The sequence below is a fragment of the Thalassotalea agariperforans genome, from assembly GCF_053470345.1.
In genome coordinates this window covers 1-57671 of record NZ_JBQMWH010000012.1, presented here as the reverse complement: position 1 = coordinate 57671, position 57671 = coordinate 1, and the positions used below count along the sequence as shown (strand labels likewise).

The 57671-nt window shown below is 38.2% G+C and carries 51 protein-coding genes and 2 pseudogenes (1 of these 53 running past the window's edge); 13 read left to right on the top strand and 40 right to left on the bottom strand.

The features are described 5' to 3' along the window. The 4 genes from ACSLUO_RS14185 to ACSLUO_RS14170 form a co-directional block, all read right to left on the bottom strand. Positions 1–220 carry the 5' portion of a methyl-accepting chemotaxis protein gene (locus ACSLUO_RS14185; RefSeq protein WP_448249413.1) on the bottom strand. It extends 1838 nt beyond the left edge of the window, so 220 of the gene's 2058 nt are visible here — the first part of the coding sequence; the start codon lies at positions 218–220; its stop codon lies off the left edge, out of view. Positions 221–452: 232 nt separating this feature from the next. Next, on the bottom strand, positions 453–1376 hold the full coding sequence (locus ACSLUO_RS14180; protein WP_448249412.1) for an SdiA-regulated/phytase-like domain-containing protein: 924 nt from the start codon (positions 1374–1376) through the stop codon (positions 453–455). A gap of 50 nt (positions 1377–1426) precedes the next feature. Beyond that, complete coding sequence (locus ACSLUO_RS14175) at positions 1427–3733, bottom strand: YHYH protein (protein ID WP_448249411.1); 2307 nt, start codon at positions 3731–3733, stop codon at positions 1427–1429. Between the two features lie 32 nt (positions 3734–3765). Then, complete coding sequence (locus ACSLUO_RS14170) at positions 3766–4038, bottom strand: hypothetical protein (RefSeq protein WP_448249410.1); 273 nt, start codon at positions 4036–4038, stop codon at positions 3766–3768. A gap of 229 nt (positions 4039–4267) precedes the next feature. Between ACSLUO_RS14170 and ACSLUO_RS14165 the strand changes: the two genes are divergently transcribed. The 3 genes from ACSLUO_RS14165 to ACSLUO_RS14155 all read left to right on the top strand — a co-directional run bounded on the left by ACSLUO_RS14165 (position 4268) and on the right by ACSLUO_RS14155 (position 7633). After that, positions 4268–5194: an AEC family transporter gene (locus ACSLUO_RS14165; protein WP_448249408.1), complete on the top strand. Its 927-nt coding sequence runs from the start codon at positions 4268–4270 to the stop codon at positions 5192–5194. A 207-nt stretch (positions 5195–5401) separates the two neighbouring features. Next, on the top strand, positions 5402–6946 hold the full coding sequence (locus ACSLUO_RS14160) for an ATP-binding protein (protein ID WP_448249407.1): 1545 nt from the start codon (positions 5402–5404) through the stop codon (positions 6944–6946). Between the two features lie 18 nt (positions 6947–6964). Further along, entirely contained in the window at positions 6965–7633 is a 669-nt protein-coding gene (locus ACSLUO_RS14155) for a response regulator (RefSeq protein WP_448249406.1), read from the top strand. Positions 7634–7651: 18 nt separating this feature from the next. Here ACSLUO_RS14155 and ACSLUO_RS14150 read toward each other — a convergent pair whose 3' ends face one another. After that, on the bottom strand, positions 7652–8407 hold the full coding sequence (locus ACSLUO_RS14150; RefSeq protein ID WP_448249506.1) for a pseudouridine synthase: 756 nt from the start codon (positions 8405–8407) through the stop codon (positions 7652–7654). A gap of 197 nt (positions 8408–8604) precedes the next feature. Here ACSLUO_RS14150 and ACSLUO_RS14145 point away from each other — a divergent pair, with 197 nt between their 5' ends. Further along, positions 8605–9348, top strand: a complete 744-nt coding sequence (locus ACSLUO_RS14145) for an SIMPL domain-containing protein (protein WP_448249405.1) — start codon at positions 8605–8607, stop codon at positions 9346–9348. Between the two features lie 104 nt (positions 9349–9452). Here the strand turns inward: ACSLUO_RS14145 and ACSLUO_RS14140 are convergent, their stop codons facing one another. Further along, on the bottom strand, positions 9453–9929 hold the full coding sequence (locus ACSLUO_RS14140; protein ID WP_448249404.1) for an acyl-CoA thioesterase: 477 nt from the start codon (positions 9927–9929) through the stop codon (positions 9453–9455). A gap of 9 nt (positions 9930–9938) precedes the next feature. Beyond that, entirely contained in the window at positions 9939–10106 is a 168-nt protein-coding gene (locus ACSLUO_RS14135) for a DUF2986 domain-containing protein (RefSeq protein ID WP_448249402.1), read from the bottom strand. Positions 10107–10269: 163 nt separating this feature from the next. On the opposite strand from ACSLUO_RS14135, the gene ACSLUO_RS14130 reads away from it, so the two are divergent. Beyond that, positions 10270–10428 (top strand): DUF3012 domain-containing protein, encoded by a 159-nt coding sequence (locus tag ACSLUO_RS14130; protein ID WP_448249400.1) that lies wholly within the window; start codon positions 10270–10272, stop codon positions 10426–10428. 120 nt (positions 10429–10548) lie between these two features. On the opposite strand, the gene yihA is transcribed toward ACSLUO_RS14130, so the two are convergent. After that, positions 10549–11187 (bottom strand): ribosome biogenesis GTP-binding protein YihA/YsxC, encoded by a 639-nt coding sequence (gene yihA, locus ACSLUO_RS14125; protein ID WP_448249399.1) that lies wholly within the window; start codon positions 11185–11187, stop codon positions 10549–10551. 234 nt (positions 11188–11421) lie between these two features. On the opposite strand from yihA, the pseudogene ACSLUO_RS14120 reads away from it, so the two are divergent. Both ACSLUO_RS14120 and ACSLUO_RS14115 read left to right on the top strand, forming a co-directional pair. Then, a pseudogene (locus ACSLUO_RS14120) lies at positions 11422–12036 on the top strand (c-type cytochrome); the annotation flags it as partial. Further along, positions 12034–12663: a c-type cytochrome gene (locus ACSLUO_RS14115; protein ID WP_448249505.1), complete on the top strand. Its 630-nt coding sequence runs from the start codon at positions 12034–12036 to the stop codon at positions 12661–12663. The pseudogene ACSLUO_RS14120 and the gene ACSLUO_RS14115, both read left to right, overlap by 3 nt. A gap of 605 nt (positions 12664–13268) precedes the next feature. Here ACSLUO_RS14115 and ACSLUO_RS14110 read toward each other — a convergent pair. The 4 genes from ACSLUO_RS14110 to ACSLUO_RS14095 form a co-directional block, all read right to left on the bottom strand. Further along, entirely contained in the window at positions 13269–17588 is a 4320-nt protein-coding gene (locus ACSLUO_RS14110; protein WP_448249398.1) for a VCBS domain-containing protein, read from the bottom strand. 693 nt (positions 17589–18281) lie between these two features. Next, on the bottom strand, positions 18282–18488 hold the full coding sequence (locus tag ACSLUO_RS14105; RefSeq protein WP_448249397.1) for an AbrB/MazE/SpoVT family DNA-binding domain-containing protein: 207 nt from the start codon (positions 18486–18488) through the stop codon (positions 18282–18284). Between the two features lie 200 nt (positions 18489–18688). Next, positions 18689–19018, bottom strand: coding sequence for a hypothetical protein (locus ACSLUO_RS14100; protein WP_448249396.1), 330 nt, complete (start codon positions 19016–19018; stop codon positions 18689–18691). A 104-nt stretch (positions 19019–19122) separates the two neighbouring features. Further along, positions 19123–19470, bottom strand: coding sequence for an EF-hand domain-containing protein (locus tag ACSLUO_RS14095; protein WP_448249395.1), 348 nt, complete (start codon positions 19468–19470; stop codon positions 19123–19125). A gap of 360 nt (positions 19471–19830) precedes the next feature. Between ACSLUO_RS14095 and ACSLUO_RS14090 the strand changes: the two genes are divergently transcribed. Genes ACSLUO_RS14090 through ACSLUO_RS14080 form a run of 3 tightly spaced genes read left to right on the top strand, consistent with a single transcriptional unit; the run spans position 19831 to position 23251 of the window. Then, positions 19831–21294, top strand: coding sequence for a HAMP domain-containing sensor histidine kinase (locus ACSLUO_RS14090; protein ID WP_448249394.1), 1464 nt, complete (start codon positions 19831–19833; stop codon positions 21292–21294). Next, complete coding sequence (locus ACSLUO_RS14085; RefSeq protein WP_448249393.1) at positions 21291–21881, top strand: hypothetical protein; 591 nt, start codon at positions 21291–21293, stop codon at positions 21879–21881. The genes ACSLUO_RS14090 and ACSLUO_RS14085 overlap by 4 nt, the downstream gene beginning before the upstream one ends. A gap of 5 nt (positions 21882–21886) precedes the next feature. Then, positions 21887–23251 (top strand): sigma 54-interacting transcriptional regulator, encoded by a 1365-nt coding sequence (locus ACSLUO_RS14080; protein WP_448249392.1) that lies wholly within the window; start codon positions 21887–21889, stop codon positions 23249–23251. A 37-nt stretch (positions 23252–23288) separates the two neighbouring features. On the opposite strand, the gene ACSLUO_RS14075 is transcribed toward ACSLUO_RS14080, so the two are convergent. The 6 genes from ACSLUO_RS14075 to ACSLUO_RS14050 form a co-directional block, all read right to left on the bottom strand. Continuing rightward, a complete protein-coding gene (locus ACSLUO_RS14075; RefSeq protein ID WP_448249391.1) occupies positions 23289–23846 on the bottom strand; it encodes a YbhB/YbcL family Raf kinase inhibitor-like protein in 558 nt (185 codons plus the stop codon). Positions 23847–23929: 83 nt separating this feature from the next. Further along, a complete protein-coding gene (locus tag ACSLUO_RS14070) occupies positions 23930–24742 on the bottom strand; it encodes a helix-turn-helix domain-containing protein (protein ID WP_448249390.1) in 813 nt (270 codons plus the stop codon). A 38-nt stretch (positions 24743–24780) separates the two neighbouring features. Further along, positions 24781–26049, bottom strand: a complete 1269-nt coding sequence (locus ACSLUO_RS14065) for an ATP-binding protein (protein ID WP_448249389.1) — start codon at positions 26047–26049, stop codon at positions 24781–24783. Continuing rightward, the gene (locus ACSLUO_RS14060; protein ID WP_448249388.1) at positions 26049–26744 is read right to left on the bottom strand and encodes a response regulator; all 696 of its coding nucleotides are present in this window, start codon (positions 26742–26744) and stop codon (positions 26049–26051) included. The genes ACSLUO_RS14065 and ACSLUO_RS14060 overlap by 1 nt, the downstream gene beginning before the upstream one ends. Beyond that, positions 26744–27190, bottom strand: coding sequence for a DUF3019 domain-containing protein (locus tag ACSLUO_RS14055; protein WP_448249387.1), 447 nt, complete (start codon positions 27188–27190; stop codon positions 26744–26746). Before ACSLUO_RS14055 ends, ACSLUO_RS14060 begins: the two co-directional genes overlap by 1 nt. Beyond that, positions 27180–28064, bottom strand: coding sequence for a MipA/OmpV family protein (locus ACSLUO_RS14050; protein ID WP_448249386.1), 885 nt, complete (start codon positions 28062–28064; stop codon positions 27180–27182). Before ACSLUO_RS14050 ends, ACSLUO_RS14055 begins: the two co-directional genes overlap by 11 nt. A 193-nt stretch (positions 28065–28257) precedes the next feature. Between ACSLUO_RS14050 and ACSLUO_RS14045 the strand changes: the two genes are divergently transcribed. Continuing rightward, entirely contained in the window at positions 28258–29067 is an 810-nt protein-coding gene (locus ACSLUO_RS14045) for a DUF6174 domain-containing protein (RefSeq protein WP_448249385.1), read from the top strand. Positions 29068–29147: 80 nt separating this feature from the next. On the opposite strand, the gene ACSLUO_RS14040 is transcribed toward ACSLUO_RS14045, so the two are convergent. The 10 genes from ACSLUO_RS14040 to ACSLUO_RS13995 all read right to left on the bottom strand — a co-directional run bounded on the left by ACSLUO_RS14040 (position 29148) and on the right by ACSLUO_RS13995 (position 43049). Next, positions 29148–29993 carry a substrate-binding periplasmic protein gene (locus ACSLUO_RS14040; RefSeq protein ID WP_448249384.1) on the bottom strand — a complete coding sequence of 282 codons (846 nt, stop codon included), beginning with the start codon at positions 29991–29993 and terminating at the stop codon, positions 29148–29150. Positions 29994–30103: 110 nt separating this feature from the next. Next, the gene (gene argA / locus ACSLUO_RS14035; protein ID WP_448249383.1) at positions 30104–31414 is read right to left on the bottom strand and encodes an amino-acid N-acetyltransferase; all 1311 of its coding nucleotides are present in this window, start codon (positions 31412–31414) and stop codon (positions 30104–30106) included. Positions 31415–31593: 179 nt separating this feature from the next. Then, the gene (argH, locus tag ACSLUO_RS14030; RefSeq protein WP_448249381.1) at positions 31594–33522 is read right to left on the bottom strand and encodes an argininosuccinate lyase; all 1929 of its coding nucleotides are present in this window, start codon (positions 33520–33522) and stop codon (positions 31594–31596) included. A 2-nt stretch (positions 33523–33524) separates the two neighbouring features. Continuing rightward, positions 33525–34802, bottom strand: coding sequence for an argininosuccinate synthase (locus ACSLUO_RS14025; RefSeq protein WP_448249380.1), 1278 nt, complete (start codon positions 34800–34802; stop codon positions 33525–33527). 203 nt (positions 34803–35005) lie between these two features. Further along, positions 35006–35941 carry an ornithine carbamoyltransferase gene (locus tag ACSLUO_RS14020; RefSeq protein WP_448249379.1) on the bottom strand — a complete coding sequence of 312 codons (936 nt, stop codon included), beginning with the start codon at positions 35939–35941 and terminating at the stop codon, positions 35006–35008. 49 nt (positions 35942–35990) lie between these two features. Next, entirely contained in the window at positions 35991–36761 is a 771-nt protein-coding gene (gene argB / locus ACSLUO_RS14015; RefSeq protein WP_448249378.1) for an acetylglutamate kinase, read from the bottom strand. A 5-nt stretch (positions 36762–36766) separates the two neighbouring features. Then, entirely contained in the window at positions 36767–37819 is a 1053-nt protein-coding gene (gene argC, locus ACSLUO_RS14010; protein WP_448249377.1) for an N-acetyl-gamma-glutamyl-phosphate reductase, read from the bottom strand. 437 nt (positions 37820–38256) lie between these two features. Continuing rightward, the gene (locus tag ACSLUO_RS14005) at positions 38257–39771 is read right to left on the bottom strand and encodes a hypothetical protein (RefSeq protein WP_448249376.1); all 1515 of its coding nucleotides are present in this window, start codon (positions 39769–39771) and stop codon (positions 38257–38259) included. A 224-nt stretch (positions 39772–39995) separates the two neighbouring features. Next, on the bottom strand, positions 39996–41153 hold the full coding sequence (gene metB / locus ACSLUO_RS14000) for a cystathionine gamma-synthase (RefSeq protein ID WP_448249375.1): 1158 nt from the start codon (positions 41151–41153) through the stop codon (positions 39996–39998). Positions 41154–41396: 243 nt separating this feature from the next. Then, positions 41397–43049: a right-handed parallel beta-helix repeat-containing protein gene (locus ACSLUO_RS13995; protein WP_448249374.1), complete on the bottom strand. Its 1653-nt coding sequence runs from the start codon at positions 43047–43049 to the stop codon at positions 41397–41399. A 455-nt stretch (positions 43050–43504) separates the two neighbouring features. On the opposite strand from ACSLUO_RS13995, the gene metJ reads away from it, so the two are divergent. Further along, on the top strand, positions 43505–43834 hold the full coding sequence (gene metJ, locus ACSLUO_RS13990) for a met regulon transcriptional regulator MetJ (protein WP_448249372.1): 330 nt from the start codon (positions 43505–43507) through the stop codon (positions 43832–43834). Between the two features lie 79 nt (positions 43835–43913). Here metJ and ACSLUO_RS13985 read toward each other — a convergent pair whose 3' ends face one another. The 11 genes from ACSLUO_RS13985 to ACSLUO_RS13935 form a co-directional block, all read right to left on the bottom strand. Continuing rightward, on the bottom strand, positions 43914–45212 hold the full coding sequence (locus ACSLUO_RS13985) for an adenylosuccinate synthase (protein ID WP_448249371.1): 1299 nt from the start codon (positions 45210–45212) through the stop codon (positions 43914–43916). A 149-nt stretch (positions 45213–45361) separates the two neighbouring features. Further along, on the bottom strand, positions 45362–45550 hold the full coding sequence (locus tag ACSLUO_RS13980; protein ID WP_448249370.1) for a DUF2065 domain-containing protein: 189 nt from the start codon (positions 45548–45550) through the stop codon (positions 45362–45364). Between the two features lie 134 nt (positions 45551–45684). Next, positions 45685–46569 (bottom strand): protease modulator HflC, encoded by an 885-nt coding sequence (gene hflC / locus ACSLUO_RS13975; protein ID WP_448249368.1) that lies wholly within the window; start codon positions 46567–46569, stop codon positions 45685–45687. A gap of 2 nt (positions 46570–46571) precedes the next feature. After that, a complete protein-coding gene (gene hflK, locus ACSLUO_RS13970) occupies positions 46572–47720 on the bottom strand; it encodes an FtsH protease activity modulator HflK (RefSeq protein ID WP_448249367.1) in 1149 nt (382 codons plus the stop codon). A gap of 84 nt (positions 47721–47804) precedes the next feature. Beyond that, positions 47805–49091 (bottom strand): ribosome rescue GTPase HflX, encoded by a 1287-nt coding sequence (hflX, locus tag ACSLUO_RS13965; protein ID WP_448249366.1) that lies wholly within the window; start codon positions 49089–49091, stop codon positions 47805–47807. Between the two features lie 33 nt (positions 49092–49124). Beyond that, complete coding sequence (gene hfq / locus ACSLUO_RS13960) at positions 49125–49376, bottom strand: RNA chaperone Hfq (protein ID WP_448249364.1); 252 nt, start codon at positions 49374–49376, stop codon at positions 49125–49127. Between the two features lie 79 nt (positions 49377–49455). Further along, the gene (gene miaA, locus ACSLUO_RS13955) at positions 49456–50352 is read right to left on the bottom strand and encodes a tRNA (adenosine(37)-N6)-dimethylallyltransferase MiaA (RefSeq protein ID WP_448249503.1); all 897 of its coding nucleotides are present in this window, start codon (positions 50350–50352) and stop codon (positions 49456–49458) included. A 106-nt stretch (positions 50353–50458) separates the two neighbouring features. Beyond that, complete coding sequence (gene mutL, locus ACSLUO_RS13950; RefSeq protein WP_448249362.1) at positions 50459–52366, bottom strand: DNA mismatch repair endonuclease MutL; 1908 nt, start codon at positions 52364–52366, stop codon at positions 50459–50461. A 3-nt stretch (positions 52367–52369) separates the two neighbouring features. After that, positions 52370–53686, bottom strand: a complete 1317-nt coding sequence (locus ACSLUO_RS13945; protein ID WP_448249360.1) for an N-acetylmuramoyl-L-alanine amidase — start codon at positions 53684–53686, stop codon at positions 52370–52372. A 29-nt stretch (positions 53687–53715) separates the two neighbouring features. Then, on the bottom strand, positions 53716–54198 hold the full coding sequence (tsaE, locus tag ACSLUO_RS13940; protein WP_448249358.1) for a tRNA (adenosine(37)-N6)-threonylcarbamoyltransferase complex ATPase subunit type 1 TsaE: 483 nt from the start codon (positions 54196–54198) through the stop codon (positions 53716–53718). Continuing rightward, entirely contained in the window at positions 54195–55712 is a 1518-nt protein-coding gene (locus ACSLUO_RS13935; RefSeq protein WP_448249356.1) for an NAD(P)H-hydrate dehydratase, read from the bottom strand. The genes tsaE and ACSLUO_RS13935 overlap by 4 nt, the downstream gene beginning before the upstream one ends. 24 nt (positions 55713–55736) lie before the next feature. On the opposite strand from ACSLUO_RS13935, the gene queG reads away from it, so the two are divergent. After that, complete coding sequence (gene queG, locus ACSLUO_RS13930; protein ID WP_448249354.1) at positions 55737–56903, top strand: tRNA epoxyqueuosine(34) reductase QueG; 1167 nt, start codon at positions 55737–55739, stop codon at positions 56901–56903. A 111-nt stretch (positions 56904–57014) separates the two neighbouring features. Here the strand turns inward: queG and ACSLUO_RS13925 are convergent. Continuing rightward, a pseudogene (locus ACSLUO_RS13925) lies at positions 57015–57217 on the bottom strand (hypothetical protein); the annotation flags it as partial. Between the last annotated feature and the right edge of the window lie 454 nt (positions 57218–57671).

Sequence of the window (57671 nt, the reverse complement as noted above, 5' to 3'; positions counted from 1 at the left end):
CTAAATACATTTTAGTGTACTCGCGCTCGACTTGTAACGACGAAATTAACGGCGATATTTTACCTATGTATTGTTGTAAAACTTCAAGTTTTTCAATTTTTTCTAAAGCGTTGCTGGCATTATTATATTTTTCTACTGCCAATATTAATGTCGCGAACAGTGGAATTAACACCAATAAAATAATGCGCGTTTTAATTGTTATATGATTAATAATTTTCACTTAAACTCTTTGTTAACTCATGAAGACTCCATAGTTCAAATCTAATCACACAAGATTATTTTTGGCAAGTAATGTTTGATAATGACTTAACTGAGATTTGATTTGAATTTTTATTATAATTAGGCGAGCCCTGCCCCCTATCAATTATTAAATGGTTGATAAGTGTTATTGTCATGATCACCCCGTTGTTGCAGCTTTATTTGGCATAACCAAATAACTCAGGTCACAGGCTCTAGTCAGCAAGGAGATTAATGTTGCGCACAGGTATTTTTTTTACTTGATCTAATTTAATGCTGTAAGCGTTTCTGCCCATGCCAAAAAATTCTTCATCGGTAAAAATAATGGTGTTGTTGTCAGCAAAGGTTACCGACTCTTTTTGAGTGACAATACCAAGATCAATTTGATAAGCCGCACCAGAGAAAAAGTCATCGGCATGCCAATTTTCAAACAACCATAACCGCTCTGAATCAAGTAGTACTAACTTAGTTCTATCCGGGCTTAATGCTGCTGATGTGATCCAACAAAGTTCTTTGAGTGAGGTACAGGTAGTAAATGAGTCGACATATTCCGCCTGATAATTAGCGGCATGATCTCCAATGCGATAGAGCATGGTTTTACCATTAAAAGGTCTTGAACGATTTTTAGAAAACAAATACAACTTATTATTAAAATAAACAAAGGCTTCTAGGTCATAATGCTGATTATCAGTACTGTTTGAGTCAATTACATCAGGATTAGTAAACTTGATGATTTCTGCGCTGGTTTTATCTGTTTTTATATCGATAGGGTTTTCAATTTTATAAATAGTTAGCCATTTTCGGTCGTTGTCATTATTACCAAAATCACCAATAAAAAAATGCCCAAAGTCGTCTTGGGTCATATCTTCCCAATCAAGGTTTTTGGCATTAGTGATTTCAATTGAACGAGTAACTGCACCACTTTTTGAAATTTGATGAATAAAAGCACCGTTACCCCCATCATTAATGCCCCATAATCGATTTTTTTTGTCGTATTCAATACCAGAAATTTCAGTTAGCTTGGCATCAATAGTGAAGATTTTTTTTTGCTGTAATTTCCATATTTGTGGACCTATCGCACAAGAGATAATCAAAAACAGCAAAAATAATAACGAAAAAAAGACCTTTTTATCTAACATAACCCGCGGCAATAATTCATAAAATTAAAGCCGCGAGTATACCTTAACTATTATTTATTAAAACTACTATCCGGTGTGCCACGGTAACAAGCTAAAACATAAGGATAAGTTTCAGTGACGTAATAACCATAAACACCGTTTACTGTCATTCCATTACATTCGTCTAAGTCACCTACCCCTTCAACATATTCGTAGTCGTCACGATATTCACCATTATAAGTCCCACCCGGATCGGAGGCAGAGGTTGGTCTTGCTCCTGATTTTAATTGATAACTCGATTGTACTTTGCGAATGGTGCCATTATCGTCGATAAATGAACCAAAAATAGGAAAGCCATCCGCCGCAAAACCAATCACCGGAGAAGCAACGGTACCACTATCATCAAATAAAGCTTTTGGCGTACCGTGATAATGATAAGTACCATCCGGTTGGGCATGGGCATTATGGCTATCAACTCTAAAACCATTTTGTAAGTACATAGGATCATAACGCCAAGCTTGGCTGTCATCATTACAACCTACCTTGCCATTACCAATACCGTAACAACCAGCTGCTAATAGGTCGACTTTGACACCATTTAATAAAATGGCGTTATCTACCCGTAAACTTAACGCTGTTGTAGTGCTAGCTTTAGTTGGTGAAACCGTCACTTCAAACTGAACATCTTGTGCGCTCACATCATTAGGAAAAGCATCACCACCATCGTTAAAGTCATGGTTTGGGATCACGTTAGTCGAAAAAACACATTTATCACCAACCACAGTGATAACTAAATCGCCCATAAAAACTTTGCTGTTGTGAACGTCATTAACGGTAGATGTATAGCTTTCAACATAATCGGCACAATTGCCGCTATTGTTACTTAAAATGGCATTGGTAATATCAACTGGTGATTGTGTCGATTGACCGGTAATAGTATTGGCGAAGGCTGATAAAGTATTAACGGTCGATGACAAGGTACTGTCATTGGTTGGTAATAGGTTATCAGCTTCCAAAAAATCACCCGATAGATCATACAACTCTTGGCTACCATCAGAAAACTCAATCAGTTTGTGAGTCGCAGAGCGTACCGCCCAGCCCGTGACATTAATGGATTCAAATTCAGTATAGTTATAACTTGAATGACTACTTTGATCGTCAGACAATAAATCTGCAAAACTGTGGCTGTCATAAATAGCGCTATCATCAATGCCCGCTAATTCCGCTATAGTGGCGTAGATATCAGTAGCCGTAACTAATGCGGTTTCTCGGACATTTTGGCGACTAACTCCTTTACCTGAAACGATTAGCGGTACGGCAACACCACCTTGATATAAGCTGCCTTTAGAGTGGCTGTTGATATAACCATCAATAACCGCTTTAGGTGTACCATTATCACCAAGATAAAGCACAATGGTATTAGCACGGGTAGTATCATCTAATGAATTTAACAGGCGCGCAATTTCATTGTCCATTGCTTCAATCGCCGCTAAATAGTAGTCGCGCTTATTATTAGTAATATCACTGGCAGTACCGGTTAAATCTCGGTCATGTAAACTTTCTGGCGGTAAATGAAATGGCGAATGTGGTGCAGAATAAGCCACCCAAGCAAACCAAGGGTTTTCCTGCTCGGCTAGCCAGTCAATCGCCAGATCGGTAATTTTAGTGGTGTGATAAGTGGTTGTATTTTGTGTTTGACCATTTACCGTTAGCTGCCAATCATAATAATCATCAATATTACTTAAGTTGCCCGCATAATAATCAACTCCAACCGTATTAGGATGGCTAACATCCGGATTACCGCCACCTAAATGCCATTTACCAAAAACGGCCGATTGATAACTGGCTGTCTCAGTATTATTAGCCAAATATTGCTGTAATATTTCATGATCAGCCGATAAAGTTGCTGGCACATAATTAACACCACTGTTAATGCCATATTTACCGGTAATAATAGTACCTCGAGTGGTAGTACAGGCGGGTGTCGCCCAAGCATTATCAAAAACGATACCGGTTTGTGCTAACGAGTTCAGCGTTGGTGTATTGGGTAAATCGTTACTAACACTATATTGTGCTGAAGCATCTAAACCTTGATCGTCTGAAATAATTAATAAAATGTTTGGCTGACTTTCTGGCGTTGGCGTTGGCGTTGGCGTTGGCGTTGGCGTTGGCGTTGGCGTTGGCGTTGGCGTTGGCGTTGGCGTTGGCGTTGGCGTTGGCGTTGGCGTTGGCGTTGGCGTTGGCGTTGGCGTAACAATGGTGCCATCGCCTGCGCCGTTGTCAACACCTGAATTATTGGTCGCACTACTCCCTGAGCCACCGCAAGCGACAATGGTAAGCGACAATAAAACCGTACTACTTAAATATGTTTTTCTCATAAATCACCTAATAAATTCTGTCGATACATGACCTATTTATGACTATGGTCATGTTCATGGTCATGCTGATGTTTTTTTGCTTTAGCTGGTACCGCAATAAGAACCGCTTTCATTAATTTACAGCTCGCCTCAATGGTGTCACCTTTAGGGCTGATAAAAGAAACTAAGTCCCCCTCGGCTTTATTTTCGCAAGCGACAAATGCTTCTTTCGGTGGCTTATGTTGATGTAACTTTTCCGCTAACACGGGTGTCGACATTAGTACGCTAAGTATTAACAGACGATAAACGTTGTTTTTATTCTTCATGATGCAAACTCTCAATACAGTGACAATATACCTCACAGCTTAACAACTAAATGTGCAGGAAATATGCAAACTTTATGGAACTAACCAACGAATAACTTGCCAATATTTAACCAAAACGTATGTTCGCCAGCAACTTTCTAAAAACTAAAAAAACAACGGCACTCGTGACAAGTGACTGAGTTAAGCAGGCACGGTATAATCGCTTTTTGTTGAAAAATTGGTGGTTATCTTGGCGTTATTACAGCATCTTCAATCGGCACTTTATGTTTCGGCTCCTTTATTACTTATTTTATTAGCCGGTGTGTTTTTTAAACGAATAAATATCATCAACGCCCAATTTGTCGAAACTGGCAATAAATTAATTTTTAAAGTATCTCTGCCTTGTTTATTATTTTTAAGTGTCGCTAGCCGCTCCGCTGAACAAGCAATTGATGTTGCGCTGATAAGTTTTGCCGTTATTGCTACCATCGCCAGTGTCGTCTTAGTATGGTGGTTATCACCCTTATTTGTTGAACAATCGAAACGAGGCGTTTTTACCCAGTGTGCCTTTCGCGGCAATATGGGCATCATTGGCTTAGCTTTATGTATTAACGCCTTTGGTGAAAATATTTTAGCGCTTGCGGCAATTTATCTGGCTGCATTAACTATCACTTATAATGTTTTATCGGTTTTATTATTAAGTAAAACACGCCAAGGCATCTTTAAACAATTAGCCAAAAATCCGTTAATTATTGCTATATTACTTGGCTTATTATTTTCAAATTTAGCGATACCATTACCCAAAATTTTTACTATTTCTTTAGGTTATTTAGCACAATTAACGCTACCGTTAGCCTTGGTTTGTATCGGTGCTAGCCTTGAATGGCAAAGTTTAAAAGCAAACCATAAAGAAAGCTTAATAGCGACAGCCTTCAAACTGGTAATTTTACCGATAAGTACTGTTGGTATTGCGATATTATTTGGCTTAAGAGGGGATGCTTTAGGAGTGTTATTTTTAATGATGGCAACACCAACAGCAGCGGCCGCTTATGTAATGAGCAAACAAATGACCAAACACGGCCAATTGGCCGCCGAAATAATCACCTTATCAACCCTACTTTGCCCATTTACGGTGACCTTAGGCTTAATACTTCTCAACAGCTTAGCACTAATTTAATGGTAAAAACCTAGGCTAGCTAAATAATCTAAACTCATGATATTTCATATTATTAGCTAATTTTTTATTCCGAGTCCAAAATATAAATATGCAAATAATATGAAAGCTTAGTTAGCAATAAGACTTTTACTGTAAAAGTAGGTATAAACCAATAATAGCCGTTGTCTTTACAGCCTTGTTTAGCTGAAGCGAGTAACTTATTCGACCATGAAAATATTTACGAAACTATTAATAACCTTAGTTATTATGACGACAATATTATTCGCAAGCCTCTACACGTTATTACGATGGAGCTTTGACGAAGGCATGCTGAATTATATCAACCAGCGGGAAATACGTGGATTAACCTTATTAGCGGATAATTTAATCCAAGTACAACAAGAAATTGGTGATCTTGAACAATTGCAACAAAAACCGTACTGGTGGCATGAAACCTTAAAAGCCTCAATGTTAGGGCAAGCACTTGATAAAGAAGCGATCAACCAAATAAAAAACAACATACAAGGTCGAAAAAAAGCAGCAAAAACGCCCCGCTTTCATCAAGACAGTCCTCCGATAAATAGGCATCGTTTAAGTGAAAATAAAACCAACAACATCCACGAAAGAAAACGTCCACCTAGGGAGCGGCTACCAGAAAAGCACACTTTGGCAACCAGACGACTCGAAAATCCATTATTTGATCCTAAAAGAACACCTTCTTTATTAAATACCAACAAAAAACCGATTATTGGCCGCCATAAAGCGGAGTTTACCTTATTAGCAATTAACGGCCCGCAAGGGGTTATCGGTTATTTAGCCTTACCGCCGGCACAAAGTTTAACCAGTTCTTTTGATTTAGCATTTTCACAAAGCCAGCAAAAAACTTGGTTAATTATTTTATTCGCCGTATTTAGCATTACCTTTTTAGTGAGCGTGTTACTGTCTCGTTATTTAGTAAAAAACATTCAAACATTAGCCAAAGCTACGCATCAATTAAATAATGGCAACTTTAATGTTCAATTATTACCACATGGAAAAGATGAGCTTGCGACCCTTGCTCGAAACTTTAATGACCTTGCACAAACCTTAAGCCAAAACGAAATTTCACGAAAAGCTTGGTTGGCCGATATTTCACATGAACTTAGAACACCTTTAGCCATTGTGAAAGGTGAAATTGAAGCTTTGCAAGATGGTATTAGGCCTGTCACACCTGATAGCCTTCAGTCGCTCGCCGATGAAATTAATCACTTACAAAAATTAATTGCTGATTTAAATCAACTAAGTAATGCTGACATTGGCGCACTAAGTTATCAAAAAGAGCAACATAACATTATTGCATTGCTGCAACTTAACCTACAGCGCCATGAACAAGCCATCGCTGCACAAGGTTTAACATTATCAAGCCAATTTTCGCACGAAAAAATCTTAGTTTGGACTGATAGCACGCGGTTGCATCAACTGTTTGATAACATATTAACCAATAGTCTAAAGTATACTGATAGCCCTGGCACAATCGCGATCGCCGTAACAAAAGAGAAAAAGAATGTGATACTCACTTTTGAAGATTCATCTCCGTGTGTACCGGATGATGCAATGGATAAATTATTTGACCATCTCTTTAGGGTTGAAAGTTCACGTAATCGCCAAACGGGCGGCTCAGGTTTAGGCTTAGCCTTATGTAAAAAAATTGTCACCGCTCATCAAGGGAGTATTTCAACTTATGCTAGCCCTTTGGGTGGTTTAGGGCTCAAAATAATACTTCCTAAAATATAAAACCTAACAAGGAAAGTGATGAAAAAAATATTAGTAGTAGAAGACGAAGTTAAGCTTGCTGAGCTGCTAAAAGATTATTTAGTACAAGCTGATTTTAGCCCTTGGCTGATCCACAATGGTAGTGAAGTTGTTGAGCAAGTTAAACAAAACCTGCCTGATTTAATCTTATTAGATCTGATGTTGCCAGGTAAAGATGGCTTAACTATCTGCAAAGAAATTCGTGCCTTTTCAAATGTTCCTATCATCATCATAACAGCAAAAGTAGAAGAAATTGATCGGCTTTTAGGGCTGGAACTTGGAGCTGACGACTATATTTGCAAACCATTTTCCCCACGCGAGGTCATCGCCCGAATAAAAACCGTTTTACGACGCAGCCAGCCGGAACAATTATTAGCAAGCAAGACCCATTTTTTATTAAATGAAGCCACTTACCAGCTCACTTACAACAATAAAACCGTATCGTTAACCGCCATTGAATTTAATATTCTCAAAGTATTAACCAAAGAGCCGGGCAGAATTTTCTCACGGAGCCAGCTTATTGCTCACATTTATCATGATCACCGCGTAGTCAGTGAACGCACCGTTGATAGCCATATAAAAAAATTACGTAAAAAGTTACATAACGACTTACCTGATACAGAATTGATCCAGTCAGTGTACAGTGTCGGTTATAAGTTTGTTTTATAGTGTTAACTAGTCAGATGATTATAGATGGATTGTTGCAACTTCTTCAGCGGTCAACTCACGATAATCTCCCGCCTTTAAATTATTATCTAATGTCAGTTGACCTATAGCTGAACGATGTAATGCCACCACCGGATTTTGAAAGCGACCAAACATTCGTTTTACCTGATGGTACTTACCTTCCGTTAATATAACCTCGGCTTGATAATCCGAGATTATCGTTAACTTGGCCGGTTTAGTGATTATATCTTCCGTGCTGAAATACATTCCTTCAGCAAAAGCCGCAATATAATCGTCATTCAATTTATTTGCTAAGGTCACTTGATAACGCTTTTCAACCTGATGTTCTGGTAATGAAAGTTTTTTCGACCATCGGCTGTCATTCGTTAACAACATCAAACCCGAAGTATTTAAGTCTAAACGACCAGCATAATGTAACTGGTCACGATCAGAGCGAGTCAGCAAGTCAATAACCGTTGGGTATTCTTCTATTTGGGTGGGATCTTTTTTCCGTAAGCGTTCGTTAACATTCCCTCCTTTGGTCGAACTCACCACACCAACCGGTTTATGTAACATCAAGTACACTGGTTGATTATTTTGTAGGCTTTGCTCATCTAACACAATCTGTGAAAATTTATGTACCACCTGATCAACATTCTGCGCTAACTCACCATCAATTTTAATGCGCTTTTGCGCCACCAATAATTTTACCGCTTTACGATTATAGTCCGTATGTTTACTAATAAACTTGTCTAAACGTTGATGGCTAATGGTCATAAGAAAATATAAATACTCAGTAAAAAAATTGAAGCCGCTATTATCCATGCTTTGCTTAACAATTGAAATTATCATAACCAATGACACCAGCATTTACATTTAATCACACTTTATCAATTAACTTTTTAGTATATTGAGTTAGGCTTAAGTTAAGTAAACGACCTGAGCTCAGGTTAAATATTAGGATGATATCTGTTATGAAAAAATTAACACCTTGGTATGCTTGGTTACTAACACTATTATTTGTTAGCAATATTAGCTTTGCCGATCAGCAACAAATTCCACAAATTCATGTTATCGGTAACGCTACAACTAAAGTCACACCCGACTTAATTAATTGGTCAATTCAAGTGAATAATCAAGGAGTGCAACTTAACGATGTCGCTAAACAGCATCAAAATATTGTCGGCAACGCTCTCAATTTAATCAAACAATTTGCCATTAATGAGCAAAGCTTACAAACCACTAATATGACCTTTGGTGAAAGAACTAAATACCAGCAAAACAATCGTGTTCATGATGGTTATTTTGCTAACACCCAAATTTCATTTAGCCTATTAAATACTGACCAATATCAAAGCCTGTGGATGAAATTATCGGCAATTCCCGAAGTTTCTATTTCATCAGTTACCTATGATTCGTCTAAAAAAGAGCAATTACAAGCTTCAACCCGATTAGCCGCTTTGCAAAACGCCAAACAAAAAGCCAGCGCAATGGCCGCTGAGTTAAACTCAAGCCTTGGTGAACCAATCACTATTGCGGAAATGGGCACGAATAATGGTGCTCACCCACCTATGTTAGCAAGTGCCAAGTTTAGTACTGAAATGGCCGATAATTCATCAAGTTTAGAAACCGGACAATTAACTATTACCATGCAAGTATCGGTTAGTTTTATGTTGCATTCTCAGGTGAATTTCCAACATTCAGCATCAGAAAAATAAACAGGTTAGAAAGGTTGTTAATTAAGGAAGTATTTAGAAAAGAGAAAGAGAGGATACGTAACCTCTCTTTCAATGGACACCATACGTAGCGTTATAAGCTAAGGTTATTCAACAAATATCTGCATTTCTTCGCCGATTTTTTTACGCATATCCATTAATTTTTTAGCGGTATCATGCTGTTTAATGTCTTCTTCTGTTTCTGGTTCCCATTGTGGAATGCTAACAGTTTGGCCATTAGCATCAACCGCTACCATGATGACAATACAATGAGTCGTTTTACGACGATTTAATGACTTAGGATCACAAGCATTTACTTCTAACGCAATATGCATTGATGAGTTGCCGGTATAAATTACCTTAGCAGCTACTTCAACTAGGCTACCTACATGGATAGGTTGAACAAAACGAATACCACCAGCGTACGCTGTTACACAATATTTACCACTCCAACCCGCGGCGCATGCATACGCAGCTAAATCGATCCATTTCATTACAGCGCCGCCGTGTACTTTGCCGCCAAAGTTAACATCTTGTGGCTCAGCCAAAAAACGCAGGGTAATATCTCTTTGTGGTTTACTCATTAAAATTCCTTAATCTGTACTCTCAGGTACGTCGTTAACAATCGCTTGCTCTTGCTCAGCTAACTTTGCGCGTTCAGCTTTTGAAATGTATTTGGGCTTATTACTATTTTGTAATTTAGCGTTGGCTTTTTTTGCCCTACTTTTTAAGATGGAATTAATTTTCTTTTTACGATTCATAGAACAAATAAATTAGGCTAAATAGGCTGTTATTGTAACTTTTATTGTCATAATTATAAACAAAGTTCAACAGGCGCTAAGTAATTTGATAAACTTTTCCTTAAAACATGGTAAAACTATCAATATTCAACACACAAAATGTTATCAACTAAAGGAATAACCCATGACTAAAAAACTGTTAGCTGTAATTTCAGTATTATATTTATCTGCATGTTCGCCAGAAATTGGCAGTAAAGAATGGTGTGAAGCGCTAAAAGAAAAACCGAAAGGCGACTGGACCGCAACTGAAGCGAAAGATTTTACCAAACACTGTATTTTTTAATAAAACAATCGTCGTTTTATTCAAGCAGGTTAAACTTCGTTTATAACATAAAGATAAACAGACCCTAACCTATTATAAATCGACATCATATTCACATGATGTCGATTTATAGTTTCAATATCATTCTTGTGCCTGATAAATCTCTTCAGCATCATCCGTGGCAAACCATTCAGCAATTTTTTGCGTCGCTTGTACTACACCCGTTTTTTTCAGTGATGAAAAAGCTTGTACGGTAATATCACCATTGAGGGTTGCTAATTCTTTTTTCACTTTTAATACTTCGGTGCTAGCTTTGCCTTGAGATAACTTATCTGATTTAGTTAATAACACTAAAGCCGGTAAGTCGCTACCAACCGCCCACTCAATTAAGTCTCTATCTAAGTCTTTTAATGGATGGCGGATATCCATCAAGATAACAATACCTTTTAGACTCTCTCTAATTTCTAAATATTCGCCTAACGCTTTTTGCCATTTTTTCTTCATTTCCATTGGCACTTTGGCAAAACCATAACCCGGTAAATCAATTAAGCGTTTGCCGTCTTCAATTTCAAACACATTCAACAATTGCGTACGACCGGGTGTTTTACTCGTGCGCGCTAAACTTTTTTGATTGGTTAACGTATTTAAAGCACTTGATTTACCTGCATTTGAACGACCAGCAAAGGCTACTTCAATACCTGTATCTTCTGGTAATTTTCTAATATCTGGTGCACTCGTAGTAAAATGAGCTTGGTGTAAATTAATCGATGGAGTAGACAAAAAAGTGATCTCACAAAAAAACGTTGAGGGATTATACCTTTTTTTCGGCAAAACAGGAAAAACTGCTTATTTTTAACAGTTTTTTTTGTGTGGTTATTACAGAATGCATTTATTCGTGTAAAATAACGCTATAGATAATGCTAATTTGACTAAATTTATTATCAACTTGGCATAATTAATAATTACGAGGTTAAGCAACTGCTTAACCTTTTCTTTAATGGCAGAGAGTAATCAATGAAAAAAGTAATCTTTTCTCTAGTGTTAGGTCTAGGTATGCTGAGCAATGCACAGGCAGCCGGCGATGCACAAGCAGGGCAAACAAAAGCAGCTATGTGTGGCGCATGTCACGGCTCAAATGGTATCGGTACAACAGGTATGTACCCTAACTTAGCGGGTCAACACGCCGATTATATTGTTAAACAATTAAAAGCATTTAAAAGTGGTAGTCGCGCTGATGCCATGATGGCCCCAATGGCGGCAGGTTTATCTGAGCAAGATATGGCGGACGTAGCCGCTTACTTTTCTGGTTTAAGCCGTACTGGTGAATCAGCAAGTAGTGACAGTTCAGGTTCAGCACCAACAGCGGCGGCAAGCGCTCCTACTTATCAAGCAGATCCGGCTAAAGGCAAAAGCTTATACGAACATGGTGATGACTCTCGCGGCATTACTGCTTGTGTTGCTTGTCATGGTAAAGAAGGCGCCAGCAATGTTGAAATCAACCCTAATTTAGCCGCTCAGCATCCTGAATATATTGAAAAGCAATTAAAGAACTTCAAAGAACATACGCGTAACAATGCTTCAATGAACCAAGTTGCTGGTAACTTAACTGACAATGACATTGCTGACATTGGTGCTTATTTTAAAGATCCAAAAGCCGTTGCTAATGTAGTTGCTAAAAAACCAGCAGCCGCAAAATCATTCTCAGGTGATATAGCCGCAGGTAAATTAAAAGCTGCTACATGTACCGCTTGTCATGGTGCCGATGGTAATGCCATGGTACCTATGTATCCAAAACTTGCTGGCCAGCATGAAAAATATCTTGTTAAGCAATTAACTGACTTTAAAAAAGCGGTTGATAGCCAAGGTAAAGAAGGTCGTGCGGATCCAGTGATGGGTGGCATGGTAGCAACATTATCAGCTGACGATATTCAAAACTTAGCCGCTTATTTTGCTTCTCAACAAGTTTCTGCTAGCACAGTTAAAGCTAACGACTTAGGTAAAAAGTTATACTTTAGTGGTGACTTAACACGTGGTATTACCGCTTGTGTCGGTTGTCATAGCGCTGATGGTAATGGTATGGGGCAAGCTGGTTTCCCTACGGTTGCCAAGCAAAATGTTGATTACTTAAAAGGTCAATTGACTAAATTCCGTCAGAAAGATCGTAGTAACGATTTAAACGGCATGATGCAAAATATTGCAGGTAAATTATCTGATGATGAAATTCAAGCATTAGCTGAGTTTATGTCTTCATTATAAGTTTCATTTAGACTTATAAATTTATTAAAGCCCTGTTTTCAGGGCTTTTTTGTATCTGAGTAATCAGATCTCATTGCCCCGACCAATTAATAACAATGCCATTAAGTTATTGTCCATTGAGCAATAATCAAAAGACCTATTGCAACCAATAATTCCTGCTAGTTAGAGCGTGTTAATCTTTGCTGTTAGTTTTTTACAAGACAGAACGATTGAGGCGTAGTTATTCTACGTAAATTCTACATAAATATAGCTTTTTTAGTTCCCCCTGAGCTCGAGACTACAACCGGTTTTCTAATCGCTGTTTCCTATTTATTTCGTTAAATTTGATTGTAATACGGCCTAAGAATAAGGAAGGTAGAGCGACGTTTGAGCCACAGCCGAAACTCGCTATCAAGGTTCAAGCTTACTTTGTAATAAGAAAATGCATCAAGATAAAACAACACATAAAAATTTAAAATATTTCATAGCATTAACTATTTTTTATCCCATCTCATCAGGTTAGTTAAGAAAGATATATAAACAAAAATGCCGCTCAATTTACCTGAGCGGCATTTTATTATTGCTATAGTTAAAGCGGAATGATTTAACTATATCGCTACAGCCAATTAATCATCTTCAGCAGCAATTGATTCTGCTTCCGATAATGGATGTGAAACCAAACGAATGTTATCAAAAAATGCTTCGGTACCATCCGCAGGCGCCCCCTGATAACTTAATTCAAATTGATCAACACGAATTTCAGCTCCGGTTGTCGTTTTAAATTGAGCAAATACAGTTAACGATGTATTAGCACCCGTATTAAAGGTTAAGGTATCTTTATAAAAGCTATCATCACCTTTAGTAGCACCACCATTTTTAAGGTCGTTATAGATAGATTCTTTACTGCTTACCCAGCTAGCTGTTGCCGTAATATCGGCATCACTTGAAGCACCAAAAACGATTGACGAAGCGCCATCATCACTTTTATATAAGTTATAAATTGACATGGTGTAATCAGTGTTTGCTTCAACTACTATGGTTTGTGCTATATATGGGTTATGAGGTGTGCCGGTATCAGCACCATCATTCCATTTAAACTTAATCGAACCATCAGCACCACCGGCAGAGTTACTTGACTCTTGCACTTGGCCAATACCCGTACCTTCAACAGAAGTCCAATCATCATCACCATCGTCAAAGTTAGGGTTAATAATTGGCGCTTTATTTGTCACTAAGTCATCAACTGAGGCAGTAATTACCGCACTAGTTCCTGCACCAGAGTTAAAGGTAACAGAACTAAAACCATAGCTATCAGACGTTCTTTCAGCGGCATAAGTTTGACCATCAACGGTAACCGACAACTTAGCAGCTCCTTTCATAAACGCTGATAAAGTATAATTAGTATTAGCAACTACTGTCACGGTTTGTGAAACATCAGCAGTATTACTATCTAGCACTAAGCTGTTACCACGTGAGAAAACATCATCGCCGGTCGTAATTGCCGCACCCGTACCGGTATTATCTGTCCAACCAGTTAGATCACCACTGTCAAAGTCATGATTGGCAATCGTCACCTTTTCAACATAAACCTTACCTGGTGTTGGACGATAGCTTTTAGGACCCACATCAGCCGAGGTTAATGGTGCTAAAGTCGTCGCACTAGCTAAACTTTCATCGGCACCAGATAACGTTGTCGCTGAACGGGTTTGACCATCCATATCAATACTTGGTAAATCAAAGCCTCCAGTATCAACGACAGCAGCGGTTAAAGTTGGGCTGCTATTACTTGGACGATATAAACCATCACTGCCTTTTTCTAACATGGCATCAACAAAAGTGAAACCGGTGTAGCTATCTTCATTATCAGATAATTCTTCACCAAAGACATAGTTCCCATCAAAAACTGAATTTGCTGGCATATCTTCGCCGTTAGTACGAATTACCGGACCAATAGCATCGGCAACTATGTTATTAACAAAGTATACGTTCTCAGGTGCTTCATCTTCGTTACCACCATAAACGTTAATACTGTTAACACTATCAACAATGGTATTGTTTGCTACTAAGACATTTTCAACGTTTTGGTAGCCATTTTCACCATCACCTGAGCCATCACCGGCAGTTAAGACAATACCACCATTCCAGTTTGAACTAAGGAAGCGTGCACCTTCAACATAGTTATTGGTGACAATATGTTCACCATCAACCAAGCGAATACCACCAGAAAACGGATTATCATCACCAAAAATAAAGTTGTTACTAATGGTTGCCGCGTCACCATGACGAGTTACGATCGAACCATTACTGTCACGTATGGTATTGTTGCGAATAATATTATTAGCAGACTTATTAGAAATAATTTCTGCTTCACCTTGAATACGTTCAAAGTAGTTATTTTCAACAATTGAATAAGAAGGGTCTTGGTGGGTTGTACTTAAGCCTAAACGAATACCTTCATATTCATTATCACTGCTACCTGCATATCCTCGACCCCAGGCCGGTGCGCGATCACCAAAGTAGTTATGGTCAATTTGTGCATAATCAGCAGGGTAAGCACCACCAGAAGTCCAACGACCTAGCTTTAACATTACGCCACGCGATTCTTTACCAGAAAACCAGCTGTGATCAATACGGTTATGATGACCATAATAATCAATCCAGTTAGAACTACCAAAATCACCATTATCCATATCAATAATTGATACTTCAGTGATACGACAATAGCTACACTCGGTTTCTTTTTCGAACTTGATGATTGAGCTACCAGATTCACCATCGCGTAAGACAAAACCTTGAATAACAATATATTCGCCGCCAATGTTAATCGACATTTCACCATTTTGAATAATAGCGCTGCCAGGGTTTTCCGCTGCTACTGTGATCGGTTGCGCTTCGGTACCTATGCCCTCAACACGTAATTCAAAATCACCAGTATATGTACCATCAGCTAAACATAAGGTATCACCGGCAACCAAATCATCAGCCGCATCCTCTAGCGCCGAAATTGAATTAACCGTTTGTGTACAATTTACAGTTGGTACAGTGTCCGCACCTGAAACTGGGGTTGGATCAATAACAACCGGATCAACACCGGTAATGGTAATCACAATATTTTGCGTAGTGCCATCAGCCGTTTCAATAACCATAGTATCGGTTAATGTTTCACTCGCTGACGCTAAAGCGGCAACAGCACTATGCGAAGTATCTAACTCATAAACCCATTCACCATCGGCGTTGATAGAAAAAGTGCCATAAGTAGTCGCTGTATCTGTTTGCACAACAGTAACTTCCTCAGCATCACCGTCAGCATCATTAATGTATACCGTACCTTCAAAATCATCATCAAAGGTATTGGTGGTTGTTTTAGCTACATCACCAGTGATCACTGCATTAGCATTACCACTACCGCCACCACTGCTAGCATCATCGGCACCATTAATGGTAATAGTGATTGTTTGTGCTGTACCATCAACAGATACAACGTTAATACTATCAGTTAAAGTGTCACCAGCATCTAATGCTTGAACCGCTTGAGCATCATTACTGAGTGTGTATGTCCAAGCACCGGCAGTATCTATTGCTAAGGAACCATAACTACCCGCTTCAGCAGTTTTTGCAACAAATGCTGCTTCTCCAGCATCTGGATCAACCACAGTTAAATTACCTGTTGCCGTTAGGGTAGCATCTTCGGTCACGGTACCCGTAATGTCACCAGAAATAACCGCAGCAACAGGATCTGTGCCAGTATCGCCTGCTTTACAGCCTAAAACTTTCGCCTCAACTAAGCTAACCCAGCCACTGGCTGAATTCCCTGAGCTGGTTAAGCGCACATATTGACCCTCAGATTCAGTAAGATCGACCGTCTCATAAGAGTAAGAACTATCTACTGCAAGTGTCGATTCACCATTAGTTAAAACCGGTACCCACGTTGTGTTATCAACCGACGTTTCAATATCATAATAAGTTGTGCGCTGATCGGCTTTTAACCAAAACAGCTCAAGCTTTTTAATTTTTGATAGTTCAGCAAGTTCAAAAGTAATGTATTTATCAGTATTACTAGCATCTGAAGACCAACGCGACGCTTTATCTGAATCTGTTTTACCATCAATAGCAAAGGCCGGTTCACTAACATCATCATAAGTACCGTCATCGGATGCAGAAGTAATACTTAAACTTGATGTCCCTGTACATTCAGAAACCGTAGGATTATTGCCTGAAATATCGCCAGAAATTGTGATGGTAACACTATGGCTTGAGCCATCAAGCGCTTGTACCGGAAAAACTTCGGTTTGTTGCTGTAAAGTAGCGTTTCCACCTGTGATAATAACACTAGCTGTTGATGCTGGCGCCGACGTAGTGAATAATTCATAACTCCAATCACCGCTTGCGGTAATTGAAAAAGTACCATAATTACCCGCAGTTGCTGTTTGCTCAACAAAGGCATTTTCACCCTCATCGCCCCCTGAAATAGTTAACGTACCTGTGATTGGCGCACTACTTGTCGCATCAATCACACCAACATCAACGCCATCACCTGTACCAACTACGGGGGTATCATCAGCGCCGTTTATGGTCACAGTAATCATTTGAGTTGTGCCATCTACAGATTGCACTGCTACTGTTTCTGTTAAACTACCATTAGCCGGTATTGCTTGTACCATCGCATTAGAATGATCAAGTACATAAGTCCAAGCGCCATCAGCGGTAATTGAAAAGTTACCATAACTTACCGCAACATCTGTTTTTACTTGGAAATTAGCTTCACCACTATCAGGATCGGTGACAGCAATTGTGCCAGTAGCATTGGCATCAACATCCTCAGTAACACTACCGCTAATATCCCCCGAAAAAGTAGCAACAATGTTTGCTTCTGCCTCTGAACCACCAGAGCCGCCACAAGCAGTTAAACTAGCAATTATTGCCAGTGTTATTAGGTTTTTAGTCATTATTATTATTCCCTGTTATTGATTACAAATAACAAATTGGTTAACCAAAAAGTTATTTTATTAAAAATATAACAACTAAAAATAACAAACCAAAAAAGTAAAACAAGCAATATATTGGTAATAACAAAAGTGCAAACTTTACATTCACAAAAAAACAAAGCCCTTCAAATAACTGTAAATAAAAGACTTTTATTCATGTAAAATATATTTAAAACACTCATGCTTATATTTTAAACAAATCCACTTATATTAAATAATTCTATAAATGGTTTTTTGGTATTACCAATAAAAGTAAAGTTAATTTGATCTTCGGCTATATCAGTAAATGAGGTAAAGATAATACTAAGAAGTAAGCAATTATCCCTAAATGCCAGTAACGGCTTTTAAAGCACTAGGTGAGGAAAGGGGTGAACAGCAATACAAAACCATAACGATGTTATTAGTTACGATTTATACGAAGCACAAAAGTAGATAATCGATATTTATAGTGATGGAAATGTTATCACCACTAACTTTAAAGGGCCTTGTCTGTGCCATATAACGCCCACTACAACAATTAATAATTGCTTGCACGTTATATTTGTATATTTGACAATCGATAGAATTGCCCTTGCAGTGACAAGCTAATCAAAGTTCACAGCAGCAACATAAATTGTTAATAATATGATATAGAGCTAAAAGAAATAACTATCTTCAAGCATCTTCTTCGTGCATTTGACCATCGATTAGCATCATTTTTTCCACATATTGCTCATCATGCTTAGCCAAACGATAACTACCATCAAACATGTTTTCTAAAAAAATACTTTCGCCTGCTTGAGCTTGTAACTGCGCTAACACCTCAGCCGGTAATTCAACGCCAACTCCTGTACCTATGGTTTGTATTTTGAGTTCAATCATAAGGTAACTCACTTAGCTAATGTTATGTTAGCGGTTTATACAAGGTGATAATCTGCTTATTAATTAAACTATAGTTCACTGCTTAAATGTTTCAAGGCGAAGTTGGTTTAACCTTGCAGCGACTAATGTCACTGTCGATATTTCTCATGAACTATCGTTTATCTAAAATGAGTTAACAAGATACTGTCACGAACTCAGCTTTATTTTACTAATTTTAATGGGGGCTGTACTGCAGCATCACTAACATCGCGAGAATAACTTTGAAACTGTTGATTACAAAAACGCTCGAAGGTAACTTTTTTAATGCCTATTTGAGCAAAGAATTTTTCAAAAGTGTTATGATCTGAACGGCTAAAATCATCTTCTGTCCTAGTCATTAAGCCGTCAATGAATGCGGTATCATTTTGTAAATTAAAATTAGCAATCGCATTATAAGGCTCACCATAGCTATCTGTTCGAATAGCGCGAACGGCTTTAATTTCAAAAATCCAGCCATCAATTTTGATATAGCGATTATTCATTTGAGTCATTATTTTACACCTTAGAAAAAACCGACCATGCTGGCGCATAGTCGGCTCATAATTAAAGCTTCAGTGAAGTTTAACTATGAAAAACAATTGAGAGAATTACAGATTTACTTTGAAATAGCGGCTTTAAACTCTTCTTCGCTAAGTAGACCGTCTTGATTAATATCAATTCGATTAAAGGCTAGTTTTAATTTTTCATCACTACCTGCATTAATTTCTTCTTTACTAATCGAACCATTTTTATCTTTATCAAAGGCCGCAAAAGCTACTGGTACAACTTTAGTTTCAGTTAATGTCATTAATTGCTCAGCCATTTTATCTTTCTTTTCGTCAGTATTTACTTCTGCTACCTCAGCTTGTTTTTCCGCAACAATATCTTCTGCGAAGACAAAAGCTGAACCAAATAACGTTGCTGTTACTAATAAAGTTACGTTCATTAAACTCATTTTTTTCATGTTATATTCCTTTTAAAAAGTTGGGTATGCCACCGAGATATAGCACCATTGATGCCAGAGTGTTAACTAATTGAAATATAAGAATTAAAGTAGAAATCAGAGAATAATAATCAGAAATACTGTTGCTAAATGCAGACAGGTTATTATTTTTTAAAATTTTTTTAACTAAAAGTACTAACTGATGACTATAATTAACTTATTTATCAATCAATTAAATTAAAATTCAAATAAAAACAACGGTGTCGCAATTTAGAGACAAGCTTGCTATCTCACCCTAAATAACATACAAAAGAGCCCTCCTTTTAATCTCGAGCTTCATTAATAACCTCTAACGCTATTACCAATAGGAAATAAACCACGGTGCTGAACCAAACTTGGCTGAAAAGCTTATCAATAAAACAATTAACCGTGCTTGGCTTTACCCTAGTTGCCCTACCTTTAGTGTTTTCTTTATTGTATAGCGCTGTAAAAATAAACCACCTATCAACTCAAGGTAGTGAAGCTATTTTTGACGTAGCACAATTAATCAAAACCAATAGAGAACTCAATGCCACACGAATAAAAATGGAACGCTTTGCCAGTCAGTATTTAGTGTTAAATGATGAAGAACTGTTATTGCAGTATCGAGAGCAAAACCAACTAATGCCAAACATCCTCAACGTTTATATTCAGAATAATGGCAACAAAAATAAACAAACCAGATTAGCCATTTTAGGCTATGAATTTTTAGCACAAAGTGAAAAAATCGCGGCCTTAATGGTAAATAATCATGGCGATAAACCCTCTTTAACGATACTACAACAACACTTTGTACAATTAGCGAATATTCATGAAAAAATTAATATGCGTAGTAATGAGTTAATTAACCAACATGCCAATAAAATTACTTCTGCGGCAGAACAAGTCAGCTTCACCTTATTACGCAGCCTGCTGATTATTCCGATTGTTATTTGCATAGCGATTGTCTTTATTCGTTTAATTACCAAACCCTTAAAGTTGTTAACCCACAAAATTCACCAACTAGAACATGGCAAATTAACCAACAAAATTTCCGTACAAGGGTCAATTGAAATTACTGAAATAGCCGATGCTTTAGAGTTAATGCGCACACGTTTGCATGCCTTAGAATTACAAAAATCGAGTTTTATTCGTCATATATCACACGAATTAAAAACACCGCTAGCAGCGATCAGAGAAGGCGCTGAGTTGCTTTATGATCACAGCGTTGGTGAATTAAATCATGAGCAACAAGAAATTAGCGAAATCATCCGCGCCAGCGTTTCTAGATTACAAAAATTAATTGAAGACTTGCTCGACTTTAATGTTGTGCTCGACTCAACTAGCTTACAAGATGCTGAAAAGTTATCATTAGCTTTAGAAATTAATAACGCCATCACAACTCGAAAACTCGACATTAAACGAAAAAAGCTGCAATTTGAACAAAATGTCACTGATATTGCCTTGTATTCCAACGCCAAACAATTAAACGTAATACTCGACAACCTGTTATCAAACGCCATTAAATATTCGCCACACGCTGGCACTATCAGGATTGATGGGCACATTAATAACGATGAATTACACCTTAGCATTAGCGATCAAGGTAGTGGTATTGCGGTGGAGCAACAAGAAAAAGTTTTCGATGCCTTTTATCAAGGGACGCCACCAACCGATAGCAATATTAAAGGCAGCGGTTTAGGCTTAACCATAGTAAAAGAATTAATCATGCGCTTAGGTGGTGAGATCAGCCTAAAAAGCCAAATCTCAGCACCAACAGGCACAACAGTGACCATTATTTTGCCTAGAGCATGGTCACAATCATGAAACTAACAAAGCAACAACAGAGTAAACAAATGAAACCTTTTAATCCGTTAATATTGCTCAGTACAGTGAACTTAAAAAAACTACTATTTCCTCTGTTTTTATTGTTATTAAGCGGTTGTGAATTAATTCCCAGTCCTGTCACCAACAAACCAGCAACTGTTGAAATATTACCGGGTAACTTTAATTACCAACAGTATTATTTAGCGATAAAATCGATGCCGGTAAACGTATTACAGCAAGAGGCTGATAGCCTTAAAAATCAAACAAACAGCACCGTTGATGAAATTAAACTAGCGTTATTATACTGTTTACCTAATTCGCCCATTCATAACCCCTACAATGCCAAAGCAATATTAAACAAGTTTACCGATAAACAAAGTAAGGTTACTTTTAGCCAAGATAATCAAGCCTTTTTAGTACTGCTAAAAGATTTATTAAATCAACAACTGTTTGTTTTTGATAAGTATAATAAAAAATCGCAAAATCAAACGTCGACCATTGCTGAGTTAGCCGAGCAAGTACAGCTACTGCAGGCACAAATTGAACAACTCAAAAAAATTGAAACATCGCTGAATAACCGTGGATAAGTAACATGACAACTGCTCAAACTTCAGGTGAAAAAATTCTTATTGTTGATGACGATCCAAGTTTATTACGTTTATTAGGTATTCGTTTATCCGCCGCTGGCTACCAAGTAGAATCTGCTAATAGTGGCAAAATGGCACTTGGTATTTTGACCAGCTTTCAACCACAATTAGTGATCAGTGACTTACGTATGGACGGCATGGACGGTATGGCGCTGTTTGAAAAAATTCGTCAGCAACATGCTAACTTACCTGTAATTATCATGACCGCCCACGGCACTATTCCCGATGCCATAAATGCCACAAAACAAGGGGTTTTTAGCTTTTTAACTAAGCCGTTTGAAAGCAAAGAGTTATTAGAAACAGTACAACAAGCTATACGTTTACAACCCGCACATGAAGGCGCTAGCGAAAGTGACGAACATTGGCGCTCTGCTATTATTTCTCGCAGTGCCATTATGGAAGCTTTATTACAGCAAACTAAACAAGTGGCTAAAAGTGACTTTAGCTTATTAATTAATAGCCAAAGTGGTACCGGTAAAGAATTATTAGCCAAAGCCATTCACTTAGCGAGTAATCGTGCTGATAAACCTTTTACGGCAATTAACTGTGCTGCTATTCCAGAATCGCTATTAGAATCTGAGTTGTTTGGCCACGTTAAAGGTGCCTTTACTGGCGCAGAAAAAAATCACGTTGGTTTATTTCAAGCATCTGCTGGTGGCACCTTATTTTTAGATGAAATTGGCGATATGCCAATGAATTTCCAAGTAAAACTATTACGTGTTTTACAAGAAAAAGAAATTCGTCCAGTCGGCAGTACCCAAGCGATAAAAATTGATGTTAGGGTAATTTCAGCTACCCATAAAAACTTGCAGCAGGCGATCACCGAACAAACTTTCCGTGAAGATCTTTATTACCGTTTAAATGTCGTTGAACTGGTATTGCCACCATTAACTGAACGTCGAGAAGATATTCCGTTACTAGCACAGCATTTTTTAGCCAAAAATATAGCAACCGGCCGCGATGACATTAAAGGCTTTTCACAAGAAGCGATGGAATTATTAATCAGTGCGCCGTGGCCAGGCAATATTCGCCAATTACAAAATGTCGTTGAGCAAAGTGTCGCTTTATCCACAGAACCATTAATTAGTGGCACCTTAGTCGGTAATGCACTCCGTGATAAGTCATCACAACTGCCGTCTTTTCAAGAAGCCCGCGATCAATTTGAACGTGATTATTTAGCTAAGTTATTAAAACTTACCGATGGCAATGTTTCGCAAGCAGCTAAAATTGCACAACGTAATCGCACCGATTTTTACAAATTATTAAAACGCCACCACTTAACCGCGGAAGGTTTTCGCGAAGGAGAATAGCGCTCATTATTTCAATAATAAGCGCTTTCTTACAACGTTAGTTGCGTTGATATAACGCTTCTATTGTCGCTGTTGCCATAGTATTAGCGTTGATCATGTATCCCGCTAAAGCGCCTGAGGCATCTTCGGGCAATTCCAGCTTTTCAACCGACAGAGCATGTACCGTAAAACGGTAATGATGAATACCATGCCCTACTGGTGGACAAGCACCACCAAAACCACGGCTACCATAATCATTTTTTATCTGCATGCTGCCACTTGGTGCTAACGTTTTTTTTGTACTACCCGTATTTGCCGCTACTTCTGTGATATTTGCTGGTATATTCACAATTTGCCAGTGCCACCAACCACTACCTGTTGGCGCGTCAGGATCATAAACTGTAATGGCAAAACTTTTTGTTCCAGCTGGCGCATTTGTCCACATTAAGTGCGGTGATACATCATCACCAGTACAACCAAAACCATTAAACTCCTGTGTTTTTGCCATAAATTTTCCATCAGCAATATCATTACTACTTAGAGTAAAGTCTCCAGCAAAAGCTGCGGCCGACAAACTCAAAGATAATAGGGTAAATAATTTAATTATTGTTTTCATAAAACAGTCCTTATTAATTGTTAATAGTTCAAGGTTATTGTAACGGCTTTATTGCAAAGTATTGCCTCTAAAACTGCCAACTTTTAGCCCTGATCCGCCATTTGGGTTTTTCTCAATTCAGACGGTGTTACACCAAAGCGCTTTTTAAAGCGTTCGGTAAACTTTGATTGAGACTGATAACCACATTGCTCAGCAATTAAGCCAATAGCTAAGCTGGTGGTCTGGCATAAGTGTAATCCTAAACCTAACCTGGCTTGATCTTTAATTTGTTGCACACTGGTGCCTTCTGCTTTCAATTTTCGACGCAAAGTAGATTCACTCATTGCTAATTGAGAGCATAGTTTATCAATATTTATCTCTTCACTACTTTGTTGCACAAAAATATCATGTAGTTGATGGCTTAATTTAGCCGTGCCTAACATGGTTAAAATGTCACCATGGCCTAAGTGGCTCAATAACATTAACAATTCTCGTTTTCTTAACGAGCAAAGTTGCTCTGGTGCCCAACAACTATACTCAACAAACTGTTGTAAGCATTGCACTAATTGCGTTGACGTTTTACCAATATAATAGTGTTTTTTATTAGCTACCGTGGTTTGCAACCCTTGATAGTCTTGATAATCAAACTCAATTAACAGCGCTAGATAAGCTTCTTTATTTGGAATATTGCGCATATTAAGCGCTGGGCTATCGGCTAAAAAAATAAAGTCGCCGCTGCGACAGGAAATTTGATGATTTTGACCTAGCTGTTTATCGCCTTTTAGCACCACAATCAGCAAAGGTTTAACAATAGGTACATTTAATAACTGCTGTTCTTTAAATGAAGAATAAACCGAAAATGGCAAGGTGTTTTTTTCGTTTATTACTTGCGTGAGTGTTGTGATCAACTTATCCATGTATGACTCATTGGCGTTTTTTAGTAAAAGAGCACGGATTAAACCGAGATCACCGGCATTAACAAACTAAATTTCACTCCGTTCGGCTTAACCGCTTGGCAAGTACAATGCCCTTGATGCATTAACATAATGCGCTGAACAATAGCTAAGCCTAAGCCAACACCATCGGTAGTTTTATTTCGGCTTTTATCAAGCTTAACAAAGGGCTGAAAAATTTTCTCTATATTTTCCGGCTCAATACCTTGACCATCATCACTCACGCTAATATTCAGCTGTTGGTTCATTATTTCGGCACTGATGTTCACTTCTTTTTCTGCATATTTTAAAGCGTTACAGATCAGGTTTTGACAAGCACGCTCAATTAAATGGCCATTACCATAAAACACTAAGGGTTGTGCATGCTCTTTACTAATTGATAAAAATAATTTTTTTTCTGTCGACCTTTGGTGTTTTTCTACTAAATTAGTTAATAATTCACCAATGTTAATATTGGATTTTTCTTGCGGTTTATCAATATTTTCAATGCGTGAATAATCTAACATTTCATCAACAAGTTTTTCCATTTCTTTAATGTCGGTAGTAATTTCAGCTAACTGTTCAGGTTGAATATTATCCATCATTGCCGCCGAAAAACGTAAACGCGCTAAAGGTGTTCTGAGCTCATGTGACACCGCATTAATTAAATGTTTTTGCTCTAATAACAAACGTGTAATGTGTTGAGTTAATTGTTGAAATGTTTGTACAATTACTGCGGTAGGTGAGTGCTTATTAACTTTGTAGTTAAGTTGAAAGTTGCCTTTTTCAATTTCTTTAGCAATGCTTTTTAATTGTAATAAATCACGCCAAATAGGCCGTGTCCACAATGCAATGCAAGCCGCTAGTAATAAATATGAAACCACTAAAATACTGTATTTTAGCAAGCTGTTTTCTGCTGTTTTGACAGCGATAGGGCCAAGTTGATAGAGGCTATTTTCCTGTTCGCCTTTAATATAAAACATCAGCGTTTGCCTACCCGTGTAGGTGGTCACCACTTCCCCACTAACTAAGGCCGATTTTTGCTCTGGCAACCAAGCAACATCGTCAAATTCAAGGTAATTTAACGACAAGCCACTTTGTTGCTCAAAATGTTGTTTTTTGGCTTGGTTTTGCTGCAATAAACTCGGTAAGGTTTTAATGAGTTGCTTTAGCTGTTGGTGTTGCTCATTGGCAGGCGTAGCTAAATTTTGCCATAACACTTCTGAGCCCCAATTAATTGTATAAATGCCAATGACTATCGCGAGGTAAAGACTAATGAATAAACGTAACATTATTCATCCCAAGCGGAAGCACTAAACAAATAACCTTTCCCCCAAACAGTAATAATTTTATAAGGTGATTCCGTATTATCTCCGAGTTTTTTCCGTAGCCGCGATATCCGTACATCAACACTGCGATCAAAGCCGTCATATTCACGACCCAACATTTTTTGATGAATAACATCACGGCTTTGAATATCACCCGCTTTACTCGCTAACAACCATAACAATTCAAATTCATGGCTAGTTAATTCTATTTTTTCGCCTTTAAGTGCGACCTGACGTGACTTTTTAAAAATATCTAACTGCCCAATATGAAGCTCGTCTACTTGTTCAATTTGCTGATGCTGTACTCGGCGAAATACCATATTAATCCGTGCTAATAACACATGCGGCTCAACCGGTTTAATAATATAGTCATCAGCGCCAATTTCTAACCCTAAAACATGATCAAAGTCGCTATCTTTCGCCGTTAAAAATAAAATAGGGTTAGTAAATTTATCGCGGATCGCGCGGCAAATACTAAAGCCATCCATTTTAGGTAACATCACATCAAGCAAAACTAAGTCAGGTTGATGTTGCACAATATAATCACATGCTTTTTCACCTGAATGTAAGACACTAACTTTAAACTGATTTTTCACCAAAAACTGCTCGATTAATCCCGCTAGTCGTAAATCATCTTCTACTAATAAAATATGTTTCATTAAAATAAGCTCCAATCGGCACGTAACCGGCGGCGATAGTTTTTCGGCACTGTGCTATTCACGCTGATTAATTGCTGCGCCAGTACAAGGTTAACGTCTGGTGTCTGTTGTTCTAAGGTAAACAAGGTATTTTCGCTTAACTTAATAGCTAACTTAGTATCAGCAGCTTTGGTATTTTGCCAACATAATGTTTTATTTTTGTCTTGGGCTTGGCTTTGGTTTGGGCTTTGATTTTTAGCCCGTTGATATAGGCAAGTATCCAGTGGCAATAAAGCCTGCCACGCAATGTTTATGGTCATTTCGCAGATATCGCCAGCCTGATTAACTTGACAAACTTTGGGTTTAATCGTCATTTCAACATCACCCTCTGTGGCAAAAGCCATACTGGATAAATATTGTGCCACCATCAGCATAACAGCGCTTACCATCGGCAAATTAAAACGCATAATTTGCTCCAATAAATACGGTATCAATTGTTTTGTCTTGTACCAAAGGGCTATGGCGAAGATTACTGGCGATTAATTCCCGATAAACGCTGCCAACCAATGACCATTTAGCGCTTAACTGATAACGCGCTTTTAATTTAAAATAAGGGTTAAATGATGATTTACCTTGGTGGTTAACCGTTGACGGTAAGTTATCTTGCCAATCAATACCATAATAATAATCGACTTGTTCAGCACTTAACCAGTTTATGCCGATTGTGGTATTAAAATGCCATTGCTCATACTGTGAAAAATTACGGCTTAGCAATAATTGGCCATTAAAACCTTGATAAACATTATTTAGATCATGTAACAGCTTCGCTTCCACTTGGGTATTGTTATTTACAAACCAGTTCAGCTGAATTCCACCGTCTAGTGCCCATTTACGCTTGCTAACATCAGAAATATTAACTGCAACTTTCGTATTCGCATACTCCCCTTCTAACGGTTTATTAGGAACAAAGTCACTAACTCCTTGGCTAAAGCTATCAACAAAAATATTACTTGGGTGCCAGCGACTAAAAAAAGCATTTTCACGATTCGGTTGGCTGATGACACTAACCGTTAATTCTTCTGAAGGATAAAAACTATAACCCAAAGTGTTTTTGTCGAAAAACCAATGTTCTCCATAAAAACTGATCGAGGGAATAATCACTAATGGGATATTTTTACCTTCATGTAACGGATTGGAGATCACCCCCGCTCCCAGTGCCAATGAAAACTGCCATTCATTAACCGGTACACAATTTTCATCGTCAGCAGCGCATTGCGCTTGAGCTGGCCTTAAAAAAAGTGAACAAAATAGCAGTAAAAAAACAGATAAATAATTTTTCATGTCAGACAACAATAGGAACTTTTCTCTAATTTACCATTGCCACTAAGCAACTTCATTAACGATTACATATGATTACATTTATTAGCATTTAACAACAGATTAGCAAATAACGAGCAACTAAACTTAATCAAGTAACTTAACCTGAGATCAGATTAATGTGTATTAAATATTAAGGATAAATGAGGTGATAAGAATGAACAATAAACGACTAGTTATGAGTTTGGCAAGCTTAACCGCCATCTTAAGTGCTTGTGATTCTGATATAAAAATTGATGAACGTTATAGTCATGTTCGTGTTTATCACGACGATTTAGCGTTAGCTTGCGATAGCAGTAGCGCAGTTTCGGTAAAAAGTCATGGCTTGGCATTAATCAATGAAGCTATTGAAATTCATTGCTCACAAAAAGGCCACGATGGTTTAGCTTATCCTGAAGCTTGTGGCTCAGACACCGGCTCAATCAACATTTACACCATTCATTATGGTGATTTAGCAAGCGCCGAAAACTTAGGTTTTTCTCGGCTTGCGAATTTACCTGATGCACAATTTGATGAGCAATGTGAATACAAGGTGATTCCTGATCATCGGAAATACCATTTATTAGAGCAGCTAGTTGCTCAATCGACAAAATGGCAAGACATAGGTGCTAGTGAATACAGTTTTGAGTTTACTTATAGTTATAGCGACTGCCCTACCTTTGATGTTTTACCCTCAGTTAAAGTAACGGTAAGTGATGATAACGTGGTTTCAGCATATGATATCAATAACGAGGTGTTTTTAACCGATTTAAGCAATTATTTCACCATTGATGAACTCTATGACGAATTAGCAACGTTATTGCAGTTAACACCATTTCAAGCCGGCTTAAACGCCAGCGAACCAATGAAGTTACCTAGTTTTAATCAGTTAGGCGTACCAAGCATTTATTTTATTGATTCAGGTAGTGAAGAGTGTGATGCGATTAATTATGTTATTAATAACGTTGAGGTAATTTCTAGTAATTAAGTATATTAACGCTTTCATCAAATTATCCGTTAACAAGTGATAAGCAACAATTTATTGCTTGTTAACGGCTTTGTTTACCACTAATGCAACCACAACTCTTCTCGATTGATAGGCACACTTTTAGGTAATAACGGATTAGCCAATTTGATAATTTGGCGATTTTCAGACATAAAACCATTAACCTTTTCACCGTGAAACTTATCAAATAACAAGTCAAACTTACCATTGGCAATAATGGTTTCAAAGCCAGCAGTAATATTGTCACTTAAGGTGTTATTGCCTTTTTTTACATAAAAATAAAAGCAAACAGGGTAATTCACAATAATGTGAGGCTCAGCTATTAAATTTAACTGATACTCTTTGTTATAAATTGCCAGTTCCCTTTCTATCTCTAATAAAGATAACGGAAAATAATCAAAGCGCTTTTTATCGAGCATATAAAAAAGACCATTAAAATCAGAGCCCTTTAACGTAATAATGTTATTCGCTGCAAAAATTTTATTGTCGGTCCACGAATGAAATAAACCTGGGGTATATTTTCGCAATTGCGCTAAGGTTTTTACCTCTTTGAACATATCAATATTATCTTGATGAATAATAGAAACCCGCCAACCATTTAAGCCTTTCATGATTGGAATTGGGATCGCTTGATATTTATCAATTCTTTCATTCGTGGCATAACCAATAACAATATCAATCGCTTCACCCGCCTCTAGAAATTGAAAAGCACGCTGATGTGGAATTTCAGTTGGGTAAAGCTTTATTTGATAGGTGGTATCTGGCACATGCTCGAAGATTAATTTTAAAAGCTCGGTATGGTAATCATCTCGTTTAGGCCCGAGCCCCCAATATGTGACATCATGCGCATAAGACACTTTCACATTGAATAAAATTAACGTGACGATAATAAGCATAATGCGCAGCATAAGCGAAAAACTCCACTATTAATTCATCAATGACAAGGTAATTTTAAGTATATATCAGCAGAGACAAAAAGCCCATTGACGGCAATGAGCCTTGCTTGTGATCTTCAAGTTTATATTTCTTTAATAAACACTTTTGATTTACGCTGATAGTTATACATTTTTTGTTTACCCTCAGGCAGTTTATAGATTGGCTGTTCAAGAAAGCCCTGCTCTAAAAACCAATGCGCACTAACGGTAGTTAATACAAAAATAGAGGTTAAGCCTTGTTGCACCGCTTCTTTTTCGATTGCGTCGAATAATCTCACCCCTCGTTGACCACCACGATAATCAGGATGAATAACAACACACGCCACTTCACCCGTTTTCGCCTCAGGGTAAGGGTAGAGTGCTGCACAGGCTATAATAATGTCTTCTTTTTTAATGACCTTAAATTGCCCTATTTCCATCTCTAACAATTCACGTGAACGCTTAACTAAAGTGCCTTGCTCTTCTAAAGGTTCGATCAGCTCAAGAATACCTGTGACATCATCAATGGTCGCTGTCGATATTTGCTCTTGTACATCTTTAGCAACCAAGGTGCCGGCACCATCACGAGTGAATAGCTCTTGTAATAACGCGGTATCACTTTGGTAATTCAAACTATGACAACGCTCTACGCCGCCCTGAACACTATTTAAAATAGCTCTAAGTGCCACATACTGTTCATGTCGTTGTGGGCTGTTTAATAAACCTTTGACGGTGTTTAAATCACAACTACGGATCAACTTATTGTTACTATCTAACAAGCCTTCATGAGCGGTAAAAGTGATCAACTTGTCGGCTTGTAAAGCAATGGCGGTTTGGGTTGCCACATCTTCGGTTGATAAATTAAATACTTCGCCAGTTTTTGAATAACCCACAGGTGATAATAAAACAATAGATTCATGCTCTAACTGCGTATTAATACCGGAAACATCAATTTTTCGTACTGAGCCGGTGTGTTTGTAATCAACACCATTATGAATACCCATTGGCTTAGCCACGACAAAGTTACCGGTACTAACCCGAATTTGTGAACCATGCATTGGTGAATTTATCAGCCCCATAGTTAACAAGGCTTCAATATGAATACGCAGTGAACCCGTGGCATCTTTTACCGCCGCTAAGGTTTCACCGTCGGTGATCCGGATGTTATTTTCAAACACCTGCTCTACACCACGGTATTTCATGCGTTCTTCAATTTGCGGACGGGCACCATGCACTAAAACTAACTTAACACCTAAGCTACGTAGCAAAGCAATATCATGAATAATATTCGAAAAATTAGGATGTAAAACCGCCTCACCACCAAACATCAGCACAAAAGTTTTGCCCCGATGTGCGTTAATGTATGGTGCGGCATTTCTAAACCATTTCACCGTATTTTGATTGTTTAAATCCATGTTATTGTCACTACATTGTTCATTAATAAATTATGGCTAATAAGCGCTCTAGAAAGCACCGCTATTACTTGAATTTACAGGTAAAAAAAACGAGTAGCAATAAAGGTACTCGTTTTTTCATCATTTTATTGGTTAACTTTTATCGCTTACAACAGCTTAATGCTGTTGCGGCTAAACAATTAGCCGCGGTTAACAATATATTCCATAGCCACTTCATCATTTGGATTACGTGACGGATCACTATCTTCAATAATGTTGTCAGCTAGGCTACTTTTATCAATTAAATTAAAACCTAATTGCTTAAAGTAGTCAGGAATGTAAGTTAATACAATCACTTTCTGTAACTCAATTGACAGGGCAAATTCTAATAAATATTGCACCATCGCTTGGCCTTGGCCTTGGTTTTGGAAATTTTCATCAACCACAATTGAGCGAATTTCAGCTAAGCCGGTTTGATAAATATAAAGTGACGCACTTGCCACCACTTCACCGTCAAGTTCAGCAACAACAAAGTTTTGAATGTCGTGAATAATATTGTCACGGCTGCGGGTAAGAATTTCACCTTTTTCCGCCCAGAAAGCGACTAACTCGGCAATTTTATCAACATCAGACATACGCGCACGACGTACTGATAACGCAGCGGCACGTTGAGCATTTAAACGTTGCTTAACTTGCTTTAACGCATGTTGAATTTGTACTTTACCTGGTGCGCCAATAACTTGTGCGCTTAAGGTATCATTCTCGCCTGACTGCATATTATCAATGGCTTTTTGTACTTGAATGCGCGAAGTACCACCTAAGGCTTCACGTTTATCTAAGCACGACTCAATTGATAAATACTGATAAACGTCATTTTCAATTTTATCGCTAAATTCTTGTAATTGCGCAAGGGTAAAATCTTCTAACGCATGGCCAGCGTCAATCGCTGATAATACCGCTTCACCAACAATGTGGTGAGCTTCACGAAACGGAATATCTTTCGCTACTAAATAATCAGCTAATTCAGTGGCGTTTGAATAACCTTGTTGTGCAGCAGCAAGTGTACGTGAACGGTTTACTTTTAAACCGTCAGCTACTAATACCGCCATTTCCATTACTTCTAACCAAGTGTCTAATGCGTCAAACAAACCTTCTTTGTCTTCTTGCATATCTTTGTTATAAGCTAATGGTAAAGCTTTCATGGTTACCATCATGCCGGTTAACGAGCCCATAACACGGCCCGCTTTACCACGAATTAATTCACAAGCATCAGGGTTTTTCTTTTGTGGCATTAATGAAGAACCAGAGCTAACTAAATCGCTCATTTCAACAAAGCCCGCTTCACCTGAGTTGTAGAAAATTAAATCTTCCGCAAAACGCGACATGTGCATCATGCTAATGCTGGCACATGATAAAAACTCTAAAACATGATCACGATCAGATACCGCATCTAAACTATTTAAGGTCGCACAACGGAAACCTAAGTTTTGTGCTAATAAATCGCGGTCAATTGGATAAGCTGTACCCGCTAAAGCACCTGAGCCTAATGGCGAGGTATCAGCACGGTATAAAGCATCTTTTAAACGACCAATATCACGGTTAAACATTTCAACATACGCTAAACACCAGTGACCAAAGGTTACTGGCTGCGCACGTTGTAAATGGGTATAACCTGGTAATACCGTGTCTTTTTCACGCTCAGCTAAGTCCATCATGGCTTGTTGTAAATTCACTAACGCGAGTAATAATTCACCGCCAGTTTCTTTACACCATAACTTTAAATCCGTTGCTACTTGGTCATTACGGCTACGGCCAGTATGTAATTTCTTACCTAGGTCGCCGGTTGCTTCAATTAATTTACCTTCAACCCAGCTGTGAATATCTTCCGCATCTGAGGTTAAAATTTGCTCCGGATCAGCTTCAACTGATGCTTTTAACTCGTTAAGTGCTGCAACTAAACGTGTGTGTTCGTCTTCATTGATAACACCAACACTGTGAATAGCACCAGCCCAAGCAATTGAACCAACAATGTCTTGCACTGCCATGCGGTAATCCACTGGCAGTGAGTCATTAAACTTTTTAAATTGAACACTTGCTTCGCCCTTAAAGCGGCCGCCCCATAATGCCATGTTTAGCTATCCTTATTTTCTAAAGAAGAAGCGTCTAACTTGCTGCCCTTTTGAGAAAGTGCAGTAATACGGCTAGATAAGCTGAATAAACGGATAAAACCTTCAGCATGTTTTTGGTCATAAACATCATCAGCACCGAAAGTAGCAAACTCTTCTGAGTATAAAGAGTTAGGCGAACGACGTTGAGTCACTTGCGCAGTACCTTTATATAATTTAACTACAACATCACCAGTTAACTGCTCAGCGAATGACGCTGCACTTGCTAATTGTGCTTTAGCAAGTGGTGTGAACCAACGACCGTCATAAATAACGTGAGAGAATTCAAGACCAATTGATTCACGGTATTTTAATGACTCTTTATCTAAAATTAAGGTTTCTAAACCTTTGTAAGCAGCCATTAAGATAGTACCGCCCGGAGTTTCATAACAACCACGAGACTTCATACCCACTAAACGGTTTTCTACGATATCAATACGGCCAACACCATGCGCAGCACCTTTAGCGTTTAAGTACATTAAAGCATCATGAGCAGGCATGCTGCTGTCGCTAAAATCGTTACCATCAACAGAAACTAACTCACCTTTAACAAAGCTTAATTGCACACGCTCTGCTTCATCAGGTGCGTCCATTGGATCTACTGTCATAGTCCATACTTCTTTCGACGGCTCACACCACGGATCTTCTAACTCTCCACCTTCGTGTGAAATATGCCATGCGTTAGCATCACGGCTATAAATTTTAGTTAATGATGCGGCACAAGGAATATTACGCTCAGCAAGGTAGTTTAATAAGTCTTCGCGAGAAACCATGTCCCACTCACGCCATGGCGCAATTACGGTAAGCTCTGGTGCTAAAGCAGCAAAACAAGACTCAAAACGTACTTGGTCGTTACCTTTACCAGTACAACCGTGACATACCGCGTCAGCACCGACTTTAAGTGCAACTTCAACGTGTGCTTTGGCAATCACTGGGCGTGCCATAGAAGTACCTAATAAATATTGGCCTTCGTAAACTGCACCCGTTTTAAGAATTGGGTAAATGTAATCTTTTACATATTCTTCTTTAAGGTCAACCACATGACATTCAGTAGCACCTGAAGCAATGGCTTTTTCTTGAATACCCACTAATTCTTCTTCGCCTTGGCCAACATCGGCACAAAACGCGATAACTTCACAACCTTCATAGTTTTCTTTTAACCATGGAATGATTGCTGATGTGTCTAAACCACCTGAGTACGCTAGTACTACTTTTTTGATTTTTTTCTTTGCTGCTAAAGCCATTTTGTTATCCTTCGTCATCTTCGTACTCAACATCTAGGTTTTATTGTCTTTTAACAAATGAAAGCACTTATCAAGATAAGCTTATTCATGTGTTGTTTGACGGTTTTGCCTAAATACCAACTACTGCGATAACAATTCTGTTTAATATTAAAATTTAATTTGTATAGTTTAGTGAGGTTTTAAAAAATCACTAAACTAAATATTTACTTACCTAAAAGTGACACTAAAACAGCGTTTTGTGCCCACATTCTGTTTTCCGCTTCTTGGAACACTACTGACATTTCACTGTCAAAAAGTTCCGTGGTGATCTCTTCACCTAAATGCGCCGGCTGACAATGCATAACAACATTCGCCCCCGCTTTTTCCATTAATTGATGGTTAACCTGATACGGGGCAAATTTTTCTAATATTGCCGCCTTTTTACTTGGGTCTTCATCACCCATAGATACCCAAGTATCGGTATATATCGCATCTTGTTGACCAAGATCATCAATGTTATTACTGTAAGTAAACTGCGCGCCTGATTGCTCAACCAAGGCATGAACTTTACTTAACATGGCATCTGACGGGCCACAGCCTTCAGGGCAAATCAAGGTAAAATCAGTACCTACGGTTGCCGCCATTAACATTAATGAATTAGAAACATTATTACCATCACCAACATAAGCTAATTTTACTTTGCTAAGATCATCATAAATTTCAGATAAAGTCACAAAGTCAGCTAATGCTTGGCATGGGTGATATAAATCACATAAGGCATTTACTACTGGCACACTGGCATGCTCAGCTAAACCTTCAATAGCAGCGTTGCTAAATACCCGTGCAACAATTGCATCGGCATAACATGATAAGTTATGAGCATAATCACTAATGCGTTCACGCTCACCCAACTTGCCATTTTGCTGTCCTAAATAAAGGGCATGACCACCTAATTTATTAATCCCCATATCAAAACTTACATGAGTACGTAATGACGGTTTTTCAAAAATCATGGCAACCGATTTACCTGCTAATGCTTGTGCATAATTAGCAGGGTTGTTTTTAATATCTTTTGCTAATGCAATTAAGCCCAACGTTTGCTCTTTGTTGAGTTGATCATCAGCAAGAAAATTTTCTAAAGCTACGTTTGATAACGACATGGTAAATCCTTTCTTTTGCTTTATTCGCGGTTTGACGAAATAAGTGAATTTATGAATCAGCTAAAATGCGGGTGCCGATATTGTCACCCTTAAGCAAATTAACGATCAGCTCAGGTGACTGCCAGCTGGCAACCGCGATGCTTCGTCGTAACTGATTCGCAGCTAATAACGCTGCATTTACTTTTGCTGTCATACCACCAGCAATAACACCTTGTTCAATTAACTCGGCAGCTTGTTGACTACCCAATTCTACTAACCATTCACCATCTGCCCCTTTAACACCAGGCACATCGGTTAATAACAATAATTCTGCTTCTAATAACTGACAAATGGCAACAGCTGCATCATCGGCATTTACATTGACTAATTCACCATTGTCTAACGCCCCAATTGATGAAACAACCGGAAAAAAGCCGTTCGATAATAAAGTCGTTAATAAAGCACTTTCTTTTGGCGCAGGATCGCCAACATTACCTAAAGCGGGATCCGCTAAAGTACAACTCACCATGTTGCCATCACCGAGTGATAAACCAACAGCAGCAAGCTTGAGTTCATTTGCTTGACCAACAATCGTTTTATTAACAAAGCCAGCTAACGTGCCAGCAATAATCGGCATTTGCTCTGCTGGTGTGATACGTTTACCGTCTTTTTTCTCAGTAGTAAAACCAGCTTGTGATAATTGCGCATCAACCGAGCTACCACCGCCATGCACTAACACAACCTGTTGGTTTTCTAATTTCGCAATTTCCACCAACAAAGCTTTTAGCGCTGATGCTTTTTCAAGAATGGCACCGCCAATTTTGATCACTAAAGGTTTCATGATAATTAATTACCTTGGCCAGTTGTCATAGTGTTAGCTAACAAGCCATATTCACTTGGTAAGCCCATTACTAAATTTGCACATTGTACCGCTTGTGACGCGGCACCTTTAAGTAAGTTATCAATTGCCGTACTAACAACAACCACTTGCTTTTCTGCGTCATATTTCCAATGAATATCAGCAAATGGGGTGTAAGCAACATTGTCAATTTTTGGCCACGTAGCAGCAATACGCACTAAAGGCTTATCGTCATAAGCATTGTGAAATGCTTGGTTAACTTGCGCTTCAGTAACATCGTCTTTTAATTGCAAGGTTACCGTTGATAGTAAACCACGTTTATATGGTGCTAAATGCGGATTAAAAATCACCTGAGCATTGGCTTCTTGGCTAATTTCAGGTTGGTGTCTGTGCTGTAAAATGTTGTAAGGTGTTAAGCTTACTTCATTAAAACTGGTACCTAATGACGCTTTCCGGCCAGCACCTGAAACACCGCTAATACCATTAACAACAATTAACGAATTTTCTACATGAAGGTTGTTAGCTGTGATCGGCTTTAAACCTAATAAACTGGCCGTTGGATAACAACCAGGAACAGCAACAATATTTGAATCGGCAAATGATTCATCTAACCATTCCGCTAAACCATACTTGGCTTGTTCTAAAGCACTAAGGTTATGATGTTCAAAACCATAATAAGTTGGGTAATCTGCCGCATCTTTTAAACGGAAGCCCCCAGAAAGATCAAACACTTTCACGCCCACTTCTAAGAAAATATTCGCCCATTCAGCGCTATATTCATGTGGCGTTGCAAAAAATACAGCATCAATTGGTGTTGCCGCATTTTTGATATGTTGATCAAACCAAGCAGGTGAAAATGCTTGCAACGGTAAATCACAAACACCTTGATATTTGGCATGTAAGTCAGAAAACAATAAGCCCTCCGACGAGCTATTTTCTGATACGAGAAGGTGTGCTATCGAAATTTTATTGTGGTTAGTTAATAAATTAATTAACTCTGCGCCAACATAACCGCTAGCACCAATTACCGCAACATTCATACTTTTAACCACAAGGAAGCCTCAAAATGCAATTTTATTCAATTGTTAATTCAACGTTTTATTTCATATGTAGCTAATCTATTAGCTTACCATTTTGTTTAATTTAAGTTTATTAAACAAGTAAAACACTGTACCTAAACCACTGTCAGACATCATAGGCAGTGAAATTTAAAAAGCGTATTACAACATATCAAACTATTATCGTCGAAACATTTTTAGCATTAAATGCGCGCCTTTTACCCTATGATCCATTAAGGGAATGAAATTTAGCAAAAAGTGACTAGTTATGCAATAAAAAAGAATAAATATCTTATTCTTAGATTTTTTATTAAATAATTATTTGCACAATAAAAATCAAATAAATTTAGGGTCTGCCTATCTTTGTTTAATAATTCAGCTGAGAGATAAAATAGAAATACAATGTTTGATAGCAAAAACTATTCAACCGCCCGATTCCATAGCTTTTGATGATTTTTTACCGAGAAGTAATCATTCGGTAGCCAGCAGCGAGGTAAAATATCAAGTTCTTTACGCTCCTCAAAATTAGATACTAGCTGCTCTAGTATCTCTAATAAGCGTTTTTTACTTACTCTAGAAAAACGTTTCGCGGTTTCAACAAAATATAAGTTACTTTCTTTAATCACGTGTATATCTTGACCAAAGCTTATGAATGATAACTTTTTAGTAGCTTGCCGACATATTGGCTCTTCTGGGTGACTAGGGTAAAACTGACTCACCACTGCATATTCATAAAAGTCCATATAACTATTATCAAGTGCTTTCGGAATATAAGTAATGCCATAACCTTGTGGGAACATACCGGTAATTTTATAAAGAGCGTCAACCACTGATTGCGCACAAGCACCTCGCTCAGCATTTAAATTCAGCACATGGTAAACCTTTGGTAGAACTTTATAGTTATAGTTAGCTTTGGTTGATAAAATTATCGAAGTATATATTTGTGGAACTTTTAAAATGTTGCCAATGCCCTTTTTAGGCGAAATAGCACTTTTTAATAAACGTTTAACAAATTGATGTTTTTCTTTTTCCCGTACAACAAAGAGATTTTTTTCAGCACGCGAATTACCAACATAAACTAAACTTCCTAAACCTTCAGAAATATAGCTATGCATTTCACGAAAACTAATTTGCAATAGCGCTTTACGATCTTCCAGTTCTAAAGTCCGGTAAGGATCATCTTTACCATGTTCTCCAACTAAAATAGCCTGAGCTTCCGGATGAAAATTACCAATATCTTGCACCAATGCTGCCATAACAATAGGCAATTTAACTTGCTCAACAAACGTTTGGTACGCTTCACTATTTAACTGATTAAAGTGCTGATACCTATTATTAGGCACATCAGCAAGGTATTTCGTAATATAAGGATCGTCTAATTGGTTACTAATAATGAGTTCGTCTAACAAACGTAAACATAACACCGCTTTATAGATAGGCTTATGCCGTTCATTAATACTGGCAATGTCTTTGCCCTCGGTAGGGCTGATCAATTGAATCGTACCAAGTAACTGTGCTGATTTTCTTAACGTATCATCAAAAGTTTCGCCTTCACATAACGCCAGTAACTGATAACACACTTCACGTAAATGATGATGACGATCTAGCCCTTCAATATCCAATTTCTGCTTAAAGGTAGCTTGATTACCGGTTATTTTATCTATTTCAGCTTGTAGCGACTTCTTTTTAGCTGATGATGCTGCTGATAATTCCGCGTTCAATGCCGTGAGTTGCTGTTTAAAACTATTCAGCTCATTTTGTATTTCTGCAGAGCTAGCAAAAAACTCAACCGCACGATCAAGCACAGAGTCTTTTTGACTAGTGCGATCATTCAAGCGATTAACGAGATTTCTAACATCGCAAGTAAAATGAGAGTCGTGTAAGTTTTTTTTTGCCATCGCCGAAATATAATGCATCCATGAATTATTTTTCAAAAACAAACTCTTGATAAAAAAGGATTTTTATGAAAAACGAATACTAAATATAGTTTAAGACTAATCACTAACACACAATTAATCAACAAATACCTGTACCATTAACAAAATGATAACATCCATATTAACCACCGACGGAATACCCTCTATTTTTTCTATCACAATAAAAAGCCCATCTAAAAAGATGGGCTTATATTCACAAGAATAATTTAGTGGGCTTAACGCTATTTTTGACTCGCGTTTAAACCATTATTTAAATCAGCAATAATATCGTCGGCATCTTCAATACCCACAGAAATACGTACTAATGACTGTGTTATACCGGCTTCTAATTGCGCCGCTATTTCCATACCAGCATGAGTCATTGTTGATGGGTGACTGATCAAACATTCAACCCCACCTAACGACTGTGCTAAAGTAAATAAAGCTAAGTTATCAAATAATACTTTTACCGCTTCGACACCACCTTTAACTTCAAAGCTCATCATAGCACCAAAGTCTGCTTGCTGACGTTTCGCTAATTCATGGCCAGGATGTGAAGGTAAGCCAGGATAATAAACTTTTTCAATAGCTGGATGCGAGGATAAAAACTCTGCAACGGCATTGGCGTTAATTTGATGTTGTTTCATACGGACAGGTAAAGTTTTTAAACCGCGTAAAGCAAGAAAGCTATCAAAGGCTGAGCCCGTAATGCCGATACAATTTGCCCACCAAGCTAACTCTTCACCTAACTTTTGTTCTTTCGTCACTAACACACCACCAACAACATCACTATGGCCATTGATATATTTAGTAGTTGAATGGAAAACAATATCAGCACCTAAGGCTAAGGGCTGCTGCAATACCGGCGATAGAAAGGTATTATCAACCGCAACCAAAGCACCTACCGCATGACTTGCCTTGGCAATTTTTTCAATATCAACAATACGTAACAATGGATTACTTGGCGACTCAACTAAAACGAGTTTTGGCTTTTGCGCTAATGCTTCAGCTAAAGCAACTTCATCATTTTGATCAACCACAATAACGTTAAATTGACCACGTTTAGCTAAATGGGTAAATAAGCGATAACTGCCACCGTAACAATCATGAGGAATAACAACACTGTCACCCACTGACAACACCTGGCAAGTTAAGTGAACCGCTGACATACCTGTACCAGTAACGACACCAACAGCACCACCTTCTAAATCAGCAATAGCCTGGCCAAACGTTGAGCGGGTAGGATTACCTGTTCTAGAATAGTCAAATTGACCTTTTTCATTAAAGCCTTTTAACGCATAGGTACTTGATAAATGTATTGGACCAACAACAGCACCATGTTGTGAATCTGTATTAATACCCGCGATAACTGCTTTAGTTGCTATTTTAACATTAGACATTGTGTACCCTTGACTGGACTTTGGTTGAGTCTAAAATCAGACTTAACTTTTTAGATGTTTGGACGTCTATAACTCTAAGTCTTTATGCATTTATCGTCAAGGCAAATCTCAGTTCAGTTTGCTCACTAACCTTATTGATACGCAATCACTTAAGCTGATAAATAACGATCTGGACCGATATAATTTACCAATAAAAAACGCGCTAAATAATTTGCGCGCTTTTGATAAGGTTTTAGTAAAAGGTTAATAAGCTCTTATTTTAATATACTGACAGTTATTATTTGGTGTTAACTTAAATGTTGTGCCTGATAAATTAGATACCGCTTGGTAATTGGCTGTAATGGTTTCAGCAATAGAAGGGTTATCTGTTGAAGCGATTTCACCTCTAAAGTTACAAGAGCTGTTAGTATCACTATCCCAAGCTTGTAACGTTTCATTACCTAAGTCACGATCAAAACTAATACAATTAGTACTGGCAATATTAATTTCAGTTTTGGTATTCCAAGTAATGGCCTTAGTCCCTGAACAGCTATCATTTGAAGGCGGTGTGGTCACTTCTGAGGCTTTGGTATAACATTTTTTAGCCGTGCCTGAAATTGGGTCGCCAAAAGTATTGTTATTACAAACTACATGACTAGTTTGATTATATAAATAGTTGAATAAGCCATTTGCCCCATAAGCAATATCCATTTCACCAGAAACATTTACCGTAGCCCCCTCATTTGCTGCATAAGTATAGCCATCTGGACCAACGGGTGTTTCCGGATCAGGTGTTGGCTCTGGATCTGGTATTGTACTTGGCGCAGAACCGCAACCATTAGCTAATTCATCAAAACAAGCATAGGTTTGCGCTGGTTTTTCAATACTTAAATCAAGCTGATCGTCAATTTTGTTTAACTGATAGTCAGCTTGAACAAGCTTTGTACCACCATCTAAACGTTCATTATTTTTCGCATGTACCGTTTCTTCTAGCAACTTAAAGGTCGGCATACTCGTGGCTAAAGTAAACTTGTTATCATAAATATTAGAATTTCTGTGCTCTTGGTACGTGAAAATACCATGGTCGAAATTATTATCGTTTTTATAATCGAAGATATTATTGCGTATAATTACGTCAGTGCCTTTTACATCAATAAAGCTATCCGCCGCTGGATTGCCAGAAGCACCAATAATCCCCTGACCATTGATATAGTTTGATTCAATTACGGTACCTGTAGTACCGGATTTAATATCAAAAGCTTCAGCAGTAATATTTGGCCCTATTGCACAGCCACCAATACGGTTATTGTTACTAGGATCTAATTTTTCAGAAGTATGACCGTCATGCGTACCAACATAAACCCCTTCACCAAAACCTTCTTGCCCCGTGCGCTTACCGGTATTGTGAATATAGCAATTTGAAAGGATATTGTTTGAACTAGAATATCTAAAATGTACCGCTTCAGCACCTATATTAGAGACTTCAATATTGTCTAAGGTATTGTTATTGGCACCTTCAAGCATGATACCTTTTTGTGCTGTGGTAAATTTTAAATCCTTAATAAGCCAATGATCACCGGTTAAATATAAGATATAGGCTGAATCAACGGATTCACCTTTAAGGACTTGTTTATTTCCCTTCCACTTGCTTCTTAAAATAATAGGGTCATTTGATGTACCACTTTTATTGCTAAAAAAGTGGGCTTTTGAGCTACCGCTAGAGCCTTTATTCCCTATATAACTACCTGGATTAATAATAATTTCATCCCCAGGGCTAGCAGATTTTAATGCATTTTGTAAATCGTTTGCATTATAAACGTTGATGCTATCAGCAAAAGCAAAACTACTTACTGGTATTAAACACGCCGCAACTAGCCGTGAAATAGTGAACTCTTTCTTATTAAATTTAATTTTCATAAATACCCCTATTTATTGTTAATTATTTTATTTTGATGACTTCCTTGTTCATTAATTATTATCCTTGAGCAGTAAAAACATACACCAACAAAATTGGCATGACAACCTTACAGAATTACCAAAATTTATGATTATGGCTATTTTATTTTAAGTAGAAGTACTAACCTTATGATTTTTTTACCTTATATTTTATAAAAAATAGTACAAAAAACATGCGGAAGCTTAAATTTGATTTAAAATGACTAAGCAGGAAAATTAGCAAAGCGTTGCTTATTTTGATGAGTATAGTTTTCACAAAAGCCCACGAAACCGGAGATAACCGAACAAATAGATGCTTTATTGAGTTAAAAGCATAAATAAATATCTAGACATCTAAACTTCTACACATTCATAGTTGACTGTTACCAAGGAGTCAGTACAATTTAGCCTATAACAAAAATATTTAGAGGTAATTCATGGCAGAATGGAATGGCGAGTATATAAACCCTTACGCCGAACACGGAAAAAAAAGTGAGCAAGTTAAAAAGATCACCGTGTCCATTCCGTTACGTGTGTTAAAAGTATTAACCGACGAACGTACCCGTCGCCAAATTAATAATTTAAGACATGCAACCAATAGCGAGTTACTTTGTGAAGCATTTTTACATGCTTTTACCGGCCAACCCCTGCCGGATGATATTGATCTTGCTAAAGATAATACGGAAAAGTTACCAGCCAGCGTGCGAAAAATACTCGAAGAGCAAGGTGTAACAGACTTTAGTGTTTATGAAGATGATGAAGACTAAATCCGCTTAAAGGTGTAATTAAGTGTAAGATACAAAAAAGCCAGCTTGAAAGCTGGCTTTTGTTTAATCAGAACAATAATTATTCGTCAAATGGATTAACTAAAATCATTGTTTCAACACGGTCTGGACCAGTTGAAATAATATCAATTGGTACACCGGTAACTTCTTCTAAGCGCTTGATATAAGCTTTAGCATTCGCAGGTAATTCTTCTAATGTAGTAGCGCCAACCGTTGATTCTGACCAACCTGGAACCGTTTCATATACAGGTGTAATTTTCTCATAACCTTCAGCAGCTGTTGGTGGTACAGTGATCACCTCACCTGATTCAGTTTTGTAACCAGTACAGATTTTCAGTTCTTTTAAGCCATCTAAAACATCAAGCTTAGTTAAGCAGAAGCCACTGATGCTGTTCACTTGAACTGCACGGTGCATAGCAACCGCATCAAACCAACCACAACGACGCTCACGACCAGTAGTAGCGCCAAATTCATGGCCAACAGTACCTAAGTGGTTACCGATTTCATCGTTCAATTCCGTTGGGAACGGGCCTGAACCAACACGTGTAGTATATGCTTTGGTAATACCTAACACATAATCAAGGTGTAAAGGACCAAAACCACAACCTGTTGCAACACCACCTACGGTAGTATTTGAAGACGTTACGTAAGGGTAAGTACCGTGGTCGATATCAAGTAAGGTACCTTGAGCACCTTCAAACATGATTGACTCACCGTTTTTACGTGCTTGATCAAGCAATTCAGCAATATCAGCAACCATGCCTTTGATCACATCAGCAACCGCTAATGCATCAGCAAGTACTTCTTCATAAGAAACAGGCTTAACTTTGTAGTAGGTTGTTAAAACAAAGTTATGGTATTCCATAATTTCTTTTAACTTAGCCGCAAAAGATTCGGCACAGAATAAATCACCAACACGTAAACCGCGACGAGCAACTTTATCTTCGTATGCTGGACCAATACCACGACCAGTAGTACCAATAGCTTTACTACCACGAGCAATTTCACGCGCAGCATCTAAGGCATTATGATAAGGAAGAATTAATGGGCATGCGTCAGAAATTAATAAACGTTCGCGAACAGGAACGCCACGCTCTTCTAACATAGTCATTTCAGCCATTAAGGCTTTTGGACAAAGAACAACACCGTTACCGATTAAACATTTTACGTTATCGCGTAAAACACCCGATGGAATTAAATGAAGAACGGTTTTCTCACCATTGATAACTAGAGTATGGCCAGCATTATGACCACCTTGATAACGCACCACGTATTTTGCTTTATCAGTTAGTAAGTCAACGACTTTACCTTTACCTTCGTCACCCCATTGGGTGCCAAGAACTACAACGTTTTTTCCCATGTTCACATGTCTATCAGAAAATTAGGCGGGGATTCTAACAAATATCAAATAGCAGTCCAAGTACTAATTGGCGATTTTTGCATCCTGTAGTTTTTGAAATTCTGATACATTAACGGTGATTTCCTTAATAAACGCTAATAAACAGCGTGTTAAGGACTAACCACCCACAAAAGCAGCAAACCAATTATCATCACGATCAAGCCCATCGTTCTCACTTGTGCCGTCGGTTCATTCGCTAACTTAGCCACATAAGCTTGCCACTTATTTGGAAATAATGCCGGTATTAAACCTTCAATAATAAATGCAATCGCAATTGCCATTAATAGGGTTGTCATCATTATTCTCTCGTTTTAACTAAGCCGAACTCGGGATAACTATACTTTAATAAAGATATAAAAAAGCCATGAACATGTCATGGCTTCTAAACAAAAAATATCACACTAATACACTAAAGCATGATTTTTCCGGTACTCTATCTTTTAGAACTATCATTATTTTTTAAGTAATGAAAAAAGTCACTATCCGGCTTAACCACCATAATATCACTTTTGTTATTAAAGCTATTTTCGTATGCTTCAAGGCTACGAACAAAACCATAAAACTCAGGATCTTTAGAGTAAGTATCTGCGTAAATTTTAGCGGCTAAAGCATCACCTTCACCACGTACTTCAAAGGCATGCTTTTGTGCATCAGCCAACATAATCGTTACTTTGGCATCAATGGTTGCACGTAAAATTTCAGCTTGCTCTTGACCTTGTGATCTATGCTCTTTTGCTACAGCGGTACGTTCAGCTCGCATACGGTCGTAGATTGAGCTACTAACTTCTCTTGGTAAGTTAATCGCTTTCACACGTACGTCAATCACTTCAATGCCAAGGTCTTCACGACTACTTTTAGCGCTTTCTAACGCTTCCGCCATGATACCGTCACGATCTCCTGAAACAATTTCTTTAATGGTGCGATTACCAAATTCAGTACGTAAACCATTATTTACTTTTTGCTTCAATAACACTTTTGCGTTTTCAATATCACCGGCAGTACGTAAAAAGAAGGTAGAAAAGTCAACAATTCGCCATTTAATGTACGAATCAACCATCAAATCTTTTTTCTCTGATGTCACAAAACGATCAGGCTCTTCATCAAGGGTTTGAATACGAGCATCAAGTTTTTTAACCGATTCAATCAGCGGTATTTTAAAATGAAGACCAGGTTCAAACACTAACATTTCTTCTGCGCTATCACGTTTAATTTTTTTAAATTGAAACACGATACCACGTTGCCCTTCTTGGATAATAAAGACAGAAGAAACAACTAATAAAAATAATGCTGCCAGTATAATAACTAATAAATTTTTCATGATTAGTTTCTCCCTCTATCGTAGCGATCTGAACGGCCTGCAGGGGAAGAGTTTACACTTGTCGGCTGTTGACTATTATGTTCTGGCATTGACTGTGGAATAGCTCTCGGTGCTTGTGTTTGTTGATTCATAATTTTATCTAACGGTAAATAAATCATGTTATTACCACCATCAACATCAACCATAACTTTACTAGTATTACTGTAAACTTTTTCCATAGTGGCTAAATATAAACGTTGGCGAGTAACTTCTGGTGCCGCTTGATACTCAGGTAATAATTTTTCAAATTTCGCTACCGAGCCTTCCGCGTCTAAAACAATTTGTTGTTTGTAAGCAATTGCTTCTTGCTCCATACGACTAACACGACCACGAGCACGCGGTTCAATACCACGAGCATAAGCTTCCGCTTCACGAATGTAACGAATTTCATCTTCTTGCGCAGCAATCGCATCATCAAAAGCATCTTTTACTTCTTCTGGTGGACGTGCGTCTTTAAAGTTAACATCAACTACCAATAACCCTAATTTATAAGGCTCAATAATTTTATTTAACTCCTGCCACACTTGCTGACGTACATCTTCACGGCCGCTGGTTAAAACAGCATCCATTTTATTATGGCCAACAACATAACGCAGGGCACTATCTAATGCCTGACTTAAACTATCATCTGGGTCAGTAACATTAAAAACATAATCACGGGCATTAACCACACGATATTGCACTTGCATTTCAACACGTACAACGTTTTCATCTTGCGTTAACATAAAACCAGAAGCAGGTAAGTCACGAGTTGTTTGCATATCAATTGGAATAATGCGTTCTAAAAACGTCCACTTCCAGCTTAAGCCTGGCTCAACTACACCAACATATTCACCAAAACGCAGTTTTACACCACGCTCAGCTTCGTTAATGGTAAAAATACACGAGTAGGCATAAACCACCAGTACAATTAATAAGGCTAATAAACTAAAAGCACTACCAACGTTTCCTGATTGACTTGATCCTGATGACGGTTTACCACCACCAAAAATACCGCCAACCTTGTTGCCGAGATCTTTTAATAAATCGTCTAAATCTGGTGGTCCTTGATTATTACCACCTTTGTTTTTCCAGGGATCTTTATCACCCTTCCCCGGTTCATTCCAAGCCATGTTGGTCTCCGATATATAAAAATAAGTGTTATATTTTACCAATCGCTGAAAGGCGATTTTGAGTTGCTTAAATATAACAGGCTGTTAATGTTCGATAAAGCTTTCAATCCCTGCTTTATCGTCTTTTAAAAGTCGATTCCATTCGCGTTCAGGTAATTTCACCTCTAATAGGCAATTACCTTGGTCATCATAAGTTTCATTGACGATACAATTTAGTTGATAAAATGCACCTCGTAATTTCCCTGCATGTGGTGGAATTCGCAAATTATAACGCACAATAGCACGGCCTAAGCGTTCAGCTAAAGCTTGAAATAATAAATCGATACCTAAATTAGCCCGAGCTGATAACCACACTCGGATCGGTAAGCCGGTATCGTCTCGATCTATCCGTGGTTCAATATCGTCTAAATTATCAATTTTGTTACAAATCATTAATTGTGGTACATCGCCAGCATCAATTTCATCAAGTACATCTTGTACTTGTTCAATGTTTTCAGCACGCCGGTCATCAGAAATATCAACAACATGCAGTAACAATTCGGCTTCGCGTGTTTCCGTTAATGTTGCTTTAAACGCCGCCACTAAGTCATGAGGTAAATGACGAATAAAACCTACGGTATCAGCGAGAATAACGCGGCCAACATCTTCTACTTCAATTTTTCTTAACGTTGGGTCTAAGGTTGCAAATAGCTGATCCGCTGCATACACCGTCGCATTAGTAATTTGATTAAATAATGTTGATTTACCCGCGTTAGTATAGCCCACTAAAGAAACCGTAGGAATTTCAGCACGACTTCTTAACCGGCGATTTTGGTGACGCTGTTTTTCAACTTTTTCTAAACGACCACGAATATTAACCATACGTTCACGTAATAAACGACGGTCAGTTTCTAATTGTGTTTCACCCGGTCCACGTAAACCAACACCACCTTTTTGACGCTCAAGGTGAGTCCAACCTCGAATTAAGCGCGAACTAATATGGCGTAATTGTGCCAACTCAACTTGTAATTTACCTTCATGCGTGCGAGCGCGCTGAGCAAATATATCAAGAATTAAACTGGTTCTATCAACTACACGACATTGGCACAAAGCTTCTACATGCTTTTCCTGAGAAGGCGTTAACGCATGATTAAAAAGTACCACATTCGCTTCAAATAATTTAACCGCTTCCGCTACTTCTTCTACTTTGCCGCTACCAACAAAGTATTTTGAATGTGGCGTATTACGTTTGCCGGTGATCACCGTAAGTGCGTTAACACCTGCTGATGATACTAGCATTTCGAATTCTTGAAGGTCTTCTTTTGAACTTTCGTCGGGGAAATCTACATGAACAAGGATTGCTTGCTCACCTGCCTGATAACGATCAAACAAATGAGCGTCTCCTTAAAATAACACCTTTAATCATTATTCATCTGAATCCGGATTAAAGTTGCCTGCAGCTGGTTGCGTTTGTACCGCGCGAGAAGGTACTACCGTTGAAATAGCATGCTTGTAAACCATTTGGCTTACAGTATTTTTTAATAAAATAACAAATTGGTCGAACGACTCAACTTGCCCTTGTAACTTAATACCATTTACTAAATAAATTGCGACTGGAATGCGATCACGACGTAAAGCATTTAAAAATGGGTCTTGTAAAGATTGCCCCTTTGCCATATAACGGCCCCTTTTGTTATTGTTAGATAAAAAATTCTTTCAATTTAGATGGTTATCTAATGTAATTATACACAAATGTTTATAGTTTGCTCACTATAGACAGTACATGTTGCAAATTAGTTTCATCTTCCATGTTCAACCAAGTTAAATTTGGCCAACTTCTTAACCAAGTTAACTGACGTTTTGCTAATTGTCTAGTCGCACAAACACCTTTAAAGATCATTTCATCATAAGAACATTCATTATTTAAGTATTGCCACATTTGGCGATACCCTACACACCTTATAGATGGTAAGTTCTCATGTAAATCTTTGCGACTTTTCAGTTTTTGAACTTCTTGTTCAAAACCTTGTTCCATCATTAACTTAAAACGTAACTCAATACGTTCATGTAATGTTTTTCGATCACTTGGCGTAATAGCTAACTGAATAATATCGCCATCAAGCACATCACCTTTAATCGCGGTTAATTCCGTTAAGGATTTACCCGTGATCCTAAATACTTCAATCGCCCTTGTTAAACGTTGCGGGTCATTTTGATGAATACGCTCAGCTGATATAGGGTCAAACTGTGCCAATTGTTCATGTAATGCTTGCCAACTTGTCGCTTGCGCTTCTCGTTCAATATCGGCTCTTATCTCAGCATTCGCTGCCGGTAACGGCGATATACCTTCAATTAAGCTTTTAAAGTACATCATGGTACCACCAACTAATAACGGTATTCTGCCTTTAGCACGAATCGCTGCTATTTCAGCTAACGCATCACGACAAAAATCAGCGGCTGAATAACTCTGCGCAGGATCAATTAAATCAATTAATCGGTGCGGATATTTTTCTAGCTCTTGCGCTGTTGGCTTAGCGGTACCAATATCCATGCCCTTAAACACTAGGGCTGAGTCAACACTAATAATATCGCACGGTAAATGATCATGCAGTGCCATCGCCAAAGCGGTTTTACCTGATGCCGTTGGCCCCATTAAACAAATAACCGGCGGCTGGCCTTTTTTAGCTAAAAAAGTTTCCGGTAAAGCACTAGTATTATCAGCAGTAAGATCAGTCATGTAAATTATTATAGTGCCAAATTTATTCGTTAATACGAGAAAGTTGTTGAACCACTGAAGTAAGGTCAATGGTCACTGAATTCAAGCTTAGCAAGGTAATAAATTCTTCGTAATTATGCGTTAACATCTGTTTCCACAACTGAATGGCACTTGCTTGCGTAAAACTTTCAGGTACCGACAGTGTCGCTAAAAAGTGCTGCCAACGATTAAGATTAACTTCTTCATCTTCTTTTAATTCAATAAGTTGCGCTAATATCTTCTCAAAAGACGCAGTTACATCTTGCGCTCGTAATAAGGCTGGAAACTGGCGGATTTGAGCATACCCTTTCATCAAATTAAGTTGAACACCTGAAGTTAATAATAATGTTTCAAATTGTGTTAAACGTGCTATCTGTTCAGGGGTAGTTTTAATTTTAATAGGCAACAATAACGGCTGGCTAACCAAACCATGTGGCCACAGTTCCTTAATTATTTGTAATTGGTTTGCCTCAGCAAGTGATGCTAATGGGCAAAGTTTAAGCTGTTCACCTTGCTGATAAACAACATAATTATCTTGATGTAACATCACGAACTTAGCATTGTTACTATCAAAAGAGGAGTTAGCCGCTGATTGTTCTGCTGATGGTGTTATTACTGGCGTAACCGGTTGACCGGCTATTGTCATCAATTGTTGATAATTATCGGCTGCGGTTTTACTAACAGGTGAGGCACCATAATGTTGCGCTTGATAACCCGCCGCAGGTCGATCACTAATTTGTTGTAGCGGTTTGATATAACTGTCTTGTCCTGTTCGAGATGAGGACTGAGATAATGTTTGCTGGCCAGTTGACGTTATGTTTTGGCTACTTTGCTCTGCCACACCGGTCATAGCTGAATAATCATATTCACTGGCAGATGTAGTAGATGGCTGAAATTGCTCAGTATTAAATGTTATTTGTTCCGCTAGCGCTTTATGACAAACCGAATAAATAAAGTCATGCACATAGCGCCCTTGATGAAAACGCACTTCATGTTTAGCTGGGTGAACATTAACATCCACCTCATTAAAATCGAGTGATAAAAACAACACAAACGCTGAATAAACATCATTTTCAATAAACTCGCCATAAGCTTGCCTTATCGCATGATTAATTAATTTATCGCGCATCATGCGGCCATTAACATAGCTATAACATAAATCATTTTGTTTACGGGTATAACTCGGCTTGGCAATCCAACCGGATAAATGAATATCATCATGCTGACAATCAATTTCAATAGCATGATCAACAAAACTTTGGCCACAAACTGCAGCAATACGTTTAATGTTTTGAGATGATTGCGCAACCTTACGATAATTTTTTATTTGTTTACCGTTATGCGTAAGAATAAAACTGACATCAAAACGCGCTAAAGCAATGCGCTTGATCACTTCTTCAATATGAGCAAATTCAGTTTTTTCTGTCCGTAAAAACTTGCGTCGTGCTGGCGTGTTAAAAAACAAATCCACCACATCAATGGTTGTCCCGTTGGTATGTGCAGCAGGTTGTAAAACAACCTCCATATCACGCCCTTCAGCATGTGCTTGCCAAGCCGCGTCTTGGTGTGCCGGTTTAGAGGTTAAAGTTAAACGGGCCACTGAGCTAATACTGGCAAGCGCTTCACCACGAAAACCTAAACTGCTGATCGCTTCTAGGTCATCTAAGTTTTTAATTTTACTGGTGGCATGACGACTCAATGCCAAGGTTAGTTCGTCTTTATCTATGCCACAGCCGTCATCGATAATACGAATGCGTTTTGCACCGCCTTTCTCAATATCAACCTGAATACGGGTAGCGCCAGCATCTAAGCTATTTTCCACTAATTCTTTAACCACGGAGGCTGGCCGTTCAACAACTTCACCAGCAGCAATTTGGTTGGCAAGACGCGCCGGTAATATGGCTATAGACATCAATTAAGCTCGAGGAATTTTTAAAGTTTGGCCAATTCTAACCATGTTGGAATTAAGATTGTTTGCCGATTTTAATTGCGCCACAGAAACATTATAACGCTTGGCTAATACAGATAACGACTCACCATTACTGACTTTATGTTTACGAAAGCCAATCGAAGCAAAATAACTACCAGCAAGAGGATGTTCTAAAAAGTAACTTTTAATTCCCTCATGCACCGCTTTTGCTAACTTAGCTTGATGATGGCTTGAGGTTAAGTTGCGTTCTTCTTGGTGGTTAGAAATAAAGCCGGTTTCCACTAAAATTGATGGAATATCAGAGGCTTTCAATACCGCTAAGCTTTTATATTGTGTGGTTTTTTTATGTAATTTGGTAATTTTTCTAAGTTGGTCAATTACATTTTTAGAAACACCAATACTGACATCCAATGAGTGTTCGCGGCTCATATCTGCCAATGTTAGCGCTAGGTTATCATCATTGGTGGTTTTAATGACACCACCACCACCACCAAGTAACTCTGAATTTCGTTGACGATTATCTAACCAACGCGATAATTCTGATTCGGCACGACGATTAGAAACAACCCAAACACTAGCACCACTTGGCTGTGACGTACGAAAAGCATCAGCATGAATAGACACTAAAAAATCCACCCGTTCTTTACGAGCTAATTCGGTACGGCGATCGAGATCAACATAATAATCGCCAGAGCGGATCATCACCGCTTTCATGCCTTTTTCACGGTTAATTAAACTTTGTAATTTTTTTGAAATTGCCAATGTCACACGTTTTTCATAAGTACCTCTAGGCCCAATAGAGCCAGGGTCTTCACCACCATGACCAGCATCAATACCAATAATTATATCCCGCTGCGGATTTTGCTGAGTATTAACATCTTTTTTCGCAGCTGTTGTGGTGTCGTGTAAGTCAACCACTAATCGGTCACCATATTGACCGGCGGGTGCTAATGGAAATACCGTAAATTTATAATCTTGAGCTAATTCAAGGACGATGCGAGTGGTGCTTTTTTCATCTGGTGTACTGGTACGAATTTTATGAATGCGCTTGTCATTATCAGCAACGCCCGCTAATGAAACGCTTTTTTTACTATTTTTAAAATCAATAACTAAACGATCAGGATTGCTTAGTGGAAAATATTTGTAGTCAGGTTTATCTTTTAGGTCGAACACCACGCGGCTATTTTCGGGGGCTGGCCAAACCCGAACGCCGTTAATACTATTAATGGCAGTAGCTTGAAAACTAATAAAAAAAACGAATAAGAGTAAATATGTGTTGCGACACAAATGTAAGCTAAACATTACTGTTATTCTGTCCTCTCTTGTTATTGTTAGTTTGTGTATTGCGCTTGTAATTGCAATAAAACTTGCTGACCTTTGCTGGTTTCCGCCAGTATATGTACCTGACGCTGTTCACCACTATACGCTAAGTTAATAATAAGATCAGCACCTTGTAATATTCCGTAACCTTTTTCCGGCCATTCAATAAAAGCACAACTTTTATCTGAAAAATAATCACGAATACCCATATATTCTAATTCTTCCGGATCGGCTAAGCGATATAAATCAAAGTGATATACTTGCCACTCGCCTAAGTCATAAGGCTCAACTAAGGTGTAAGTTGGGCTTTTAACATTACCTTGATGTCCCATACCTTGAACAAAACCACGAGTTAAGGTGGTTTTTCCTGCACCCAAATCACCATTTAAATAGGCTATTAAACCGTGATCAAGTTGTTGCAGACATTTAGCTAAGTTCTTACCTAACGCAACGGTCGCGTCAGTATCTGTGAGTATGAGTGAAAATTCGTTCATGCTAATTTATTAATAAATGTTGGTATGTGAGACACAATATCGCTCGCTAGCAAGCCAATTTCACCTTGCTGCTTAACGATGTTATCAGCGATATAACCATGTAAAAACACAGCTAATCGAACAGCATCAAGTTTATCATTCATTTGCATTAAAAGTGCAGCAATTATTCCACTTAACACATCTCCCATACCGCCCGATGCCATACTTGGATTACCCGACGTATTTATCCAACAGTATTTCCCATCAGAAATTAGAGTGCCCGCCCCTTTTAATACACAGATACCGCCATATTTTTCGGTGATTTTTGCTATCGCTAAAAAGCGATCTTGCTCAATCTCGGCAATAGTACAGCCGAGTAACCTAGCGGCTTCACCTGGGTGCGGTGTTAACACCCAATTATCACGATAACTTGGTGATTGGCTCAGTAAGGTCAAAGCATCGGCATCCACCACCAAAGGTTTATTTAAACTTAACGCATAGTTAAATATCGATTTTGCCCAAGTGTCTAAACCCAAACCTGGGCCAATTAATATTTGCTTAGCTTTTGATAAATAATCATTCTGCGCTAGTTCACTGAGCTCATGGCCAGCAATCATTAACTCCGGTGTTTGGCTATGAACCAATAATCGGCTGTCATAATGACTAGCCACACTCACCAACGCCGCGCCACTTCTTAACGCCGCCATACTTGCCAGTTTTATCGCACCAGGAAATCCGGTATTACCACCTAAGGTTAATAACAAGCCAATATCACCCTTATGGCTAGTTGCTTTTCTTTTAGGTACTAGTGGTAAATGCTGCTGGTATTGAATAAATTGTTTTGTATTAACTTGCTGACAAAAAGCCTGATTAAGGTTTAATCCTTTAAGTTCAATGTCACCACAATAATTAGCCGCTTGCCCTGTATAAAGACCACATTTAGCGGCGATAAAGCTCAAGGTTTTATCCGCTTGAAAGGCATCATTAATTACTTCGCCTGTGCTGGCATTCACCCCTGATGGAAGATCAACCGCCACTTTTAGCGCTGACGACAAATTCAGCTGTTGAATAATATTTGCTATATAATCCGGCAACTGGCCACGAAAGCCAATGCCAAAAATGGCATCAACAATAACGGCAACATCTTCGATTTTTTGATCATGCTGCCAACACTGAAATTGCGAAAACTCGGTGATAAATTCAATATCATTTGTCACTTTTGCTAACGCTGTATAAGCTAATAAAGCATCACCTTTGAGCTGATTTTTATTCGCCAAGACAACAGTACTAACTTGATAACCGGCCGCCAACGCTAACCGCGCCACCACAAAACCATCACCACCGTTATTACCCTTACCACAAACCACTAATAAGGTTTTTTCCCGAAGGTTTAACTTGGCAATTTCGTCAAACACGGCACGGCCGGCATGTTCCATTAGTTCAGCTAACGCAATACCTTGGCTATTGGCCACTTTTGCTTCATTGTTAAGTACTTGTTTAGCGGTAAAAGCATGCTGTGATACACTAACGGACATATTCACCTAGTTTGTTTCCTTATTTTGACGACCAGCAACAATAACATTAACTATCAAGATTTAGCCGATAAAATCAAGTCTTGGGGCAAAGAATTTGGCTTTGCTGATATTGGTATTAGCGACATTGATTTAACCGAACAAGAGCCAGCCTTATTGCAATGGTTAGCCAATAATTATCATGGCAATATGGATTATATGGCCAAACATGGTTTGTCGCGCGCTCGTCCAGCAGACATACAACCCGGTGCTATTCGCGCAATTTCAGCGCGCATGGACTATTTACCTACTAACGCCAAGTTTTCACAAATATTAAAAAAAACTGACCATGCATACATTAGCCGTTATGCTTTAGGCCGTGATTACCACAAATTAATGCGCAAACGCTTAAAACAGTTAGGGGATAAAATTGCCCAACATTGCCAACAGTTTAACTTTCGACCATTTGTTGATTCCGCCCCTATTTTAGAACGCCCACTTGCCGAAAAAGCCGGTTTAGGCTGGATTGGCAAACATTCATTATTGTTGAATAAAAATGCCGGTTCGTGGTTTTTTCTGGGAGAATTATTGGTAGATATTCCCTTACCTGTTGATACTAAACCAAGTAATGACTGTGGCACTTGTGTTGCCTGCATTAAAATTTGTCCAACTCAAGCGATAGTTGAACCTTATGTTGTTGACGCAAGACGCTGTATTTCTTATCTCACTATCGAATTACGAGAGGCCATTCCTGAAGAATTTCGACCACTACTTGGCAATAGAATTTATGGTTGTGATGACTGTCAGCTTATTTGCCCATGGAATAAGTTTGCTAAATTAAGTGTTGAAGATGACTTTCAAGCTCGTGGAAATTTAGATGATATTACCTTATTAACCTTGTTTGCTTGGGACGAAAAAACCTTTTTAAAAAATAACGAAGGCTCGCCAATTCGCCGTATTGGTTTTGACTGTTGGCAACGTAATATTGCTGTTGCCTTAGGTAATGCAAGTTATGATAGCGCCATTGTCAACGCCTTATCCGCACAACTACCACAAGCATCAACCATGGTCGCGGAACATATTGAATGGGCATTAAAACAACAACAAATAAAACAGCAGGCGCAAGCACAAGCTATTACTGTAAAAATTGATAATGAGCGACTCACCGCCAGATTAATTCGTTCTATTGAAAAAGGCCTACCTCGAGATGCTTAAAACTAATCTTAATCAAGCATAAGAAATTAACAATATTCCCTTTAGTCTAGAGTTGCTAGCTATGAGCTAAATAACCTAACATTCTTTTCTCATTTTTCTACTTCAATGCACGTAAACCATTAAGCAGTACAGTATAACCAAGAATAAGCCCCTTATATTCTTTCTGGCTTCTTTAAATAAAGAGACGAAGTTGAAAAATGAGGACTATTTAGAAACCTAAAACCTTTTTCGACACTTTGTTGTGATTTGTAAAAACTAAGCACTTTCTACATAGTTAGCGTTTCACTTAAATTATTAGTTGCAAACATAAAGATAGTGCGTTTAGCGTAACGTTTGAATACCATTTATTCTTGCACATGAAAAAAGAAATTTTGACATCATAATCTTTTTATAAATTCATTAAATAATTCCATTTCAAAATAATAAGTAGAGATGAGTCTATTTATTAAGTTTTGCACGCTTTTAACAGGATAAATTGTAGAAACAAGGCAAAAAGCCTTACTTAACATGAAATATATAATCTAGCCACTAATTAACCTCTTGATATATCAAATCTATAAAGATAGAGTTGAGAAATTAACAATAAACAAATTAGACACAAAAAATTGAGTAAAAAAGGTTTTTTTAACGTCTAATAAGCTGTTATATACCGCCACGAATTGTAGGTAAAATAGCTTTGTGGTTTGGTATTTTTAACAAACATTCGCTGTAAATTCTTTTGGCATTTGTTAAATGCAAATAGGGCTTTTACTTCTGCTGTTTTGTTTG

Coding starts and splice junctions, on each gene's coding strand:
- ACSLUO_RS14150 (WP_448249506.1), bottom strand. CDS start 8,407: ATGACCATTAGCCATCAACGTTTAGACAAGTTTATTAGTAAACATACG.
- ACSLUO_RS14040 (WP_448249384.1), bottom strand. CDS start 29,993: ATGCTGCGCATTATGCTTATTATCGTCACGTTAATTTTATTCAATGTG.
- ACSLUO_RS14180 (WP_448249412.1), bottom strand. CDS start 1,376: ATGTTAGATAAAAAGGTCTTTTTTTCGTTATTATTTTTGCTGTTTTTG.
- ACSLUO_RS14105 (WP_448249397.1), bottom strand. CDS start 18,488: ATGATTGAACTCAAAATACAAACCATAGGTACAGGAGTTGGCGTTGAA.
- ACSLUO_RS14045 (WP_448249385.1), top strand. CDS start 28,258: ATGAACAATAAACGACTAGTTATGAGTTTGGCAAGCTTAACCGCCATC.
- ACSLUO_RS14060 (WP_448249388.1), bottom strand. CDS start 26,744: ATGAAACATATTTTATTAGTAGAAGATGATTTACGACTAGCGGGATTA.
- ACSLUO_RS14095 (WP_448249395.1), bottom strand. CDS start 19,470: ATGAAAAAAATGAGTTTAATGAACGTAACTTTATTAGTAACAGCAACG.
- ACSLUO_RS14100 (WP_448249396.1), bottom strand. CDS start 19,018: ATGACTCAAATGAATAATCGCTATATCAAAATTGATGGCTGGATTTTT.
- ACSLUO_RS14085 (WP_448249393.1), top strand. CDS start 21,291: ATGAAACTAACAAAGCAACAACAGAGTAAACAAATGAAACCTTTTAAT.
- ACSLUO_RS14050 (WP_448249386.1), bottom strand. CDS start 28,064: ATGAAAAATTATTTATCTGTTTTTTTACTGCTATTTTGTTCACTTTTT.
- ACSLUO_RS13935 (WP_448249356.1), bottom strand. CDS start 55,712: ATGTCCGTTAGTGTATCACAGCATGCTTTTACCGCTAAACAAGTACTT.
- ACSLUO_RS14135 (WP_448249402.1), bottom strand. CDS start 10,106: ATGAATCGTAAAAAGAAAATTAATTCCATCTTAAAAAGTAGGGCAAAA.
- ACSLUO_RS14110 (WP_448249398.1), bottom strand. CDS start 17,588: ATGACTAAAAACCTAATAACACTGGCAATAATTGCTAGTTTAACTGCT.
- tsaE (WP_448249358.1), bottom strand. CDS start 54,198: ATGAACGAATTTTCACTCATACTCACAGATACTGACGCGACCGTTGCG.
- argB (WP_448249378.1), bottom strand. CDS start 36,761: ATGAAACCTTTAGTGATCAAAATTGGCGGTGCCATTCTTGAAAAAGCA.
- ACSLUO_RS14130 (WP_448249400.1), top strand. CDS start 10,270: ATGACTAAAAAACTGTTAGCTGTAATTTCAGTATTATATTTATCTGCA.
- ACSLUO_RS14075 (WP_448249391.1), bottom strand. CDS start 23,846: ATGAAAACAATAATTAAATTATTTACCCTATTATCTTTGAGTTTGTCG.
- ACSLUO_RS14175 (WP_448249411.1), bottom strand. CDS start 3,733: ATGAGAAAAACATATTTAAGTAGTACGGTTTTATTGTCGCTTACCATT.
- argA (WP_448249383.1), bottom strand. CDS start 31,414: ATGGATTTAAACAATCAAAATACGGTGAAATGGTTTAGAAATGCCGCA.
- ACSLUO_RS14170 (WP_448249410.1), bottom strand. CDS start 4,038: ATGAAGAATAAAAACAACGTTTATCGTCTGTTAATACTTAGCGTACTA.
- ACSLUO_RS14070 (WP_448249390.1), bottom strand. CDS start 24,742: ATGGATAAGTTGATCACAACACTCACGCAAGTAATAAACGAAAAAAAC.
- ACSLUO_RS14025 (WP_448249380.1), bottom strand. CDS start 34,802: ATGGCTTTAGCAGCAAAGAAAAAAATCAAAAAAGTAGTACTAGCGTAC.
- ACSLUO_RS14145 (WP_448249405.1), top strand. CDS start 8,605: ATGAAAAAATTAACACCTTGGTATGCTTGGTTACTAACACTATTATTT.
- ACSLUO_RS14080 (WP_448249392.1), top strand. CDS start 21,887: ATGACAACTGCTCAAACTTCAGGTGAAAAAATTCTTATTGTTGATGAC.
- ACSLUO_RS13995 (WP_448249374.1), bottom strand. CDS start 43,049: ATGAAAATTAAATTTAATAAGAAAGAGTTCACTATTTCACGGCTAGTT.
- ACSLUO_RS14140 (WP_448249404.1), bottom strand. CDS start 9,929: ATGAGTAAACCACAAAGAGATATTACCCTGCGTTTTTTGGCTGAGCCA.
- ACSLUO_RS13985 (WP_448249371.1), bottom strand. CDS start 45,212: ATGGGAAAAAACGTTGTAGTTCTTGGCACCCAATGGGGTGACGAAGGT.
- argC (WP_448249377.1), bottom strand. CDS start 37,819: ATGAATGTTGCGGTAATTGGTGCTAGCGGTTATGTTGGCGCAGAGTTA.
- ACSLUO_RS13980 (WP_448249370.1), bottom strand. CDS start 45,550: ATGATGACAACCCTATTAATGGCAATTGCGATTGCATTTATTATTGAA.
- ACSLUO_RS14065 (WP_448249389.1), bottom strand. CDS start 26,049: ATGTTACGTTTATTCATTAGTCTTTACCTCGCGATAGTCATTGGCATT.
- ACSLUO_RS14160 (WP_448249407.1), top strand. CDS start 5,402: ATGAAAATATTTACGAAACTATTAATAACCTTAGTTATTATGACGACA.
- hflC (WP_448249368.1), bottom strand. CDS start 46,569: ATGAAAAATTTATTAGTTATTATACTGGCAGCATTATTTTTATTAGTT.
- hflK (WP_448249367.1), bottom strand. CDS start 47,720: ATGGCTTGGAATGAACCGGGGAAGGGTGATAAAGATCCCTGGAAAAAC.
- mutL (WP_448249362.1), bottom strand. CDS start 52,366: ATGTCTATAGCCATATTACCGGCGCGTCTTGCCAACCAAATTGCTGCT.
- ACSLUO_RS14155 (WP_448249406.1), top strand. CDS start 6,965: ATGAAAAAAATATTAGTAGTAGAAGACGAAGTTAAGCTTGCTGAGCTG.
- metJ (WP_448249372.1), top strand. CDS start 43,505: ATGGCAGAATGGAATGGCGAGTATATAAACCCTTACGCCGAACACGGA.
- miaA (WP_448249503.1), bottom strand. CDS start 50,352: ATGGGGCCAACGGCATCAGGTAAAACCGCTTTGGCGATGGCACTGCAT.
- ACSLUO_RS13945 (WP_448249360.1), bottom strand. CDS start 53,686: ATGTTTAGCTTACATTTGTGTCGCAACACATATTTACTCTTATTCGTT.
- metB (WP_448249375.1), bottom strand. CDS start 41,153: ATGTCTAATGTTAAAATAGCAACTAAAGCAGTTATCGCGGGTATTAAT.
- hfq (WP_448249364.1), bottom strand. CDS start 49,376: ATGGCAAAGGGGCAATCTTTACAAGACCCATTTTTAAATGCTTTACGT.
- ACSLUO_RS14055 (WP_448249387.1), bottom strand. CDS start 27,190: ATGCGTTTTAATTTGCCGATGGTAAGCGCTGTTATGCTGATGGTGGCA.
- ACSLUO_RS14020 (WP_448249379.1), bottom strand. CDS start 35,941: ATGTCGTTATCAAACGTAGCTTTAGAAAATTTTCTTGCTGATGATCAA.
- argH (WP_448249381.1), bottom strand. CDS start 33,522: ATGGCATTATGGGGCGGCCGCTTTAAGGGCGAAGCAAGTGTTCAATTT.